Source organism: Prevotella sp. tc2-28 (assembly GCF_900107705.1).
Lineage (GTDB): Bacteria > Bacteroidota > Bacteroidia > Bacteroidales > Bacteroidaceae > Prevotella.
Genome location: NZ_FNRE01000007.1, coordinates 115343 through 173013, shown reverse-complemented (window position 1 = coordinate 173013; position 57671 = coordinate 115343). Strand labels below are relative to the sequence as shown.

At 46.2% G+C, this 57671-nt stretch carries 53 protein-coding genes (2 of these 53 running past the window's edge); 46 read left to right on the top strand and 7 right to left on the bottom strand.

Annotated elements, in window-relative coordinates; translation table 11 throughout:
* The 20 genes from BLU47_RS08215 to BLU47_RS08115 all read left to right on the top strand — a co-directional run.
* Positions 1–814, top strand: partial view of a glycosyltransferase gene (locus BLU47_RS08215; RefSeq protein ID WP_091961023.1) — the 3' portion only. Its footprint begins 365 nt before the window's first position; the window shows 814 of its 1179 coding nt (coding positions 366–1179); its start codon lies off the left edge, out of view; it ends in the stop codon at positions 812–814.
* Positions 814–1500, top strand: coding sequence for an acyltransferase family protein (locus BLU47_RS15270; RefSeq protein ID WP_091961003.1), 687 nt, complete (start codon positions 814–816; stop codon positions 1498–1500). Before BLU47_RS08215 ends, BLU47_RS15270 begins: the two co-directional genes overlap by 1 nt.
* A 339-nt stretch (positions 1501–1839) precedes the next feature.
* Entirely contained in the window at positions 1840–3075 is a 1236-nt protein-coding gene (locus BLU47_RS08200; RefSeq protein ID WP_091960997.1) for a glycosyltransferase, read from the top strand.
* 19 nt (positions 3076–3094) lie between these two features.
* Positions 3095–4087 (top strand): glycosyltransferase family 8 protein, encoded by a 993-nt coding sequence (locus BLU47_RS08195; protein ID WP_091960995.1) that lies wholly within the window; start codon positions 3095–3097, stop codon positions 4085–4087.
* Complete coding sequence (locus BLU47_RS08190; protein WP_091960992.1) at positions 4072–4833, top strand: glycosyltransferase family 32 protein; 762 nt, start codon at positions 4072–4074, stop codon at positions 4831–4833. The genes BLU47_RS08195 and BLU47_RS08190 overlap by 16 nt, the downstream gene beginning before the upstream one ends.
* Positions 4830–5936, top strand: coding sequence for an EpsG family protein (locus tag BLU47_RS08185; RefSeq protein WP_176780507.1), 1107 nt, complete (start codon positions 4830–4832; stop codon positions 5934–5936). The genes BLU47_RS08190 and BLU47_RS08185 overlap by 4 nt, the downstream gene beginning before the upstream one ends.
* Before the next feature lie 4 nt (positions 5937–5940).
* Complete coding sequence (locus BLU47_RS08180; protein ID WP_091960986.1) at positions 5941–6846, top strand: glycosyltransferase family 2 protein; 906 nt, start codon at positions 5941–5943, stop codon at positions 6844–6846.
* 6 nt (positions 6847–6852) lie between these two features.
* Entirely contained in the window at positions 6853–7920 is a 1068-nt protein-coding gene (locus tag BLU47_RS08175; protein ID WP_091960983.1) for a glycosyltransferase, read from the top strand.
* A gap of 38 nt (positions 7921–7958) precedes the next feature.
* Entirely contained in the window at positions 7959–9062 is a 1104-nt protein-coding gene (locus BLU47_RS08170) for a glycosyltransferase family 4 protein (protein ID WP_091961060.1), read from the top strand.
* Positions 9063–9211: 149 nt separating this feature from the next.
* Positions 9212–9802: a GNAT family N-acetyltransferase gene (locus BLU47_RS08165; RefSeq protein ID WP_143025505.1), complete on the top strand. Its 591-nt coding sequence runs from the start codon at positions 9212–9214 to the stop codon at positions 9800–9802.
* Positions 9802–10635, top strand: a complete 834-nt coding sequence (locus tag BLU47_RS08160; RefSeq protein ID WP_176780505.1) for a sugar transferase — start codon at positions 9802–9804, stop codon at positions 10633–10635. The genes BLU47_RS08165 and BLU47_RS08160 overlap by 1 nt, the downstream gene beginning before the upstream one ends.
* 109 nt (positions 10636–10744) lie before the next feature.
* Positions 10745–11110, top strand: coding sequence for a four helix bundle protein (locus BLU47_RS08155; protein ID WP_255402126.1), 366 nt, complete (start codon positions 10745–10747; stop codon positions 11108–11110).
* Positions 11111–11300: 190 nt separating this feature from the next.
* Positions 11301–12179 (top strand): glycosyltransferase family 2 protein, encoded by an 879-nt coding sequence (locus BLU47_RS08150; protein WP_091960970.1) that lies wholly within the window; start codon positions 11301–11303, stop codon positions 12177–12179.
* A 172-nt stretch (positions 12180–12351) separates the two neighbouring features.
* Positions 12352–12966: a hypothetical protein gene (locus tag BLU47_RS08145; RefSeq protein WP_143025504.1), complete on the top strand. Its 615-nt coding sequence runs from the start codon at positions 12352–12354 to the stop codon at positions 12964–12966.
* 3 nt (positions 12967–12969) lie between these two features.
* Complete coding sequence (locus tag BLU47_RS08140; protein ID WP_091960964.1) at positions 12970–14388, top strand: lipopolysaccharide biosynthesis protein; 1419 nt, start codon at positions 12970–12972, stop codon at positions 14386–14388.
* Positions 14389–14610: 222 nt separating this feature from the next.
* Complete coding sequence (locus BLU47_RS08135; RefSeq protein ID WP_176780504.1) at positions 14611–14892, top strand: glycosyltransferase family 2 protein; 282 nt, start codon at positions 14611–14613, stop codon at positions 14890–14892.
* Positions 14893–14921: 29 nt separating this feature from the next.
* Positions 14922–16202: a hypothetical protein gene (locus BLU47_RS08130; RefSeq protein ID WP_176780503.1), complete on the top strand. Its 1281-nt coding sequence runs from the start codon at positions 14922–14924 to the stop codon at positions 16200–16202.
* A gap of 242 nt (positions 16203–16444) precedes the next feature.
* A complete protein-coding gene (locus tag BLU47_RS08125) occupies positions 16445–17821 on the top strand; it encodes a DegT/DnrJ/EryC1/StrS family aminotransferase (protein ID WP_091960956.1) in 1377 nt (458 codons plus the stop codon).
* A 31-nt stretch (positions 17822–17852) separates the two neighbouring features.
* Positions 17853–18818 carry a nucleotidyltransferase family protein gene (locus BLU47_RS08120; RefSeq protein ID WP_091960954.1) on the top strand — a complete coding sequence of 322 codons (966 nt, stop codon included), beginning with the start codon at positions 17853–17855 and terminating at the stop codon, positions 18816–18818.
* Between the two features lie 9 nt (positions 18819–18827).
* Positions 18828–19727, top strand: coding sequence for a M48 family metallopeptidase (locus tag BLU47_RS08115; protein WP_091960951.1), 900 nt, complete (start codon positions 18828–18830; stop codon positions 19725–19727).
* A 1-nt stretch (position 19728) separates the two neighbouring features.
* Here the strand turns inward: BLU47_RS08115 and BLU47_RS08110 are convergent, their stop codons facing one another.
* Complete coding sequence (locus tag BLU47_RS08110; protein ID WP_091960949.1) at positions 19729–21603, bottom strand: heavy metal translocating P-type ATPase; 1875 nt, start codon at positions 21601–21603, stop codon at positions 19729–19731.
* 305 nt (positions 21604–21908) lie between these two features.
* Here BLU47_RS08110 and BLU47_RS08105 point away from each other — a divergent pair, with 305 nt between their 5' ends.
* The 16 genes from BLU47_RS08105 to BLU47_RS08035 all read left to right on the top strand — a co-directional run bounded on the left by BLU47_RS08105 (position 21909) and on the right by BLU47_RS08035 (position 35944).
* On the top strand, positions 21909–22751 hold the full coding sequence (locus BLU47_RS08105; protein WP_091960946.1) for a prephenate dehydratase: 843 nt from the start codon (positions 21909–21911) through the stop codon (positions 22749–22751).
* Between the two features lie 58 nt (positions 22752–22809).
* Positions 22810–24048 carry a pyridoxal phosphate-dependent aminotransferase gene (locus BLU47_RS14760; RefSeq protein WP_176780502.1) on the top strand — a complete coding sequence of 413 codons (1239 nt, stop codon included), beginning with the start codon at positions 22810–22812 and terminating at the stop codon, positions 24046–24048.
* Positions 24049–24054: 6 nt separating this feature from the next.
* Positions 24055–25119: a bifunctional 3-deoxy-7-phosphoheptulonate synthase/chorismate mutase type II gene (locus BLU47_RS14755; RefSeq protein WP_176780501.1), complete on the top strand. Its 1065-nt coding sequence runs from the start codon at positions 24055–24057 to the stop codon at positions 25117–25119.
* A gap of 92 nt (positions 25120–25211) precedes the next feature.
* Positions 25212–26009, top strand: coding sequence for a prephenate dehydrogenase (locus BLU47_RS08095; protein WP_091960943.1), 798 nt, complete (start codon positions 25212–25214; stop codon positions 26007–26009).
* A gap of 79 nt (positions 26010–26088) precedes the next feature.
* The gene (locus BLU47_RS08090) at positions 26089–26724 is read left to right on the top strand and encodes a hypothetical protein (protein WP_255402124.1); all 636 of its coding nucleotides are present in this window, start codon (positions 26089–26091) and stop codon (positions 26722–26724) included.
* A gap of 25 nt (positions 26725–26749) precedes the next feature.
* Positions 26750–27541 (top strand): TerB family tellurite resistance protein, encoded by a 792-nt coding sequence (locus tag BLU47_RS08085; RefSeq protein WP_091960937.1) that lies wholly within the window; start codon positions 26750–26752, stop codon positions 27539–27541.
* 93 nt (positions 27542–27634) lie between these two features.
* Positions 27635–28528: a DUF6562 domain-containing protein gene (locus tag BLU47_RS08080; RefSeq protein ID WP_091960934.1), complete on the top strand. Its 894-nt coding sequence runs from the start codon at positions 27635–27637 to the stop codon at positions 28526–28528.
* A gap of 12 nt (positions 28529–28540) precedes the next feature.
* A complete protein-coding gene (locus tag BLU47_RS08075; RefSeq protein WP_091960932.1) occupies positions 28541–29401 on the top strand; it encodes a FimB/Mfa2 family fimbrial subunit in 861 nt (286 codons plus the stop codon).
* A 148-nt stretch (positions 29402–29549) separates the two neighbouring features.
* On the top strand, positions 29550–30719 hold the full coding sequence (locus tag BLU47_RS08070) for an FprA family A-type flavoprotein (RefSeq protein WP_091960929.1): 1170 nt from the start codon (positions 29550–29552) through the stop codon (positions 30717–30719).
* 78 nt (positions 30720–30797) lie between these two features.
* Complete coding sequence (gene ffh, locus BLU47_RS08065; protein ID WP_091960927.1) at positions 30798–32153, top strand: signal recognition particle protein; 1356 nt, start codon at positions 30798–30800, stop codon at positions 32151–32153.
* Positions 32154–32199: 46 nt separating this feature from the next.
* Positions 32200–33078 carry a bifunctional methylenetetrahydrofolate dehydrogenase/methenyltetrahydrofolate cyclohydrolase FolD gene (gene folD, locus BLU47_RS08060; protein ID WP_091960924.1) on the top strand — a complete coding sequence of 293 codons (879 nt, stop codon included), beginning with the start codon at positions 32200–32202 and terminating at the stop codon, positions 33076–33078.
* 9 nt (positions 33079–33087) lie between these two features.
* A complete protein-coding gene (locus tag BLU47_RS08055) occupies positions 33088–33285 on the top strand; it encodes a tetratricopeptide repeat protein (RefSeq protein WP_091960922.1) in 198 nt (65 codons plus the stop codon).
* Between the two features lie 15 nt (positions 33286–33300).
* A complete protein-coding gene (locus BLU47_RS08050; RefSeq protein ID WP_091960919.1) occupies positions 33301–33531 on the top strand; it encodes a 4Fe-4S binding protein in 231 nt (76 codons plus the stop codon).
* A gap of 4 nt (positions 33532–33535) precedes the next feature.
* Positions 33536–34624, top strand: a complete 1089-nt coding sequence (locus BLU47_RS08045) for a 3-methyl-2-oxobutanoate dehydrogenase subunit VorB (RefSeq protein WP_091960902.1) — start codon at positions 33536–33538, stop codon at positions 34622–34624.
* Between the two features lie 13 nt (positions 34625–34637).
* Positions 34638–35402 (top strand): thiamine pyrophosphate-dependent enzyme, encoded by a 765-nt coding sequence (locus tag BLU47_RS08040; RefSeq protein WP_091960900.1) that lies wholly within the window; start codon positions 34638–34640, stop codon positions 35400–35402.
* Positions 35399–35944, top strand: a complete 546-nt coding sequence (locus BLU47_RS08035; protein WP_091960897.1) for a 2-oxoacid:acceptor oxidoreductase family protein — start codon at positions 35399–35401, stop codon at positions 35942–35944. Before BLU47_RS08040 ends, BLU47_RS08035 begins: the two co-directional genes overlap by 4 nt.
* Here BLU47_RS08035 and pelA read toward each other — a convergent pair.
* The 4 genes from pelA to cobU form a co-directional block, all read right to left on the bottom strand.
* Positions 35933–37981 (bottom strand): pectate lyase, encoded by a 2049-nt coding sequence (gene pelA / locus BLU47_RS08030; protein ID WP_255402127.1) that lies wholly within the window; start codon positions 37979–37981, stop codon positions 35933–35935. The genes BLU47_RS08035 and pelA overlap by 12 nt on opposite strands.
* Before the next feature lie 76 nt (positions 37982–38057).
* Positions 38058–38849, bottom strand: a complete 792-nt coding sequence (locus BLU47_RS08025) for an adenosylcobinamide-GDP ribazoletransferase (protein ID WP_091960892.1) — start codon at positions 38847–38849, stop codon at positions 38058–38060.
* Positions 38824–39864, bottom strand: coding sequence for a nicotinate-nucleotide--dimethylbenzimidazole phosphoribosyltransferase (cobT, locus tag BLU47_RS08020; protein WP_091960890.1), 1041 nt, complete (start codon positions 39862–39864; stop codon positions 38824–38826). Before cobT ends, BLU47_RS08025 begins: the two co-directional genes overlap by 26 nt.
* 4 nt (positions 39865–39868) lie before the next feature.
* Positions 39869–40396 carry a bifunctional adenosylcobinamide kinase/adenosylcobinamide-phosphate guanylyltransferase gene (cobU, locus tag BLU47_RS08015; RefSeq protein ID WP_091960888.1) on the bottom strand — a complete coding sequence of 176 codons (528 nt, stop codon included), beginning with the start codon at positions 40394–40396 and terminating at the stop codon, positions 39869–39871.
* 201 nt (positions 40397–40597) lie between these two features.
* Here cobU and BLU47_RS08010 point away from each other — a divergent pair, with 201 nt between their 5' ends.
* The 3 genes from BLU47_RS08010 (at position 40598) to BLU47_RS08000 (ending at position 45326) form a co-directional block, all read left to right on the top strand.
* Complete coding sequence (locus BLU47_RS08010; protein WP_091960886.1) at positions 40598–41773, top strand: OmpA family protein; 1176 nt, start codon at positions 40598–40600, stop codon at positions 41771–41773.
* A 93-nt stretch (positions 41774–41866) separates the two neighbouring features.
* Positions 41867–44299 carry a glycoside hydrolase family 2 TIM barrel-domain containing protein gene (locus tag BLU47_RS08005; protein WP_091960883.1) on the top strand — a complete coding sequence of 811 codons (2433 nt, stop codon included), beginning with the start codon at positions 41867–41869 and terminating at the stop codon, positions 44297–44299.
* A gap of 10 nt (positions 44300–44309) precedes the next feature.
* The gene (locus BLU47_RS08000; protein WP_091960880.1) at positions 44310–45326 is read left to right on the top strand and encodes a glycosyl hydrolase 53 family protein; all 1017 of its coding nucleotides are present in this window, start codon (positions 44310–44312) and stop codon (positions 45324–45326) included.
* A 66-nt stretch (positions 45327–45392) separates the two neighbouring features.
* Here the strand turns inward: BLU47_RS08000 and BLU47_RS07995 are convergent, their stop codons facing one another.
* Positions 45393–46004, bottom strand: coding sequence for a xanthine phosphoribosyltransferase (locus tag BLU47_RS07995; RefSeq protein WP_091960877.1), 612 nt, complete (start codon positions 46002–46004; stop codon positions 45393–45395).
* 259 nt (positions 46005–46263) lie between these two features.
* On the opposite strand from BLU47_RS07995, the gene ilvD reads away from it, so the two are divergent.
* From ilvD to ilvN, 3 genes are read left to right on the top strand one after another with little or no spacing between them, the layout of a single operon-like run.
* Complete coding sequence (gene ilvD / locus BLU47_RS07990) at positions 46264–48066, top strand: dihydroxy-acid dehydratase (protein WP_091960874.1); 1803 nt, start codon at positions 46264–46266, stop codon at positions 48064–48066.
* Between the two features lie 3 nt (positions 48067–48069).
* Positions 48070–49773, top strand: a complete 1704-nt coding sequence (gene ilvB / locus BLU47_RS07985) for a biosynthetic-type acetolactate synthase large subunit (protein ID WP_091960870.1) — start codon at positions 48070–48072, stop codon at positions 49771–49773.
* A gap of 23 nt (positions 49774–49796) precedes the next feature.
* Positions 49797–50342, top strand: coding sequence for an acetolactate synthase small subunit (gene ilvN, locus BLU47_RS07980; RefSeq protein WP_091960867.1), 546 nt, complete (start codon positions 49797–49799; stop codon positions 50340–50342).
* An 83-nt stretch (positions 50343–50425) separates the two neighbouring features.
* On the opposite strand, the gene BLU47_RS07975 is transcribed toward ilvN, so the two are convergent.
* Positions 50426–52267 (bottom strand): LruC domain-containing protein, encoded by a 1842-nt coding sequence (locus BLU47_RS07975; RefSeq protein ID WP_091960865.1) that lies wholly within the window; start codon positions 52265–52267, stop codon positions 50426–50428.
* Between the two features lie 177 nt (positions 52268–52444).
* Between BLU47_RS07975 and BLU47_RS07970 the strand changes: the two genes are divergently transcribed.
* From BLU47_RS07970 to BLU47_RS07955, 4 genes are all read left to right on the top strand, one after another.
* Entirely contained in the window at positions 52445–53185 is a 741-nt protein-coding gene (locus BLU47_RS07970) for an acyl-[acyl-carrier-protein] thioesterase (RefSeq protein WP_091960863.1), read from the top strand.
* A 7-nt stretch (positions 53186–53192) separates the two neighbouring features.
* The gene (locus tag BLU47_RS07965) at positions 53193–55169 is read left to right on the top strand and encodes an ABC-F family ATP-binding cassette domain-containing protein (RefSeq protein ID WP_091960860.1); all 1977 of its coding nucleotides are present in this window, start codon (positions 53193–53195) and stop codon (positions 55167–55169) included.
* 9 nt (positions 55170–55178) lie between these two features.
* Positions 55179–57212: a M13 family metallopeptidase gene (locus BLU47_RS07960; RefSeq protein WP_091960857.1), complete on the top strand. Its 2034-nt coding sequence runs from the start codon at positions 55179–55181 to the stop codon at positions 57210–57212.
* 178 nt (positions 57213–57390) lie between these two features.
* Positions 57391–57671: the start of a zinc ribbon domain-containing protein gene (locus BLU47_RS07955; RefSeq protein WP_176780500.1), read on the top strand. Its footprint extends 598 nt past the window's final position; only the first 281 of its 879 coding nucleotides appear in the window; it begins with the start codon at positions 57391–57393; its stop codon lies beyond the right edge, outside the window.

The following is a 57671-nucleotide window of genomic DNA, read 5'->3' as shown; positions in this document are numbered from 1 at the left end:
GGTTGCTTATGCACATAATATTCCAACTTTCTATGTCGCAGAGAAAATTAAAGCGAAGAAAAAATTAGCTTGGATCAATGCTGAGATCCATTTTTCAAGTAGGAATAGAAGTTTCCAACGTCCTTTTTATGGTCAGTATAATAAGATCGTGTTGGTTTCAGAGAAAGTTCGCCAGGTGATAAGGGAGCAATACCCTGAATACGAGGGAAAGATGATGATTATAAAAGATATTGTTGACGCAGATTTTATTACGAAATTATCAAACCAAGCCATAGGTGAAGCGATAGATGAATCAAAGCCCTGTCTTTTAACGGTTGCGAGGTTAGAAAGATTTCATAAAGGCTACGATATCGCAATGGAGGCATGTAATATCCTGAAGAAAAGGGGAGTTAAGTTTATTTGGTATGTAATCGGTGATGGAGAATATAGAGACTCCATGACAGATTTCATCACAAATCATTCCTTGAATGATACTTTTGTATTATTAGGGAAGAAAAGCAATCCTTATCCCTATTTTAAGAAAGCTACAATATATGTCCAAACTTCAAGAAGAGAGGGCTTTGGCTTGTCAATAGCAGAAGCCAGATTGCTGAATTGCCCTGTAATAACTACGGAATTCGGAGCTGTTTGGAATCAAATGGTGCAGGAAAAGAACGGCTTGGTTGTTGCTCTAGAGCCTGCTGCAGTTGCAGATGCAGTTGAACGCTTGCTGAATGATCAGCAATTATATAATCACATTGTTGCTTATCAGCAGCAGGAGAAAAAAGGTAATACAGAAGAAATCGAGAAGTTCTATCAACTTATAGGTGATTGATGGAAACAAACATAAAAAGAAATTCGAGTATAGAGCTATTGCGTATATGCCTGATGTTGATGATTATTGCTGGTCATGTGATGATACAGCATAAGACTCCTTATTCATTAAGTAATAGCGACGAAATCATCAAACTTTTTTTTCGTGGGGCATTTTGTGTAGCGGTAAATGCATTTGTGTTGATCTCTGGCTTTTTCGGAATTAAGTATAAGAGAGACCGGCTAATAAGCCTCGTCATGCAGACTTTCTTTTATTCCGTTGTATTTATGACCTTGGCTATCGGGATGACATGGCATGAATTAACCCCGAAGACGGATATATTTGCGCTAATACCTGTTCTGACCAAGCGATATTGGTTCGTAACTTGTTACATTGTCTTGTATATCATTTCACCTTGGTTGAATATATGGGTGGAAGCACTAGAACGAGATATTTTTAAAAGATTCCTAGTCGTGGGCTTTCTTGTTGTGTACGCATGGCCAACTTTCAACTTTTTGTTGAATGCGCCTCAGTTCATTGAAGACTCGGGGTATGGGATAGTAAATTTTGTCTATTTGTATTTGTTAGGTCGTTATCTCCGTATTCATTATGTAGAAAAACATAATTCTCGCTATTATTGGGGGGGGGGTATCTTGTGTCAGTGGTGCTACTTTTTGTATGCCAATATTCAATTTCGTGGTTGCTAGGGTTTGAATTTACTTCGTGGAATTCGTATAACACCATATTTTGTTTCGTTGGTTCTATATGTTTATTCATGGCATTTAAGAATATGACAATACATTCACGTGTTATCAATTATTGGGCGAAACCTTGTCTGGCTGTATATCTGATTCATATGGCTCCTTATATATTGGGTAAGATTTGTGAGGTCGTCGGTATACAACAATTCCATGGCGTGTCTTGGCTGATGGTTATATTAACATTCCCTTTTGTCATTTATTTCGTTTGTGCTGTGATAGATATGATCAGACTGCATACTATAGGAGGATTAGAGAACCGAATTGTTTCATTGTTGAGTAGAAAGAATGAATAAGAAAAGAATTTTTATTTCTATGCATTATATGGAACTTGGTGGAGCAGAAATGGCTCTATTGGGATTATTACAAGCATTGGATACAAGTAAAGTTGAAGTTGATCTTTTCATTAATCAACATACGGGGCCTCTTATGGCTCATATTCCTCCAAAAATAAACTTATTACCTGAGATTCCTGCTTATTCTGCCATAGAGCGTCCTTTGAAGGATATTTTATTAGAAGGGCATCTGCCTATTTTTCTCGCTCGACTTTGGAGTAAATGGAAATACAGTAAATATCTCCGATCACTGCAAAAGGAACAACAGAACGAAGGTAGCATTACTCATTATGTCTTTGATGCCGTATCTCCATTTCTTCCATCCTTGAAGCATCTTGGTCACTATGATCTTGCAATAAGCTTTCTTGACCCGCCCCATATTGTCCAAGACAAAGTTGATGCAAGCATTAAGATGGAATGGATACACACAGATTTCTCTACTGTAAAAACAAATAAGGAAGTATGTGGCCCGAGGTGGGCAAAAAATGATTACATTGTATCTATTTCAGATGCTATAACAGAGCAATTCCTCAGAACCTTCCCTGAGTTGAAGAAGAAAATCATAGTAATTGAAAATATAATATCAACTGACACAATTAGAAAAAAAGCAGATGCATTCGATGTGAGCGAAGAAATGCCGCATAATAATGGAGAGATACATTTGCTTTCAATAGGGCGTTTTTCTGATCAAAAGAATTTTGACAACATACCTGACATCTGCCGTCACCTAAATTCTCAACTCTCAACTCTCAGCTCTCAATTAAAAGCCAAATGGTATCTTATAGGTTTTGGCGCTCAGGAGGAACTAATTAAACAGAAAATAATAGAGTGTGGCATGCAGGAACATGTCATTATATTGGGAAAGCGGGAAAATCCTTACCCATATATCAAGGCATGTGACATATACGTACAACCATCACGTTATGAAGGAAAAAGTATTACTGTACGCGAGGCACAGATTTTATGCAAGCCTGTAATAATAACAGATTATCCTTCAGCACATAGTCAAATCACAAACGGTACAGACGGCATTATCTGCCCGATGGATAATGCATCAATTGCAAACTCCATTATGAAACTATATGAAGATGTTGAGATGCAACAAAAAATCAAACATTATTTAGCTACACATGATTACGGATTAATGTCTGAAGTGAACAAAATATATAAGATTCTTAATATTTCATAAAATTCAAATATATTTTACAATGTTTAGAGATGATACTCTACATGTAGTCTTAGCTACAGATGACAACTATGCAGAATTTGTATCTGTAGTTATTGTTTCTATTCTCCATAATAACAAACAATTTGAGTCTATTCATATTCATCTGCTTGCTAACGGGGTCTGTCCTGAAAATATAGAGAAATTAAGACGTCATCTACCCACAGACAAAGGAGTGTTGCATGTGTACGACATTAGTGACCTACAGCAACGCTTAGGTATTGAAGTTCCCAACACTATAGCCTTAAGTGCCTACGCTCGTCTTTTCATGGCAGATATTTTGCCTTATAATTTGGAGCGCGTACTTTATTTGGACTGTGACGTAGTGGTGTCTGGTAATATACAAGACTTTTGGACCGTTCCATTAGGCAATAATCTTATCGCAGGAGTAAGAGACACACTTCCCAACAGCTCAGCCAAAAATGACGTAGGTTTAGCCAACGATGCAGAATATCTAAATTCGGGTGTACTGCTCATAAATCTAAAATTATGGCGTGAAGAAAAGACGCGTCAGAAATTCGTTGATTTCTTATATGCTCATAATGGACATGTTCATCATCATGACCAAGGTATCATTAACGCAGTTTGTAATGGTCGCAAGTATGTTGTACATCCATGCTACAACCTTACATCAAATTTCCTTTCACATCCATTTCAGATGTTGGTCAAAACTAATAATCCATTTTATACGGCACGAGAAGTAAACGAGGCAAAAGCCAATCCTGCTATTATTCATTTCACTCAAGGATTCTACAATAGACCATGGATTGCCAATTCCAATCACCCTTTCAAGGAAGTTTACCTTAATTTCCACCGGCAAACAAGGTGGGCGGAAGAGCCTCTTAGATCTGATAATCGCTCATTTGTGGTACGAATATTAAGTTGGGAGTTTCTAAACCTTCCACTTTGGGTATATAATACCACGCAAAAAATAATGTCATTTATACTTAAGATAAAAAAATGGCACCTAAAATAATACATTATTGTTGGTTTGGAGGAAATCCACTGCCCGAGTCAGCAAAAAAATGCATAGCAAGTTGGCGGGAATACCTGCCAGACTATGAGATATGGCAATGGTCAGAGGGATCATTGCACGACAACGTTAACGATAACGAAAACGTTTTGTTTGATAAGATTTTATCGTTTGATGTGAATAGCATTCCCTATACGCAACAAGCATACGAGGCAAAGAAATATGCCTTTGTGAGTGATTATGCGCGCTTTTGGGTACTGTATCATTATGGCGGGTTGTATTTTGATACGGACGTAGAAGTCATTAAACCCTTTGATGATATTGTTGCCCGAGGAGCATTTATGGGCTTGGAGATTGATGGCTTAAAGAAAGGTACTAAGATTGCCATAAACCCAGGGCTGGGTCTTGGAGCAGAGGCAGAGCTTCCGATCTACCAAGAAATTCTTAATGGTTTTACACGAATGGCCTATTATGGGGCAGATGGGAAGAGAAGCAATTATACGATGATTCCGATGGTGACGGATTTGTTTCTGGGAAAGGGACTTGAGGCTAATGGAAAGGTGCAGTCGATATGTGATGTTACTATATATCCGCAACGTTTCTTCAATCCTTATAATGGAGTTACAGGAGAACTCTCTATAACGTCAGATACCCATAGCATTCATTGGTATTCGGCTACATGGATGGAGACAAAATCAAAATGGATTGTGAAGTTAAAACGAACGATTCGAAGTATAATACGCTTATGACAGATCACGCATTATATTCTTTGATTTATATACTGATTACCTGGTTCGTGACACTTGTCCAAAGTGGACAGGTGAGCAGAATGAGTAATCAGGCTCTTTTAGGACGGGCTAACTACAAAAAAGGTGTACTTGTGCTGATGGCCTTTCTAATCATCTTAATGGGACTTAGACCTGCTGGGGTCGGAGGCGATACTGGCGCCTATATGGGTAAATATCGAAAGATGATGAATGGTTTATATGACCCAGGAGAGTCTGTAAGTGATTGGCTGTTTTCTAGCTTTCAATATACCTGCTCACAGATGATGCCAGTTTCTATGTTTCTTCTCCTGGTTTCATTCCTTTATGTATATGCTGTATATGTTGCGTGTAAACGTTTCGCATTGAATAATGCAACGTTCCTAATGTTATGTGCTATCGGTGCGTTTTCTTTCTTCTCGTATGGCGTAAATGGTATTCGTAATGGATTAGCTACGAGTTTTATAGTATTAGCAATAGCCTATATTAAGGGCAATCGGGTAGAGAAATTATGGTGTGCATTGTTCTGTTTTATTGCTATAAACATACATAAATCGACTGCCTTGCCTATGGCTGCAATGTTATTTTCTTATTTCTATAAGAAGCCCAGATTTATGTTTTATATATGGGGATCTGCGGTAATAGGTAGTATACTGATGGGCGAGCGTCTAAGCGGTCTATTCATGTTGATTGGGTTGGATGGACGTATGGAACAATACCTAACTCTCGAGAATACCGAGGAGACAGAAGAGGCAATAGCTAATGCTGGTTTCCGATGGGACTTCCTGTTATACAGCGCAATGCCCATCTTTTTAGGTTGGTATTGTATATTTAAAAAGAATCTTTGTGACCTTACATACCATTTGCTTCTCGGAACTTATATATATGCTAATGCTGTGTGGGTTATTTTGATTCGTATTCCTTTCTCTAATCGATTCGCATATCTCTCATGGTTTTTATACGGAATTGTGTTGGCTTATCCGCTGTTTAAATTTAACCTCTGGAGAAATCAAGGCCGAAAAGTACAACTGATTATGATGGCTCACGTCACTTTTACTTTTTTGATGTGGTTTTATACAGGATTGTAATAATATGAATAGTGAACTCACATTAACCATATTTACACCAGCCTATAATCGGGCACATACCATCGGGCGGACTTATGAGAGCCTGTGTTGCCAGACATGTAAGGATTTTGAATGGCTGGTGATAGACGATGGGTCTACGGACAATACCCGACAATTAGTGGAAGGGTGGATAGCAGAGAATAGGATCCCTATTCGGTATATCTACCAGGAGAATCAGGGTATGCATGGGGCACATAATACGGCTTACAAAAACATACATACAGAGTTGAATACCTGTATTGATTCGGACGACTGGATGCCTGACGATGCAGTGGAAAAAATAGTGTCGTTTTGGAAACAGCATGGTTCAGAACAGTATGCTGGTATTATCGGTCTTGATGCAACGGAGGATGGAAAGGTTATAGGAGCTAAGTTCCCTGATGATTTGTTGGTAACGACATTGCGTGACTATTATGAGGAACGGGGAGGCTCTGGTGATAAGAAACTGGTCTATAGAACTGATGTTATCTGTAACGTACCTGAGTATCCGTTGTTTGATGGTGAACGTTATGTCGGATTGGCCTATAAATATCATTTGATAGACGTGCAATATCCGTTATTGACTTCCAATGACGTCTATGTCATTGTTGACTATCAAGATGACGGGTCGAGTAGGGGCATGTGGCGTCAGTATTGGAATAACCCCAAGGGATTTGCATTTCTTCGGAAGTTTGATATGCAGCAGACGCACTCGTGGAAACGCAAAGTAATGGATAACATTCATTATGTGTCACATTCCATTCGCTGCCGAAATGTACATTTTTTGCAAGAATCACCCATGAAATGGCTGACATTATTGTCTTTATTCCCCGGTGTTATATTATACCTATTCAATAGGCGTCAGGTTATTAAGGGGAATCTTTATAGATAATGTGTGATGAAAATACTTCACGTCATAACATCGCTTCATACAGGAGGAGCGGAAACGTTATTGGTTAATATCATTCCTCGCTTAACAGCTTTGGGACATAAGGTGGACATTGCCGTTTTCAATGGAGCTTATACACCTTTAATGGAACGATTGGAGAAAGAAAGTCCAGAATGCAAAATTTACAAGTTGGGACATTCGTATTATAATCCGTTGTATATCGTCAGGCTGATTGGGATTATGCGTAAATATGATATTGTTCATACACATAACTCTTCGCCTCAGTTATTTGTTGCTATAGCGAATATTATTTGTGGGAAGAAACTTGTTACAACGGAACATAGTACCAATAACCGGAAACGGGAGCAAGGAGGAATTTTGCGTTTACTTGATAGATGGATGTATAGCCGTTACCACCATGTGATATGCATTTCTGAGATTGCGGAAAAGACATTGAAAGACTATTTAGGTCGTAGGAAATATAACATTTGTACCATTAATAACGGTGTTGATGTACAGAAATTCCACGATGCATATCCAATAGTTGCCCTCAAAACTAATAAATTTAGTATTGTAATGGTAGCAGGCTTCAGAGAGGCCAAGGACCAGGATACGGTAATAAAAGCTTTGTCCTTATTACCCAAGGAACAGTATGAACTATGGCTTGTGGGTGATGGTGTCAGAAGATCGGAATTGGAGAATTTGATACATGAATTGAGCCTGCAAGATAGTGTGAAACTTATGGGTGTGAGAACGGATGTCCCTAATATCCTCCAGACTGCTGACGTTGTTGTTATGTCTTCTCATTGGGAGGGCCTTTCTTTATCAAACATAGAAGGGATGGCTGTAGGGAAACCGTTTGTCGCCAGTGATGTCAATGGTTTACGGGATGTAACAGATGGCTATGGCATCCTTTTCCCTCATGAGGATGCGGAAGCATTGGCAAAGATTATTCAGCATTTACATGATGATAAGAAATATTACCAAGAAATAGCTGATAGATGTTATGAGCGTGCAAAGCAGTTCGATATCAAAAAGATGATTGATGCATACGCACATGTATATGAAAAAATATGAGTAGTAAAACAAAAATTATTCGAGCTTGTACAGTGTCTATGTCTACGTGTTTCGTAGAAGGGATGCTGCCTGATTTGAAGAAAAAGTATGAGGTGATACTACTGTCATCACCAGGACAAGAACTAGACGAGGTAGAGAGAAAATATGGCGTGCGGGGGATTCGCGTGCCTATGGAGCGGCATATCTCGCTGATGCGGGATGTGATGGCGCTATGGAGACTAATCCGGATTTTCCGACGAGAACGTCCGAAGATGGTGCACTCCATGACGCCAAAGGCTGGACTGCTGTGTATGTTGGCTGGTAGGCTGACAGGAGTGCCGGTGCGTGTGCATACGTTTACGGGACTGGTATGGCCTACATCAACAGGACTGAAACGAAGGATACTGATGGCAACAGACAGACTGACCTGTGCCTGTGCAACGCATATCATACCGGAGGGGAAGAGCGTCATGAATGATTTGCGGAATCATGGAATTACAAAGAAACCGATGAGGGTATTGGGCTATGGTAATGTCAAAGGGGTTGACATGGATTATTACTCCAGATTAAGGGTTCAGGATTCAAAGTTCACAGTTGATTTGATGGCAAAGAAAGACGATTCGCTTGTTTTCCTCTTTGTGGGTAGAATCGTTAAAGACAAGGGTATCAACGAGCTGTGTAGGGCTTTTAATCTGTTGTCTGGATTCGCTCCAGCAAGACTGATTCTTGTTGGCGATTATGAGGATACGCTTGACCCCATCAGTGCGGAGGCTCGAAAAATAATCAGTGATAACCCTGCCATTGAGGCTGTAGGACCTAAGTATGGTGATGAGCTGTTGGCCTATTATGCTACAGCCGATTGCTTTGTGTTCCCTAGTTATCGTGAGGGCTTCCCGAACACGGTGCTGGAAGCTGGTGCAATGGGCTTGCCTTCAATCGTTACTGACATTAACGGCTCAAGGGATATCATCAAGCAAGGAGAGAATGGCGTTATCATTCCACCAATGGATGAAAATGCCCTGTTTGATGCCATGCTGACCATGCTGAAAGATAAGAATAGTCGTGAGTGGATGGCAAAGAAAGCTAGGGGCTTGATTGCCTCACGATTTGAACAAAGCTTTGTACGTAAGTGCCTTTATGACTTTTATGATGAGATATTATAACGGGAACGGGAACGTTAACCTTAACCTTAACCCTAACCCTAACGATCGCTCGAGCTTGCTCGCTTGCCGCTCGGCTCTGCCGCTTTCACCAAGCGTAGCGACTGAAAGAACCGAAGGGATGCAAGAACCTTAACATAGGGGGATAAAGGATGTTATATGCATTAGCACATATCATAAGAGACAGGATGGGCTGGCTCTGGGACTTCGTTGAGCAGATAAACTCAGGGTTGTTCTCCATGAGATACGGTAGACGATTGAAGGACTTTTCATTTACTACCGTACCTGTGGGCTATGAGGTGATGCAACTGCGTGATGTGCCTACAGAGAGGATGGTGGCGTTCTTCGGTCGACAACCGGAGGAGGCCTTTACCTATTTCCGTCCTCATGGATTCGATGGCAAGAATATTCAAAAACTACAGAGGAGTAGGGCTTTCCTGGCTTATGTGCTATTAGATAAAGAGAAGAACGAGATTGCTGGCTATTGCTTCAACAGGAGCTTCTTGCATGGTGTAGGGTTCCGTGGTAGAATGGTGGACATCAACTATCGGGGAAAAGGGCTTGGAACAGCAATGAACAGGATGCTGAATGAGGTGGGATTTGGAATAGGTTTGCGCCTGTTTGAGACAGTATCAAAGGATAACGTGGCGTCCTATCGCTCCGCACTTGCTGCCAGCAACGTGAAGGTGGTGAAGGAACTGCCAGATAATGAAGTGTATTTGGAGATTATTTGCGAGGGATGATGTTAAAGTATGTTTTTGATAGGGTTGTGGCTTTTGTGGGACTGGCTGTGTTGTGGCCTGTGCTGCTGATAGTGGCAATTCTGATTAAGGTGAAGATGCCAGGAGGACCGGTGTTCTTTGTACAGAAGAGGGTGGGGAAGGATGGCAAGTTGTTCGACTGTCACAAGTTTCGCACGATGAGAGTTAACGCTAACCTTAACCTTAACGCTAACCTTAACCTTAACGCTAACCTTAACGGGAACGGGAACGTTAACGGGAACGGGAACGTTAACCCTAACCTTAACCTTAACCTTCTTGAGACCTACGGAACAAGCGAGCAAGCTCGAGCGAACGGGAATGGGGGATGGTCGACGGTGAGTGTGGCTGGGGATGGTCGTATTACACCGTTGGGTGCTACGTTGCGTCACTATAAGTTGGATGAGCTGCCGGGGCTATGGGATGTGCTGATAGGTAATATGAGCTTTGTCGGGCCTCGCCCTGATGTGCCAGGGTATGCGGATCAACTTCAGGGAGACGATAGGGATGTGTTGAAGTTGCGGCCTGGGATTACAGGGCCAGCGACGCTGAAGTATCGGAGGGAGGATGAGTTTCTTGCTGATGCAAGAAACTTGGTTTACTGTTTACCGTTTACCGTTTACGGTATTACAAAGGAGCAGTTTGACGAGATGACGGATCAGGAGGTTGCGGAGTGGTATAATGACAATGTGATCTATCCAGATAAAGTACGTCTGAACTGTTATTACTACCGACACTACTCCTTTGTCAAGGACATCCAGATGATTCTCTGCACGGTGCTGGGGAAGAAAATGGAGTATGCGGGGGAGGTGATTTAGTTTACTGTTTACAGTTTACGGTTTACCGTTTACCGTTTATTGTTTAGGGGTGCTCAGGCGAGCAAGCTCGGAGTCCTGTTTACCGTTTATGGCGTACGCATTTGAGAATATGAAAGCGTGGCAGGAGTCACGCAAGTTAGTGGTTGAAGTTTATCGTTTGTTGGATGAATTTCCCAGATTTGAGACGTATGCACTATGCGATCAGATTCGTCGTGCAATAGTTTCTGTTCCTTCTAATCTTGCAGAGGGTAGTGGTCGATTGTCCATTAAGGAACAATTACATTTTTATGAAATAGCATACGGGTCATTGATGGAGTCATATAATCAGTTAATAATAGCTGTCGACTTGAAATATATAAGTGAGAAGAGTCTTGAGACAATTCGCCCTCAGATAGATGTCGTGGCCCGCATGATGAATGGACTGCGCTCCTCACTAAAGAAGAAAATGGAAGAAACCGTAAACTGTAAACCGTAAACTGTAAACTAAAAAAGAAACGGTAAACTAAAAAAGAAACAGTAAACTAAAAAAGAAACAGTAAACTAAAAAAGAAACAGTAAACTAAAAAAGAAACAGTAAACCGTAAACTGTAAACTGTAAACTAAAAAAAAACTGTAAACTAAAAAAGAAACGGTAAACCGTAAACTGTAAACTGTAAACTAAAATAATGACACGACTGACGATATTTACTCCGACATATAACAGGGCATACATCTTAACGAAGTTGTATGAGAGCCTGTGTGTACAGACGTGCCAGGACTTTGAGTGGCTGATTGTGGACGATGGATCTACGGACAACACGAAGGAACTGGTGGACGAATGGATAGGGGAGGATCGTATCGTGATCCGGTATGTCTACCAAGAGAATGGGGGTAAGATGCGGGCTTTTAACAAAGCGGTGTCTTTGGTTGATTCTGAGCTGTTCGTCTGCGTTGACTCGGATGACCAGCTGACAACGGATCATGTGGTGGACGAGAGCTTGGCATATTGGGATGAACACAAAAATGAGGTGTTGAATAAGCCAATAGCTGGGATGGTCTCTCTTAGGCTGCATAAGCAGCGTACGAAAGAGATACCAGAGAAGCTAACGCATGGTAGCCTGCATCAAATATGTACGAATTATCAAGGGGAGACAACTATCTTCTTGGTGACGAACATCTTGCGGAATTATCCATACCCCACATTTGAAGGGGAGGATTTCATAACGGATGTGTATATTTACGACCAGATAGATGAAGATTACTGTTTCCTGTTTCATCCATACTATTCCCAAGTGTGTGAATACCATGAAGATGGCTATACAAACAGCTATAGGCGGTTGTTGTTCAGGAATCCTCGAGGATATCGGGAGTATCATGCGCAACGACTGCGCCTGAAAAAAACGGGGGTGGTGAAAAGTATGATATGCTATATCGCCCTTTCTTTGTTTATACATGATCATACCATGTTCTCGAAGTCTCCTAACAAGTGGATGACCATTCTGCTATACCCATTAGGATGCTTGAAATATATGTATGACCGTTTTCAGTTGAAAATCGAATTGTAAGATGCAGCAGATTCCTCTGATTATTTCATCTTGCGATAAGTGCAGTGACCTTTGGTTCCCCTTCTTTAAACTTTTGAAGGAGTATTGGCCTAAATTTGAGCGTAAAGTCTATCTATGTACAGACACCCAACAATTCTCAGTGACAGGATTTGATATCTCCTGTCCTTTGAATATGCCTAAAGGAAGTACATGGTCGGAGAACTTGATGTCGCTATTGGAACAGATGGACGAGGAGTATGTGTTGATGATGTTGGAGGATTTCTGGCTGAAATCAAAAGTGGATGTCCTTCAATTGCAGCGATGTGAGCAAATTATGACTCAAGATGCTGGCATCGGCTTTATCTGTATGGTTCACCAGTTAGACCCCTCTAAGGAGAACCCCGTCTCAAAGGATTATCCGGAATTAATAGAATATGGCTGCAATACGCCCTATCGTGTTACAACACAGGCAGGACTGTGGCGACGTGATTATCTTTTGCGTCTGTTACGGCGACATGAGTCTGCTTGGTGGTTTGAGATGTTTGGCAGTAAAAGAAGTCGGCGCTACGCCTATCGTTCGTATGTAGTGAATCGCTCCATCTTTGAATACGACGATGGTGGTGTGTTGTTCCGGGGCAGTTATGTTAGTGAATATGTGGAGCGTTTCGTGAAAGATCATAAGATTATGTTGAATCCTCAGAGACGAATAGACAGTAAAGCAACTTTGATGACAGAGGTCTCTGAGAATAGCAAAACGCAGAAACTGAACCCGCGTTTTGTCTTTAATTATATCCGATCACATTTCTAAGTCATGAAGGGCGACACACATAAAAGTTTGCTGTGGAGTGGTATTCAGCAGTTTGTCGTGTTTGGCATTCAGTTTGGCGTGGGTATTGTCTTGGCACGGCTTTTGACACCTTTCGATTTCGGGGTTATCGCCATGCAAGGCGTATTCTTTGCCATCTCTAATGCCTTTATCGACTGTGGACTGGAAGGGGCACTAATTCAGAAAAAAGAATGTACCCGAGAGGATGCCAACTCTGCTTTTATCTTTTCAGTTACCATCAGTGTGGCGTTGTACCTGTTGCTGTTTTTTGGAGCACCATTAATCCAGGATTTCTATCAGACACCGAATTTAGGAAAAGTGTTACGCGTATCGGCACTGGTATTGATGATTAATGCTGCGGGTATTGTGCCGCGTTCATTACTGCAAAGGCAGTTGCGATTTAAAGAATTAGCCATCGCTTCTACGACGATATATTTCTTTGCCGGTGCTGTGGCTGTGTATATGGCGTATCATGGTTATGCCTATTGGGCATTGGTTGGGCAGACTTTGCTCGCTGCTGTCTTGATTAATATCGCCTATTACGTTTATACGCGCTGGCATCCTACCTTCAAATTCTCAATAGAGTCCTTCCGCCAGTTGATAACCTTCGGTCTGCCGATGCTTCTAACGGCATTAGTATATGCACTCTATAATAATATTTATTCTCTGGTGATAGGCAAGCGCTATGACGCACATCAATTGGGATTATATAACCGTGCGGAGAATTATTCTGGTTATGTGTCGTTGAACTTAAGCGATATGAGCATGCGAGCCTTGTATCCCATCTTATCAAGGGTACAGGATGACTTGGAACAGTTGAAGGTCGCAGCTTTACGCATCTTACATACCTCTGCCTTTATCGTGGTTCCCGTCAATGTGTTCCTATTGGTAAAGGCGGAGGATATTATCCGGATTCTGTTGACGGAAAAGTGGTTGGAAATGGCACCACTGATGCAGGTGATGTGTATCTCCAGCATGACGTATGTAGTGTCGAATCTGTATTTAAACTTGTTCAAAGCCATTGGGCGTACACATATCTTGTTTATCTGTGAATTGATCAAAAAGATTCTCGGAATTCTAATCCTGCTCATAACGTTTCAATATGGGTTGCTGGTGATGGTGTGGGGACTGCTCGCTTATGCCGTCATCAATATCTTAGTGAGTTCCTATTTCGTCTATCGTCTGGTCGGTATCACCTTGCTGGAGCAAGGACGCGAAGTGTACGTCGTTGTTATGAATGCTTTGTTGCCGATACTTTGTTGTGTCCTAATAAGTGCCTTGGTAGATGACCTTTATATGCGTTTTGTCTTATCTTTAGCTGCTTATTTTGTGTCGTATGGTTTGTTGGGATGGCTGGTGAAGGATAAAGCGATAGATTTCTTAATGGGGTATATTAAAAAATAAAACTCAAGATTCTCTTGGTTTTTTACTCGCTTATTCTTTGACCTAAAGGTGCAAAGCGACAAGTCGATTACGTATCTTACACCTTAGGCACAACATGAAGCTTTTTTTTTGCTTTTTCTTGGATACTCCCTATGTTAGGTCAATGGCTACTCGCGAGCTCTCCTATTTATAACGTGACTTCAGCCGATATTCAGGAATTTATCAAGGCGAAAGTGGCTGGTGGTGGATGACGGCTCAACAGATGGTACGGATGAACTGGTAAGGGCATGGCTGAAAGAGGGGGAATTTGATATCCGTTTATTCTACCTTGAGAATGCAGGAAAGATGATGGCACATAATAAAGCCGTTGAAGAAGCGAAAGGTCTGTTGTTTATGTGTCTGGATTCTGATGACTATCTGTGTTCTGAAAGGGTGGTGGAAGATTGTCTGAAGTTTTGGGAAGATAATGTTCATTCGGATAAAGAACAAGACGATATATGCGGTTTTATCGCCTACAAATGTTGATTTGATATTGTCTTTACAACTGAGTAATGATGGTGAAGAAAATTATATATAGAAGCACATTCTGTGTGATGTTGTTGGCATTGGTCTGGCAGACAACAATGCATGTATGGGATTATATTCATGGCGTTTATGGCTATGATTATGGCTGTATCAATGAAATGCTTGTGAATTATCAAGGAGGTCTTGTTAGAAGAGGCTTGTTTGGGGAGTTGCTTTTCCAGGCAAGAGGAGTCTTTGATTTCTCGATAGCAAGTGCCATTGTCCTGTTGTATTATGTTAGTGTCGTATTATTAACAGCTCTTCTTGTTTGGCTGTTTAAAAAGAATGGATGGTCATTGTTTGTGCTGCCATTCCCGATGTGCTTGTATGTGTACTTATGTGATCCTTATTTCCTGATTGGCAGACGAGACTGTTGGCTGTTGCTATTGGCGTTCCTTTGTTACAAGTGTTATTATGAATATGTAAAAAAGGGGGACATAAAGTGGATGCTGTTATGTAATGCTGTAATGATATTAGGTCTTTTGTTACATGAAGCCTCTTTGTTTTTTATGCTGATACCAATTGTGCTTTTTGATATGTATCATTTATATATAACTCAGACAAGAGGAAAGGCTGTTCTTTTCCTAATTTCTCATTGGTTATTTCCTGTATGTGTATTAATTGTTTTAATCACAAAGCATGGTGATAGTGCATTAGTGGCGCAAATATGGAATTCCTGGAGTCCATATCTTTCTGTCTCCGAGGAATTAGTTAAAGAGTCATATATGAGCAGGACAATGAATTGGTCTTTGGAATATGATATTCAAAATGTTACATTTCCAAGTGTTTGGATGCCTTATTTTATCTGGAAAATACCTGCATGGCCATTTAATTTGTATCTATTTGTTTGTATTTATTATCTTGTGACTCGATTTAACACCATTAATGTTGGGATCTGGAAAGTAAATAAAGTCAATAATGTTTTGTTGAGTAATGTTGTCATATTGATGCTTATTTGTATTTTCCCATTTATGTTATTGGTCTCATGTGATTGGGGACGTGATTTCCCCTATTGGGTCATTGGGTCATTGATGTTCTTTCATTTCTTCCATCGGAAAGATGAGTTTCCTATATTCCTAACGCGAATGTCAGAGAGATTCCAAGGATGGATAGATCGGGTTCCGGTTCTGAACACCACATGGGGCTATTTCATATTAATAATGACTTTACCTTTGGGATTTATGCATGCCAGTGTTTCTGGTATGTTTCCGATTATCCCCCTGCAATTGAAACATCTTATATTGACAGGAAAATGGATTGTTCTTGCGTAGCATCCGTTGCTGACTCTTGCTTTTGAATTAAAATATACAGTTTATAAATGGGGAATGTGGCGTCATCCGTTATAAATAAGATACTCACGCTCGAAAAAACTCAAGATTCTCTTGTTTTTTTACTCGCTTATAAGTACCTTTGACCTGCGGTCTTAGGTAGGCGGCATCTCGGAAATAAAAATAAATTTGGATTTATTTTGTATTTCACTCGATTTGCACTACCTTTGCAGAAAAATATTGGAATGAGAAAAAGGATTTATTTATGTCTGGCTCACATGAGTGAGGCAGGATTGGAACAAAAATATATCAAAGAGGCTTTCGATACCAACTGGGTCGTTCCATTGGGACCAAACGTGAATGGGTTTGAAAAGGAACTCGAAGAGTTCTTGCGTGTTAACCCTAACCCTAACCCTAACCTTAACCCTAACGGGAACGGGAACGTTAACGGGAACGGGAACAAAAGGGTGGTGGCGTTGAGTGCTGGGACGGCGGCAGTGCACTTGGGATTGATAGCGTGTGGGGTTGGTCCCGGGGATGAGGTGATTGTGCAGTCGTTTACGTTCTGTGCATCTACTCATCCGGTGGCGTATCTGGGGGCTACACCTGTATTGGTGGACTCGGAGCCTGACACGTGGAACATGGATCCGGAGCTGCTGGAGGTGGCTATTAAGGATCGTATCGCCAAGACAGGAAAGGCTCCGAAGGCTATTGTGCCAGTGGCACTCTATGGCATGCCTTACAAGGCTGACCGCATCATGGAGATTGCCAACAAGTACGGCATTCCTGTGGTGGAGGATGCTGCCGAAGGGTTTGGCTCTCGCTACAAAGGACAGGTGCTGGGCACGTTTGGTAAGTTTGGCGTGCTGTCGTTTAATGGCAATAAGATGATTACAACCAGTGGTGGCGGTGCGCTAATCTGCCCTGACGATGAAGCTTGGCAGAAGGTGATGTGGCTGGCAACACAGGCACGTGAGTCCTATCCGTACTACCAACATGAGACCATTGGATACAACTACCGCATGTCGAATATCTGCGCCGGTATTGGTCGTGGACAAATGACAGTGGTTGAGGAGCACCTGAAGCACCACAGGCATGTGCAGGCTCTTTATGAGGAGCTGTTGGCTGATGTGAAGGGTGTTCATGTGCATCGCCAAATGAGTAATGAGGAATTAGTAATGAGTAATGGAAATGAGGAAACGAAGAAATGGATTTCCGAACACGGGAATACGCCAGTCTTCGACTCGAACTACTGGCTTTGTACCATCACCATTGATGAGGATGTGAAGGTGAAGGGGCAGGAGGATGCGTATAAGACCATCGTGACGGGGGCTGTAGGTGGTGCCGCAGGTGTGATTCATACGGCAGCAACAGCTACGACGGACTGTCAGCCTAATGATAACGTGGAGGCGTTGCGCGTGTACTTGGATCAGGCTCAGATAGAGGCGCGTCCGGTATGGAAGCCAATGCATTGTCAGCCAGTCTATAAAAATGCACCAGCGTATGTGAATGGCGTTTCGGAAGGTATCTTTAAGGTGGGTATGTGTCTGCCTGCCGGTCCTTATGTCAGTGACGAGGACGTGAGATATATCGTGGAGACTATCAAGGCAGCTATTGCCTGATTAAAAGACGAACAAATAACAGGGTTAGGCTATGGATAAACTGTTTTACGAATTGATGCAGGTGGCTATCGGACAGCAGAACTGTCTGAGTCGCGGACCAGAGCCAGAAGAGTGGTTGGTGCTTTATCAGAAAGCACTGAAACAGCATGTTGTAGGCATCTGCTACAGGGGCGTGGAGAAACTGTTTGAATTCGGACTGCGCGCTCCTCAGGAGGTCAGCCTCGACTGGATGGCTGGAGCGGAGGACATCCGCAGTGCCAATGTGCTTACCGACAAACGAGCTGCCGTGCTGCAGCAAAAGCTGACGGAGCGGAAGATCTACAACACCTTGCTCTTGGGGCAGGGCGTGGCCCATTACTATGGTGCTGAACTGAAGGATTTGCGACAGCCCTCAGGCATCGACGTCTATGTGGACTGCGGTCATCAGAAGGCGGTAAAGTTCGTGCAACAGACTGGGCGCCAGGATATTCGTCAAAACCATCATCAGGTGTGGATTGACGCCTGGGAAGACACTCCTGCCAGTCTGTTGACACAGGTGGTCCATACCAAGAGCCTCTGGAAGAATGAAGTCGCCCAACGTTGGTTCCGCCAGAATCGTGAACAGTTGTATCGTGAAGAGCGTGGATTCGTGTTGCCTACTTCCAGCATGCATGTTGTAGTGGTACTGCTCAGTCTCTACGAACAGACACTATATGGTCATGTGGACATGCGCCAGCTGATGGATTGTTTCTTTATCTTGAAGAAGGTGCAGGGTCGTCCTGTCACGTTCAAGGGTGAACAGTCGGTTGAAGGTGCCGTGAAATCACTAGGCATCAGCCGCTTTGCCCGTGGTGTGATGTGGGTGATGCAGGAGGTGTTTGCCGTGGATGCTGCTCAGCTGCCATTGAAGCCGCTGGAGAAAGAAGGCCGTCTGCTGTTGCAACAGGTGATGGATGGTCGACGGGTGTGGCCATTGGTCAAGTGCTATCCGATACAAATGATGTGGAACTTATTATAATTTAAACAGATGAGACAGATTAAGTGGATGTTGTTTTGCGTGATGGCTGCTGTGATGATTGGCTGTGGCACCACCAAGACAGTACCTATAACAGGACGCCAGCAGAGTCTGCTGGTCAGCGACGGTGAGGTGCTGAGCCTCTCCACCCAGCAGTATCAGGAATTTATGAAGAGTGCCAAACTCTCTACCAACAGTGCCAACACCGCCATGGTGAAGCGGGTGGGAGAGCGTCTTGCTACAGCAGTGACCAACTATCTCAAGGCGAATGGCATGGCTGCTGACGTGCAGTATTATAAGTGGCAGTTCAACCTGGTACAGAACAATCAGGTGAATGCATGGTGTATGCCTGGTGGACTGATCTGTGTCTATGAGGGACTGTTGCCCGTCACCCAGGACGAGGCCTCGCTGGCCATTGTGCTGGGGCATGAGATAGCCCATGCGGTAGCTCGCCACTCTGCTGAGCAGATGAGCACTCAGATGAAGCAGCAGTACGGACTGCAGATAGGCTCTGCCGTGGCAGGAGCCATTGGCGTGGGCAGCACTGCACAGAGCATTGGTCAATGGGCCTTGTCGCAGCAGTTTAACTTCAAGAACCTGAAATACTCACGTAGTCATGAGAGTGAGGCCGACCACCTGGGCATTATCTTTGCTGCCATGGCAGGCTACGACCCGCAGGTTGCCGTCAGCTTCTGGCAGCGCATGGCTGCTCATACCGGTAGCAGTCAGAAGTCAGACCTCTATAGTGACCACCCCTCTGATGCTACGCGTATCAAGCAGATACAGGAGTGGATGCCGGAAGCACTGCGCTATTACAAGGGGAATGGCAAAACCATTAAAGCCAGTCAAACGAGCAAGACGAGTAAAACTAACCAGTCGAACCTCAAAACGATTCATATCAAGTCGAAATAACTCACTTGACCATCCATTTGAGGCGTAGCGAGTTGAGCACCACGCTCACCGAGCTCATGGCCATCAAGGCCGAAGCCCACATAGGCGTTATCTGGAAATGGATAACGCCTTTTAATATGCCTGCCGCCAAGGGGATGCATACCAGGTTATAGATGAACGCCCAGAAGAGGTTCTGGTAAATCATGCTGACGGTCTTCTTGGAAAGACTGATGGCCTCAGGGATGCGTCTTAGGTCGTCGCCCATCAGCGTGACTTGGGCAACGTCCATCGCCACATCAGTGCCTCGCCCCATGGCGATGCTCACATCAGCGCGAGCCAGTGCCTGAGAGTCGTTGATGCCATCGCCAACCATGGCTACCTGCTTGCCTTGTGCCTGCAACTTCTTGACCAGGTCTTCCTTGTCCTGAGGCAGTACTTGTGAGTGGTAGTGAGTGATGTGTGCCTCACGGGCAATAGGGGCTACCCGTTCTTCCTTGTCACCACTCATCAGGTAAATGTCGATGCCCAGATTATGCAGTTGCTGAATTGCCTCACTGGCATGTGGCTTCAGCTGTTCTGCGGTGAGGGCAGTGTCCTTTGGAAGCGTCAGCGTACCGGTCTTATCCATGACCATCGCATCTATCTGGCGCAGTCCTTCCAGTGCCGTGGCATCCTTGATAAGGATATTCTTCTCTGCTGCCTTGCCAATGCCTACCATCAGGGCAGTGGGTGTGGCCAGTCCCATCGCACAAGGACAGGCGATGACCAAGACAGAAACTGCTGAGAGAATGGCCTGCGGCAGATATGCCTGTCCACCAATGAGGTACCATAAGAGGAAGGTCAGCAGGGCGATGCCTCCTACGGCAGGAACGAAGATGAGGGCGATGCGGTCTACTGTCCGCTGGACAGGGGCTTTCGAACCTTGTGCCTCCTGTACCATGCGGATGATGTTGGCGATGACGGTTTTCTGACCGACTTCCTCTGCCTTCATGCGAAACGTACCTTCACGGACAATGGTGCCTGCCAGTACCTTGTCACCTCGCTTCTTCTCTACGGCGACGGATTCGCCGGTAATCATACTCTCGTCGACAGAAGAAACGGTATCGCCTACTACTTGGCCGTCAACAGGAATCTTCTCACCGGCATGTACCTCGATGGTGTCGCCTTTCTGCAGGGCTGAGATAGGGGCGTCAACGGGGGTGCCATCGACAATGAGACGGGCTGTCTTGGGGGTGAGTCCCATCAATGCCCGAATGGCTGATGCCGTGCCATGCTTGGCGCGTTCTTCCAGCAGACGGCCTGTCAACACGAAGGTGATGATCATCACCGAGGCGTCGAACCACGTGTGCCACTCAATACCTCTGGTACCCCAGTATGACTCACCGAAGAAGGTGTTGAACGTGCTGAAAAGAAACGAGATGCCTGTAGACAGCGCTACCAATGTGTCCATGTTGGCTGACAGGTGGGTCAGCTGGCGGAAGGCATTGACATAAAATGCTTTGCCGCAATAGAGGATGTTGAGCAGTGCCAGGATGAGCATGGTCTGGTTTTGCACATCGCGTGTACCTATATTGATGTAACCCATCGAGAGTGCCATCACCAACAAGGCAAAGAGCCACGATACTAGCACCTTGCGTTGTAAGGAACGGTATGCTTGTCGTTCGATGGCCTCCACGTTGCGGTCTTCCTCTACCACCAGGTCGTAGCCTATCTGTGCGAGGGCTTCTTTCAGCAGGGTAGGTGAGGTTACCTGTTCGTCGTATTCCACCAAGGCTGTGCGTGCAGGCAGGTTGACTGCGGCACGAACCACTCCTTCCGTATTTTGAAGGCGTTTCTCTACATTGGCTGCACATCCGGCACACATCATGCCGAGTACGGCAAAAGTCTTCTTTTCCATATCAAAGTGCAAAATTACACATTTTTCGTGAAAAAAGTGACGATTTATTTGCTTGTTTCCCGAAAATGCATTACTTTTGCAACCGAATTGCAAATAAAACGCGAAAAATGAAGATGACGAATGCATACTTTTACGGCTATTATTTTTACTTTACAGCAACCTGTGAAGCGGATGGCCGTATGTAAGAATTGAAAAATTGAAGAATTGAAAAATTGAAATACAGCTCCGCTTCACAGAAAAGTGAAAGCGGAGTTTTTTAATTAATAAATAGTAAATCGTAAATTGTCAAATTGTAAATTGATTGGATGAAAAGAATTGCGATACAAGGACTGACAGGGTCGTTCCACGACATAGCCGCTCACCTCTATTTCGAGGGAGAGCAGATACAGCTAATCTGCTGTGCCACCTTCGAACAGGTGTTCAGCGAGATTCGCCAGGACCCAACAGTCATCGGCATGACAGCCATCGAGAATACGATTGCCGGTTCGCTGTTGCATAACTACGAGTTGCTAAGAGAGAGCGGTACCACGATAGTCGGTGAGCATAAACTGCACATCTCGCACTGTATCTGCTGTCTGCCTGAGGACGACTGGGATACCCTCACCGAGGTGCATTCGCATCCTGTAGCCCTCATGCAGTGCAGGCATTTCCTGGAACAGCATCCACAGTTGAAGAATGTAGAGGCGGAGGATACTGCCGGATCTGCCAAGATGATTGCCGAAGGACAACGACGCGGATGGGCCGCTATCTGCCATGCAGAGGCTGCAAGACTCTATGGACTGAAGGTGCTTGAGGACCATATCGAAGACAACAAGCACAATTTCACGCGATTCCTGGTGGTGTCGAACCCCAACAAAGCAGACATGCTGCGTTCGATAACGGATACCAACAAGTCGAGCGTGGTGTTCTCACTGCCGCATGAGGAGGGCTCGCTCAGTCATGTGCTCGCCATTCTCTCGTTCTACAAAATCAACCTGACGAAGATACAGTCGCTGCCTATCATCGGGCGCGAGTGGGAATACTTGTTCTATGTCGACCTGATGTACGATGACCTCACCCGTTATCGCCAGTCTATCGATGCCATCATCCCGTTGACCAAGGACTTTAAAATATTAGGAGAATACAAGGATGGGAGACAGACGAACTGAAAGAGTTGAAGGATTGAAGAATTGAAGAATTGAAAAATTGAAGAAAGAATTGAAATATATGGAGACAAAAGAAAATATTGGTAGTGAAGAAATTGAAAAGGAGAAGAGTACTTCAACTCTTCAATCTTTTAATTCTTCAATTGTTCCAGCCAATAGGCTGAGTTTGGTGCAAGAGTACTACTTCAGCAGAAAACTGAAGGAGGTGGCGCAGTTGAATGCCGAGGGAAAGGACATTATCAGTCTGGCAATAGGCAGTCCTGACATGCCCCCTTCTGAACAGACAATCGAGAAACTTTGTGAGGTAGCGCATCAGCCTGATGCACATGGCTACCAGCCAACAATGGGTACACCAGAACTGCGTCAGGCAATGGCTGATTTCTACCAGCGATGGTATGGCGTGGAACTGGATGCCAAGTGTGAGGTACTGCCGCTAATCGGCTCGAAGGAGGGTATCCTCCATGTCACACTGGCCTTTGTCAACCCAGGTGACAAGGTGCTGGTGCCTAACCCGGGCTATCCTACCTATACCTCGCTGTCAAAGATCCTCGGTGCCCAGGTTGTTTACTATAACCTGAAGGAAGAAGACGGCTGGCAGCCAGACTTCGACCAGCTGGAAGACATCGTAGATGACCAATGTAGACTGCTATGGACCAACTATCCCAATATGCCGACAGGTGGACGCGCTCAGCGCAAGACCTACGAGCGTCTGGTGGAGTTTGCCCGCGAACATAACATCGTGGTGGTTAACGACAACCCCTACAGCTTTATCCTCAGTGAGGAGCACCTCAGCATCTTACAGATTCCTGGTGCCAAGGACTGCTGTATCGAGTTCAACTCCATGTCGAAGTCGCATAACATGCCTGGTTGGCGTGTGGGCCTCTGTGCCACTAATGCCACGTTCACCTCATGGATATTGAAGGTACAATCAAACATCGAGAGTGGTACATTCCGTGGTATCCAGTTGGCAGCAGCGGAGGCCTATCACAATAGTGACGAATGGCATCGTGAGGCGAACATCACACGTTATGCACGGCGCAGGAAGTATGCCGAGCAGATTATGGACGTGTTGGGCTGCACCTATGACAAGCAACAGGTTGGCATGTTCCTTTGGGGCAAGATACCTGCGCACATCAAGAATGTGGAGGATTTGACAGAGCGCGTGCTTCATGAAGCCCGTGTCTTCATCACGCCCGGCTTTATCTTCGGCTCCAATGGTGAACGTTACATCCGCATCTCGCTATGTGCCAAAGAAGAGAAAATCAAAGAAGCGCTTGAAAGAATTAAACAATCAATATAAATAACGATGGAACTGGATTTACAACCCCTGAACTTACCGAGTGACAATGAACGCCCCTTTGTGATTGCCGGACCTTGCAGTGCCGAGACTGAGGAGCAAGTGATGAACACAGCCCGCCAACTGGCCATGAAGGGCTGTCATAACTTTCGTGCCGGTGTATGGAAACCCCGTACGAAACCAGGCGGATTTGAGGGCAATGGCGAGAAGGCGCTTCCTTGGATGAAAAAGGTGAAGGAAGAGACACATATGCTCATCTCTACCGAGGTGGCTACTCCTGAACATGTAGAGCTGGCACTGAAATATGACATGGATATCTTGTGGATAGGTGCACGCACAACAGCGAACCCCTTTGCCATGCAGGCATTGGCGGACTCACTGAAAGGGGTCGACGTCCCCGTATTTGTGAAGAACCCTGTCAACCCTGACCTGGAACTGTGGATTGGTGCCTTGGAACGTCTGAACCAGGCTGGCGTCAAGCGTCTGGGAGCCATTCACCGCGGATTCTCCAGTTACGAACAGAAAATCTATCGCAATGCACCGATGTGGCAGATTCCCATCGAACTGCATCGTCGCATACCCAACCTGCCCATCATCAGCGACCCCTCACACATCGGAGGTCGTCGCGAACTCATCGCACCGTTGTGTCAGCAGGCTATGGACTTGGGCTTCGACGGCCTGATTGTAGAGAGTCACTGTGACCCTGACAAGGCATGGAGCGATGCCAAGCAGCAGGTTACTCCTGATGTGCTGGACTATATCCTCGCCCTCCTCATCATCCGTGATGAGCATGTCACCACTGAGGGTATCTCACAACTGCGCAAACAGATTGACGAACTGGATAACCAGTTGATGGACCTGTTAGCCAAGCGTATGAATGTCTGTCGCGAGATTGGTCGCTATAAGAAGGAACATAACATGACCGTACTGCAGGCTTCCCGTTACAATGAAATCCTGGAGAAACGCGGTGTACAGGGCTCTCTCACTGGCATGGCACCGGAATTTGTTGCCAAAGTGTTCGAAAGCATCCATGAAGAGAGTGTCCGTCAGCAAATTGAAATCGTGAACAAGTAAAATTGAAAGATTGAAAAATTGAAGGATTGAAGTCCATGCGGCTTGAACAACTTCATTTTTTCAATTCTTCAATTCTTAAATTCTTTAATTCTATGAGAATATTAGTATTGGGAGCAGGTAAGATGGGGTCTTTCTTCATCGACCTGCTGAGCTTTGACCATGAAGTGGCCGTCTTTGAACGGGATCCACAGCGCATGCGCTTTACCTACAACTGTCAGCGTTTCACACAGTTGGAGGAGATTAAGGCGTTTAAACCAGAACTGCTGATCAATGCCGTGACGCTGAAGTACACCATCCCTGTGTTCCGCGAGGTGATACCCTATCTGCCCAAGCAGTGCATCATCAGCGATATCGCATCTGTGAAGACTGATCTCAAGGACTTCTATGAGTCGACAGGTATGCGCTATGTCTCGACGCACCCGATGTTCGGACCAACGTTTGCCAATCTGCAGCAACTCTCTGAAGAAAATGCCATTATCATCAGTGAGGGTGACTATATGGGACGTATCTTCTTCAAGGACCTCTACCAGAAACTGGGACTTAACATCTACGAATATAGTTTCGAAGAGCACGATAAGACGGTGGCTTACTCTTTGTCCATCCCCTTTGTATCGACTTTCGTCTTTGCGGCGGTGATGAAACATCAGGATGCACCGGGAACGACGTTTAAACGCCACATGCGCATTGCCAAGGGGGTGCTCAATGAGGATGACTACCTGTTGCAGGAGATTCTCTTCAACCCCTATACCCACGACCAAGTGGCACAGATTCGTACGGAACTGAAAGAACTCCTGGAAATCATAGACAATAAGGATGCCGAGGGCATGAAGGGATATCTCACCAAGATAAGAAACAATGTAAAACGTGACATTGAAATCCGACAGGGATAAAAAGTGAGGAGATTTTTTGGACGTTCTGATATTTTTGCTTATCTTTGTCCCCATGTTACGACAAGAATTTGAATCATTTATGCAAAAATATGCCGACAAGATAGAGCGTATCCGTCTGTCGGCTCACGAGTTACACCAGAGTGTTAACCAGACCTATGGCGACGAACTGCCCTATGGCTACCATCTTGACATGGTCGTCAAGGGCATTTGTGATTTCGGTGATCTGGTATGTGCTCGGGAGGACGATGTGCTGCCTCTTTTCTTTGGCGGTTACTACCATGACAGTATCGAGGATGCCCGGCTCACCTATAATGATGTGATGAAGGTGGCTCGTAGCTTCCTCACAGAGGAACAGGCTCTGCTGGCTACGGAGATTGTATATGCCCTGACCAACGACAAGGGACGTAACCGTGCTGAACGGGCAGGTGAGAAGTATTACAAGGGCATTCGTGAAACCCCTTATGCTCCATTTGTCAAACTGTGCGACCGACTGGCTAATATTACCTATAGCTGTGCTGGAGAGAATGCCAATAACCGACGAATGAAAGAGGTGTATAAAGGGGAGATGCCTCACTTCCTGCAGTGTATCAATCCACATAGCGATGACCCCCGTTTTGCTGTACCTCAGGAAACCGTGCTTAGACTTGCCGAATGTCTGATTGACGACTTGGAACGTGAAGAGAAACAAGGCAAGGTGTGGTGGTGTGAGTATTAATGATTCATGGATTGATTAACGTATTATGGCCTTAGGTAAGTGGATTGGCGGTTTCCTCGGCTTTATGTCTGCAGGTCCCTTGGGAGCGTTGGCAGGTATTGTCTTGGGCAGTCTTTTCGACGGGGTGCTTGATGCTGTGAACACCCCAGAAACACAAGGGACTTTTGACTCGCCTTTTGGACAACAACAGGCACAGAGGACCTATCAGGGACAGCGAAACAGCTTTCTCTTCTCGATGCTCGTGCTGGCATCGTATATCATCAAGGCAGATGGTCGTGTGATGCACTCAGAGATGGAACTGGTGCGTCGTATGCTGCAGCAAAACTTCGGTCCTACCGCCAGTCAGCAGGGCGATGAGATACTACGTCGTCTCTTTGACGAACAGAAGCGGGTAGGAGCCTCCCAGTTTAAGCAGACTGTGATGCAATGCTGTGGACAGATAGCCCAGCATATGGACTATGCCCAGCGCTTGCAGTTGCTGAACTTCCTCGTCATGATCTCACAGGCCGACGGACGGGTGGATCCCGCAGAGGTCACGGCCATGAAGGAGTGTGCCCAATGGCTGCAGATGTCTGTCGATGAAGTCGACTCGATGTTAGGACTGGGTAAGGACGATTTGGAGTCGGCCTATCAGGTGTTAGGTGTCAGTCCACAGGCTTCGGACGATGAACTGAAGCGTGCTTATCGACGCTTGGCATTGGAGCACCATCCTGACAAAGTGGCTGCGCTGGGCGAGGATGTGCGCAAGGCTGCAGAAAAGAAATTCCAGGAGATCAATGCAGCGAAAGACCGTATCTGGAAAGCTCGCGGATTGTAGAATTTTTTCCTTCTCTTCTTGAATATTGCATAGTTTTGTTCGTTAGTGTAGGTAATGGCCATTTTGCCAGAACCTAAATAATTAACTCAAACTATGGTAAAAGTTTTTTGTTATGTAGCAGCCATGCTGCTACTGGCTGCTACAAGTTGCAGCAGCGATTCTGAAAACAGTGTGGTAACTCCCCAGACATCAGTACCTGTAACGGTACGGGTGGATGGTTTTACCCAGTCGTTAGAAGACTTCTCCGGCAGTTCTCATCGAGCCGCTGTGCCTGTGACATCTTACGACCATGTGAAAGCCATTACGCTGGCATTCTATGATGCCAACGGCGTAGAACAGTGTAAGATGGAACAACTCCGTGACGACAACTCCAACTACACCACCTTTGGCGAATTTTCGTGCAGGCTGCCCATCGGCTCCTACACGCTTGTGGCCATTGCTCGTGGTCTACAGCCTAATGATGTGTTTACCCTGAACAGTCCTTCAGAGGCTGTCTATGGGGGCTTAACCCGTGAAACCTTTGCAGGAACAAAGGCTGTCGTGATAAGTAGCACGTCAGCTCAAAATCAGAATATCTCGCTCAATCGTGTCTGTGCGAGGTTGGTAATCGAAACAAGTGATGTGCGTCCGGCTGGTATTGCCAAGATTCGTACGACGTATGGACAGGGTAGTAAAACGTTTAATCCGACAACGGGATTCGCGACAGACAACAATGGTTTTGTCGTCGTCAATACACCTGGTGCGGCGGTAGGAAGCACAATCACGTTTGGCAGTTATGTCTTTCTGACAGGAAATACGCAGACGATGGACATCACCATTGAAACGCTAGATGCTAACGACCAGGTGGTATCATCCAAGGTAGTATATGACGTACCTTTCAAACGTAACCGTGTCACGAGGTTGCAGGGTGCGCTCTTCTCAGCCAGTGTGGCTTCTGCTATTCAGGTGGAGACAGAATGGGAGAATGAAGAAGTGGTTAATTTCTAATGGCATCGGACGATGAAACAGTTTTTTATAGGATTCATGGCGATGCTGATGTGCATGGCCTGTGAGAAACCACTCATGACAGGGAATCAGGAGGAAGAGGTAACTGAGGGAAACCTCAAGATCAAGGTCTTTGAAATTGAAAAGACACCATTCGGCAGTCTTACCAGAGCGACGGAGGAGGCTTCAGCAGTTTGCAAACATCTGAACTATGCCGTCTATTCGACGAGTGGCGAACGTCTGAAACAAGTGAACCAGACAGCTGGTGTGTCAGGATTCGGTACAGCCTCATTCCAACTAGACGAAGGGAAATATCGGGTTGTGGTTGTCGGGCATAGCAGCAATGGTAATCCTACCATGACTGACCCTACGTGTATCAAGTTTACCAATGCACAAGGCTTTACCGATACCTTCCTGTACAGTGATGAGGTAACCGTCGGTGAGGAACAAGTGGAATTGAATGTCTCCATGAATCGTATCGTATCGATGTGTCGTTTTGTCCTCACTGATGATATCCCAGAAGGGATTAAGAAGATGCGATTCTACTATACTGGCGGCTCAGGAGCCTTCGATGCCACCACGTCATGGGGCTGTGTGAACAGCAAACAGGATGTGAAAATCGATATCACCAGTGGCGATCAGAAACAGTTCGACCTCTACACTTTCCTGCACGACGAGGAGGGTGTCATTCATCTGGCGGTGTCTGCGCTGGATGCCAGTGGCAACGAGCTCTATGCCCGTGAATTTGATGTCCCCATGGAGCAAAACCACATTACGTGGCTCAGTGGTGCCTTCTTCAGTGGCGTATCGACGACGACTGTCACCGGGGTAACGGTAGACACCACCTGGGAGGGTGAACAATTTATCACCTTCTGATACCACATTATTTCTAGGAACGGTCGTTATTGTGCGGCCGTTCCTAATTATTCCAGACGAAATCAAGCCCTTTTCCTTAAAAAACTATAAGACAGAGGGCGATATTGAAAAAAATAACTACCTTTGCATCAAAATGTAAATAACACAAATGATGAATAGCATTAGTAATACGATTAAGTATATCGGTGTAGATGATCTCGACATCGATCTTTTTGAGAGTCAATATGTAGTGCCGGAGGGTATGAGTTATAACTCGTATCTGATTGATGACGAAAAAATAGCTGTGATGGATACGGCAGACCGTCGCAAAGGAGATGCCTGGAAGGAAAACCTGCAGGCTGCTCTCCATGGACGTCAGCCTGACTATCTCGTTGCTCACCATATGGAACCCGACCATGCCGCCCTCATCGCCTGGGTGCTGGATACCTATCCCGGTGTGCAGCTGGTGTGCAGTCCACAGGCTGCGAAGATGCTGCCCAATTTCTTCGAAGGCTTCAACTTTGAGGGACGCGTCATGACGGTCAAGGAAGGTGATACACTTGCATTGGGGCAGCATACCCTCCACTTTATCACAGCAGCGATGGTACACTGGCCTGAGGTTATCATGAGTTACGACAGTCAGGACAAGGTCTTGTTCAGTGCTGATGGCTTTGGTAAGTTTGGCGCATTGGTTAACGAGACTGACGACTGGGCATGTGAGGCTCGACGCTACTATTTTAACATCTGTGGAAAATATGGTGTACAGGTACAGAGTGTCATGAAGAAAATGGCAGCCATTGACGTGAAGACCATCTGTCCGCTACATGGACCTGTGCTTCAGGGCGAAGCATTGCTGGAAGCCGTTAAGCTCTATGACACATGGAGTCGCTACGAGCCCGAGAGTGAAGGCATACTTATTGCTTATGCCAGCATCCATGGAGGTACTGCCAAGTGTGCTGAGCGACTGGGAGAGGTGCTTCGTGAGAAAGGCGCCAAGAAGGTCGTGGTGAGCGACCTGAGTCGTGAGGATATGGCTGAGGTCATTGAGGATGCTTTCCGCTATCCTACTGTTGTCGTGGCGGCATCAAGCTATGATGGTGGTGTGTTCCCTGTCATGCACGACTTCCTCTACCATCTGCAAATCAAGAACTATCAGAAACGTCGTTTCGGTATTGTGGAGAATGGCAGCTGGGCACCAACGGCCGGTCGTGTCATGCGCACCATGATAGAGGCATTGAAGGACTGTGAAATCGTAGAGCCGATGGTTACCATCCGCTCTCGCATGAAAGCTGCGGATGAAGCGCAGCTGGAGCAGTTGGCAGATAGTCTTTTAGGCTGATAGATAAAAAATGAGGCGTAAAGTTGGACGTCTCATTTTTTTTTCTTAATTTTGCACTCCAATAATTGCAATTAGATTATGTTTGAGAATTTAAGTGACAGACTTGAACGGTCGTTCAAGATACTGAAAGGTGAAGGAAAAATCACCGAGATTAACGTCGCAGAGACGCTCAAGGACGTACGAAAAGCATTGCTGGATGCCGACGTAAACTACAAGGTTGCCAAGCAGTTTACGGACACCGTGAAGCAGAAAGCCATGGGCATGAATGTGCTGACAGCAGTGAAACCCAGTCAGTTGATGGTCAAGATTGTTCATGACGAACTGGCAGAACTAATGGGAGGAAAGGCTGTAGAGCTGAAACTGGAAGGTCGTCCGGCCATCGTCTTGATGTCGGGTCTGCAAGGCTCGGGTAAGACGACATTCTCCGGAAAACTGGCTAACATGCTGAAACAGAAACAGCATAAGAACCCGCTGTTGGTAGCCTGTGACGTCTATCGTCCTGCCGCTATCCAGCAGTTGCATGTGGTTGGTGAGTCTGTCGGTGTTCCTGTCTATTCAGAGCCCGACAACAAGAACGTTGTGGAGATTGCCAACAACGCCATCCGCGAGGCGAAGGCCAAGAACTATAACGTGGTCATCATCGATACCGCAGGTCGATTGGCTGTGGATGAGGAGATGATGAACGAGATAGCCACTTTGAAGGAAGCAGTCAATCCCGATGAGACGCTGTTCGTTGTTGACTCCATGACCGGTCAGGATGCCGTGAACACAGCGAAGGAGTTTAACGACCGTTTGGACTTCGACGGCGTGGTGCTGACGAAGCTGGATGGTGACACACGAGGTGGTGCTGCACTGAGTATCCGCACGGTGGTCACCAAGCCCATCAAGTTTGTGGGTACGGGTGAGAAGATGGAAGCTATTGACGTGTTCCACCCAGAGCGTATGGCTGACCGTATCCTCGGCATGGGTGACATCGTGTCACTGGTTGAGCGTGCCCAACAGCAATTCGATGAAGAGGAGGCGAAGCGTCTTGAGAAAAAGATCCGCAAGAACAAGTTTGATTTTGATGACTTCATGGCCCAGATACAGCAGATAAAGAAGATGGGTAACATCAAGGACTTAGCTTCGATGATTCCTGGTGTGGGAAAGGCTTTGAAGGATGTGGATATCGACGATAATGCCTTCAAGGGAATTGAGGCTATTATCAATTCCATGACACCTAAAGAACGTGCTAATCCGGATATCATCAATCAGAGTCGTCGGTTACGCATAGCCAAAGGCTCTGGTACGAAGATAGAGGAGGTGAACCGCCTGATGAAACAGTTTGACCAAACACGTAAGGTGATGAAAATGGTTGCTGGAGGTGGTAACTCGCGCATGATGCAAATGGCCAATGCGATGAAGAATATGAAAGGTGGAATGCCGAAGTTCTAGTTGATAGTTTAGAATTTTAAGTTGATAGTTTAGAGTTGATAGTGAGATGCAACTGATTGATGGAAAAGCAACAGCAACGGCCATTAAGGCGGAGATTGCTGAGGAAGTGAAAGAAATCGTGGCCAAGGGGGGAAAGCAACCTCATCTGGCTGCAGTTCTCGTAGGGCACGACGGTGGCTCGGAGACGTATGTGAAGAACAAGGTGCTGGCCTGTGAGGCTTGTGGTTTCAAATCGACGCTAATCCGCTATGAGGCGGATGTGACAGAGGAAGAGTTGTTGGCCTGTGTAGATAAGCTGAACAAGGATGCCGATGTCGATGGATTCATCGTACAGCTGCCCTTGCCAAAGCATATTGATGAGCAGAAGATTATCGAGGCTATCGACTATCGCAAGGATGTGGATGGTTTCCATCCCATCAATGTAGGTCGTATGGCTATTGGTCTGCCTTGCTTTATCTCGGCAACACCATTGGGCATCATCACGCTGCTGAAACGATACCATATAGAGACTTCCGGCAAGAAATGTGTTATCCTGGGACGTTCGAACATCGTGGGCAAGCCCATGGCACAGCTCATGATGCAGAAACAGTATGGTGATGCCACAGTGACTGTCTGCCACTCGCGTTCAAAGACGTTGAAGGAAGAGTGCCGTGAGGCTGATATCATCATCGCTGCCATCGGACAGCCAGACTTCGTGACGGCTGACATGGTGAAACCAGGTGCAGTCATCGTCGACGTGGGTACCACCCGTGTTCCTGACGCTACTCGTAAGAGTGGCTTCCGTCTGAATGGTGACGTCAAGTTCGACGAAGTGGCCGAGAAGTGTTCGTTCATCACACCCGTTCCTGGTGGGGTGGGTCCTATGACCATCTGTTCACTGATGAAGAACACGTTAGCTGCTGGCAAGAAGGAGTATTATAAGTAAAAGAGATAAGTGAAAAGTGAAAAATGCGCCACCGCTGAGGCTTTTTATAAGCAAGGGAACGAGGCTCGCAAACGTGGTGAGTTTCATGAGGCCATTAATTGCTATATACAAGCCATAGCACTTGACCCAGACAGTCCTGCCGTGGAAGCGAAAAGGATGCTCGATGATATCCTGGCGTATTACAATAAAGATTATTATAACCCATAAACAGATACTAGAGAAATGGCTAAGATGAAAGGTGCCATTGTGGTGAATACCGACCGTTGCAAAGGATGTGTGCTCTGTGTGAGTGCTTGTCCACAGGGCGTCATCGCACTGGCCAATCGTGTAAACATGCGAGGCTATCCCTATGTGGAGCCTGCGCAGATGGACAAGTGTACGGGATGTGCCTCGTGTGCGGTAGTATGTCCTGACGGATGTATCACAGTCTATCGTAAAAAAGTTGAGGAGTAAAAAGATGGCAGAACAAGATGTAACACTGATGAAAGGCAACGAGGCGATTGCGCACGCTGCCATCCGATGTGGTGCTGACGGATATTTTGGTTATCCCATTACACCACAAAGTGAGGTGATTGAAACGCTGGCTGAGTTGAAACCCTGGGAAACGACAGGTATGGTGGTCCTCCAGGCAGAGAGTGAAGTAGCCAGTATTAATATGATATACGGAGGTGCTGCAGCAGGTAAGCGCGTGCTCACCTCTTCATCAAGTCCTGGTATCGCCTTGATGCAGGAAGGTATTACTTATATGGCTGGCGCAGAACTGCCGGGTGTCTTTGTGAACGTACAGCGTGGCGGTCCTGGACTGGGTACCATCCAACCTTCTCAAGGTGACTATTTCCAAGCTACACGTGGTGGTGGCAATGGTGACTATAATGTCATCGTGCTGGCTCCTAACTCAGTGCAGGAGATGGCTGACTTTGTAGACCTCGCCTTCACGCTGGCTTTCAAATACCGAAACCCTGCCATGATCCTGGCTGACGGTGTGATTGGTCAGATGATGGAGAAAATCGTGCTGCCTCCTTACAAGCCCCGTCGTACAGAGGAGGAGATTCGCAAGGAATGTCCGTGGGCAACAATTGGACGTACAAAAGATCGTAAGCCTAACATCATCACATCACTCGAGCTGAAGCCCGAGGCTATGGAGGCTCGTAACCTGCACTTGCAGGAGAAATACAAAGAGATACAAGAGAAGGAAGTGCGCTATGAAACGCTATACTGCGAAGATGCAGAATATCTGATTATAGCCTTTGGTTCTGCTGCCCGTCTAACGCAGAAAGCCATTGAAATGGCTCGTGAAGAGGGGATAAAAGTGGGACTGCTTCGTCCGATTACCTTATGGCCGTTCCCTTCGAAGGCTATTGCTGAGATTGCTCAAGGCAAGAAAGGCGTATTGGTTGTAGAGATTAATGCAGGACAGATGGTTCAGGACGTACGACTGGCTATCAATGGTGCATTGCCCGTTGAACAGTTCGGTCGTCTGGGAGGTATCGTACCAGAGCCGGAAGAGATTGTTGAAGCATTGAAGAAGTTAGAAGTAAGAGGTTAGAGGTAAGAAGATTATGGAAAACAATATCATTGCACCAGAGAATCTGGTATATCAGAAACCGACACTGATGAACGACAACCACATGCACTATTGCCCTGGTTGTTCTCATGGTGTGGTACATAAACTCGTGGCAGAAGTCATAGAGGAAATGGGCATGGAAGAGAAGACCGTCGGTGTGAGTCCGGTAGGATGTGCGGTATTTGCCTATAACTATCTGGACATTGACTGGCAGGAGGCTGCACACGGTCGTGCTCCTGCAGTAGCTACGGCCATCAAGCGCTTGTGGCCCGATCGCCTGGTCTTTACCTATCAAGGTGATGGTGACTTGGCTTGTATCGGTACGTGTGAGACCATTCATGCGCTGAATCGTGGCGAGCATATTGCCATCATTTTCATCAACAACGCTATCTACGGCATGACAGGAGGACAGATGGCTCCAACCACCCTGATGGGTATGAAGACGTCGACTTGTCCATACGGTCGTCAGGCCGATTTACACGGCTATCCCCTGCATATTACTGAGATTGCTGCAACACTGGAAGGTACCTGCTATGTGACACGTCAGAGTGTGGAAACAGTGGCTGCTATCCGCAGTGCCAAAAAGGCTATCCGTAAGGCTTTCGAAGCATCGATGGCAGGCAAGGGTAGCAGTCTGGTTGAGATCGTTTCAACCTGTAACAGCGGTTGGAAAATGTCTCCTAAGGATGCCAACGCATGGATGCAAGAACATATGTTCAACTATTACCCGAAAGGTGACTTAAAAGATACAACAAAATGAAAACAGAAATAATTATCAGTGGTTTTGGTGGTCAGGGCGTGCTCTCGATGGGTAAGATACTTGCATATAGTGGCTTGATGGATGACAAGGAGGTTACATGGATGCCTGCTTATGGACCAGAGCAGCGTGGAGGTACGGCAAATGTCACCGTCATCGTGAGTGATGACAAGATATCATCGCCTATATTAAGTAAGTTTGATATCGCCATCGTATTGAACCAGCCTTCATTGGAGAAGTTCGAACCGAAGGTAAAGCCTGGTGGTATACTTATTTATGATGGCTATGGTATTCTGAACCCACCCACGCGTAAGGACATCACAGTCTATCGTATCGATGCAATGGACAAGGCTGCCGAGATGAAGAATGGTAAAGTGTTCAATATGATTGTGTTGGGCGGACTGCTGAAGATAGCTCCCGTAGTAAGTACAGACGGCGTAGAAAAAGCGCTCAAGAAAACACTTCCCGAGCGCCATCATAACCTGATTCCCCTCAACATGCAAGCCATCGAAGAGGGTGGTAAGATCATTACCTCAGTAGGCTAAGACATCCCACAGGTCCCGGATGCGTTTCTCCGGGTCCCATTGCTTGTTAAAAGTCCAGAGTGCCGTGATTCCATGGAACTCTGGCTTTTCTTCTGATTCCTGCAGGTTGTTCTTCAGCCAACCAGTGTCACCTCCTTCACGCGTACAGCCATAGTAATAGACACGCTGTCCCCAAGGACATGGGTCGAGTACTTTATCGCTATAGGCATAACTGATGTTGTTGTTAAGGATGTTTTTGGTCATCTTGCAGTTTACAATGAAGAACTGGGAGTCATGATGGTAACGTCCCAGTTGTGTAGGACTCTTTGCATCGAAAATGGAATTAGTGATGACCAGTTTCTTGGAACGGTCACCACGGCCGTCGTGCCAAATGAGTGCATGTCCATCACCTTCGAAACGGCAACGGGTAGCGTAGCACCATCCACGGGGGCATAGGAAATCAACACCCCAACAACGCAGGTAGAGGTCGGCATGGTAATACATGCCTTTTCCTTCCTTGGCCCATAGCGAGAGCGCATCATTACCATCAGCCCATACGTTACTGTTGATAACGATGGTTCGGGTGGCACGACCGAAGATGCTCATCTGGTGTGCAGTGTTTCCTGGCTCTACCGTTGTACCATAGTTATTGTAGACGGTCAGCCCGCTGATGACGCAATCGTCGGCACCTTCCTGTAATACGATAACACCATTGCCAACGGGCTTGCCTTTATACTCCTTGATGGTTTGTTTCTTAGACAACTCGGCCAGCAGGATAATGGTACTGTCACGCTGTTCGCCTACCAGTACGATGTTAGGTCGGTCGATGATGACTTTCTCGTGGTAGGTGCCTTTCTTAATAAGGATTTTATAGGCATTGACAGGGTTTTGGGGAGCTTTTTCGATGGCAGCCTGAATGCTTTGGCCAGGTTTGACGACAGCATCGAAAGCCTTGATGTCGGGCTTTGGCTGGCGGAATATATCAATGGTGCCGTTCTCGTTGGCTCCCTTTGTCTTCAGGCTAATCTTAACCTTGTGCATAGGGTCATATTTCTCTGCCCATTGTTCGTAGAGTGGATAGAGTGAGGCAGCACGGTCGTTGTACCAACTATAGCCGTTGCGACGCTCTGTGCCAATCTGTTCCAGATGGCGACGGGGAATACCATCACGATCACAAACGAACGGTTCGCCATATTTTAAGTCATAATAGCGAGCCCATAAGGGTGAACCATTAGGATCGCTGACTAGTTTCGTATCACGGTCCGGGCTTCCCCAACGACCTGTGCGTACAATGCGCAGTCCGGTCAGCTTGTAGGTGTCAAACCACTTCATAGCAGCATGAACAGCTTTTTTTACGCGTTTATCCGGGTCGGGTAGCGACATGAGCAGACGCACAATGCTGGCACTTTCCATCGAACAGTATGCTGGTAGCTCAAAAGCACGGGCGGGAGCAGGCTTTAATGTGTTGCGATCATGTTGCTGGCACCATACTGTCAGTTTCCCGTTCGTCTTTATCTGGGTATTTAAGATACATTCAATACCTTTGTCAAAAGCTTCGGCAGCCCGTTGGCGAAGTACTGGTGTCGTCAGAGCTGTCGTGTAGGGGGGCTTACTATCGACAATAGCCTTCAATAGTTCCATCGTATTGACCATGGCATCGTCATTGAAAGTGATGTGTACTTGATAGTCGCGCATCTCAGGCCAGTACTGGGGCCATCCGCCATTATCATATTGTCCGCTCAACAAGTATTCTACAGCCTGCTGGAAGGCATTGCGGAAGCGAGCGTCCTTTGTCGCTTCAAACAGACGGGCCAAGTATGCCATCTGCATGGAAGTGGCATTGTTGTCTGTAGTCGAGTCGTTGCGGCGTTGCTTGTCTTGTAACACCTGTGCTTTTTCTTGGTCAGTCAGTGGCTTGGCCATGTTGATGTTCTTGGGCCATCCACCTGTCACGCGTTGGTAGAGCAGAATCTGTTCGCCAATCTGCAGGGCTTCTTGTGTTTTGAAGAAGGCTGCATCGGTTTGTCGCATTGGATTTAGCATACGTTGCTGCGCCATGATACACGCTGTTGTAATGACAGCCAAGAGTAGTGTAGTAAGTCGTTTGTTCATAGAGTTTGTTGTTTTTGTATTGTTATTGTAAATAATAGCCAGCAACAAGCAAGGTCGTCAGTTCGGTCAGCAGGAACAGCGCACCGCAGCAGTCGCCTGTATAGCCATGTAGGCGCCGCCAGATGAGCATATAGAGGAAATACATGACGATGGCGGGGATAAATATAAGCAGCTGCCAGTCTACACGCGCGTACATATAATATATATATAGGCTAATAGGGAGTAAACCCTGAATGGCCAGGCTGATGCCTGCTTTGATGTCGAAACGACGATAGACGGTATGGTTCTTGGCTGTTTCCTCGGTACGTGCATAAGGCATCATCTGGATGAGCTGGGCCGATAGCATCTTGGCAAAGGGGTCGACGGCTGCGATGGTCATTGCTGCATCGATAGGTGTCATAGCATGGAGCGTAAAAAACAATAAGAGGAAATAAAGAATCAGCGAGATAACACCATAGGTGCCTATGTGCGAATCTTTCATGATGTCGAGAATGCGCTGGCGATCAGTGCCACCACCACCGAAACCATCGATGAAGTCGGCCAGTCCATCTTCGTGCAACGCACCTGTGACGAGCAGTCGGGTGATGATAGCCAGTAGGATAGCTATTTCATATGTAAACAGCATGGAACCGAAATAAAGCACAGCTGCCATTGTCGTTCCTGTCAGCCATCCCACCAGCGGCCAGTGCTCCACCACAGTCTTGTAAGCCTCCTTAGCAGGTTGATGCAGTCGCCAAAGGGGTAGGCGGGTGAAGAAGATAAAAGCCGCCCAGATGCGGTCGTACCATTTAGAAGTATCGAGTGATATTTGCATTGTCAAAATTGTTCATTTCATTGATCATACGTACGGCAGAATCGACAATGGGAAAGGCACAAAGAGCGCCTGTTCCTTCACCTAGGCGTAGTCCTAATCGGAGTAGTGGCTCGGCATGCAGATAGTTGAGCATCAACTGGTGGCCACTCTCGTCACCACTATGGGTGAAAATCATGTAGTCCTGAGCAGCAGGATAGAGATGGCAGGCTGCTAGCGCACAAGCTGTCATGATAAAGCCGTCCACTAATATGATAAGATGTCGTTCTGCAGCGCGGAGCATGGCTCCTATGGCTGCTACCATTTCAAAACCACCGAAATAGACGAGCGGTGAGCAGGAAGAGGGAGGGAGAAGAGCATACTTCTCGACAGCCTTTGATAGCACCTCATACTTGTGGCGGATGCCAGCGTTGTCAAGTCCTGCACCAGCGCCAATGCACTCATCCAGGGGAATACCAGTCAAGAGGTGCATCCAAATGCTTGATGGGGAGGTGTTCGCTATGCCCATCTCTCCGATGCAGAGAATACGGCAACCTTCGCTGTGGATATCATCCACCAGATCAATGCCTACTTGTAGCGCTTGATTGAATTGAGCTGGTGTCATAGCTGGGCCGTATAGGAAGTCTTGGGTGCCGCGAGCCACCTTGCGGTTGATGATGGCAGGGTAGGCTGTGAGGTCGTAGTCTACCCCAACATCGACAATCTTTAAGTTGAAGCCATGCTGTCGACAGAACATGTTAACACCACCTCCGCCCCGTGTGAAGTTAATCATCTGCTGCCAGGTGACTTCACGTGGACTGACGCTGACCCCTTCTTGTTCAATGCCATGGTCACCGCCTAACAATAAGTGGCAAGGCTTGGCAAGGCTGGGGGAGAGCGTTTGTTGGATGAGACCTATCTGCATGGCCAGTGACTCTAAACGTCCCAGGGAGCCTTTGGGCTTGTTCAGGTTGTCTATCTTCTGCTGAATAGCAGGACGCAATGTTACATCAACGGGTGTGATATGGAATGTTCTCATTGTGTTATTTGATTTTGACAGGAATACCACAGACCATCAGTATGACCTCATCTGCTTTTTGTGCAACATACTGGTTCATCCAACCTTGCAAGTCAGTAAATCGCCGTTGAATGACATCTGTGCTAACACCACCAGCCCCTATCTCGTTGGTCACGAAAATGAGGGTGGCATCTTGATTGGTGAAACGATTGAACTCCTCTTTCAATAATTTCAAAGCCTCATCAACCGTTGGCTGTTCATTATCAGGTTTGTTACGGTCAAAGAAAAAATTAGTACACCAAAGTGTGATACAGTCAATGACAGCAACCTGTCCGGTAAGGTCGTACCTGCTCAATTCGCGTTCCTCTTCTATATTGGTCCATTGAGGTCCCCTGCGTTCTTGGTGACGCAAAACACGTTGCCGGAACTCCTCATCCCAGATGTGAGCTGTGGCCACATAAACGGGATGATCTGACAGACTAAGTGCCAGTTCTTCTGCATATCGGCTCTTCCCCGAGCGTTGCCCACCTGTAATGAGTATTATTTTTCCCATAATTGCCACAAAGTTAGTGATATTTTGGCTTATTTTGGTCGAAAAGATCAAAAAATACACTTTTTTTCGCAGATTTTTACGAAAAACTTTGGAACATAAAGAATTTTTTCGTTACTTTGCACCCAAATTAAAGAAAAATTTAGATAAATCTTAAAAAGGTATAAACTTTTAGGTGGTAATTTTTAATAAATTCGTAAAAAGATGAAAAAGTTATTTTTGATGCTTGCTGCCGGCATGATGGCAGCTTCTGTAAATGCACAGAACACAGCTATCACTGGTAACAAGGCTGGTGACAACTGGTACATGGGTATCAACGCAGGTCTTGCTACTCCTCAGCAGAAGTTCGGTGATTATGGTTTCTTCAAGGGCTTCGCTCCTAAGGTAGGTGTTCGCGTTGGTAAGAACCTGACTACCGTATTCGGTCTGGCTGCTGATGCTGATCTGTATTTCCTGTCTAAGACTGATTCTAAGTCTTTGCTGGGTAGCAAGACTTTCATTAACGGTATGAATCTTGACTTGATGGGTACCTTCAATCTGAGCAACTTGTTCGCAGGTTACAAAGGTGAGCCTCGTTGCTTCGAGGTAATTGGTCTCACTGGTCTGGGCTGGAGCCACGCTTTCGGTTACAATAAGATGAACGCTGTTAATGCTAAGGCTGCTCTTGACTTGACTTTCAACCTCGGTGCTGAGAAGGCTTGGCAGATCTACATTGAGCCTGCTCTTGTCTATGGTCTTCAGAGCTGGAACAGCGCTATTGGTACTCAGTTCGATGGCGACGACTTCAAGTTCGATTCTCGCGCTGCTATCTTCCAGCTGAGCGTAGGTTTCAACTACAAGTTCGGCAACAGCAACGGTACTCACAACTTTGCTATTGCTCAGCTGCGCGACCAGGCCGAGATCGATGGTCTGAACGCTAAGATCAACGAGCTCCGTGCTGACAACAACGCTAAGGATGGTAAGATTGCTGCTGACGCTGCTACTATCGCTGACCTGCAGAAGAAGCTCGCTGACTGCGAGAACCGTCCTGTACAGGTAGTTGAGAAGAAGGAAGAGTTCCTGCAGCCGCACGTTATCTTCCGTCAGGGTAAGGCTACTATCGATCCTGCTCAGTATGCAAGCATCGAGATGGTTGCTAAGTACATGAAGAACCACAAGGACGCTAAGGTTAAGGTTCTGGGTTATGCTTCACCCGAGGGTAAGGTTGAGCTGAACCAGAAGCTGTCTGAGCAGCGTGCTGAGGTTGTTAAGAACGCTCTGATCAAGAAGTACAAGATTGCTGCTGACCGCATCACTTGCGAGGGTCTGGGTGCAACTGACAAGCTCTCTTCTGAGAACGACTTCAACCGCGTTGCTATGTTCATTGACACTACCAAGTAATCAATAACATTATTATAAAAGAAATCCCCACAGATTTGGTTCTGTGGGGATTTTTTTGTATATTTGCGCACAAATTACTAAATAACAAACGCTATGAAACTACAATTACTTATTGCTATGTCGTGGCTGAGTTCTGTATTGAATGCGCAGACCCGACAAGAAATCAACCTAAAGACATGGGATTTTTCTCGTGACAATCAGTCATGGGAGAAAGTGAATATCCCTCATGACTGGGCTATAGCCGGTCCATTTGATAAGAAGTGGGATCTGCAGAAAGTGGCTATTGCGCAGAATGGAGAGACGGAGGCTACGGAGAAGTCGGGACGAAGTGGAGCCTTGCCCTGGATAGGTGAAGGCTGGTACAAGACAAGCATGGCTATCCCTGCAGGTTTCGAATCAGCAGAACTCGTATTCGATGGTGCTATGTCTGATCCTCGGGTAACAATCAATGGTCAGGAAGCCGGCCATTGGGCTTACGGTTATAATGCATTCCGGGTGGATGCTTCACGATTTGTGAAAGCAGGCAAGATGGACATTGCCGTCCATTTGGAAAACGTGGAAGAAAGTTCGCGTTGGTATCCAGGTGCAGGACTGTATCGCCCTGTCAAACTGGTGCTGATGCAGAAAACCCATATCGATGATTGGAGCATCTTTGTCCGTACAATGACGATTGGAAAGGATGAGGCTACTGTTGAGGTGGAGGCTCGCGTCGTCAATCCAGAAAAGGGAACTGCGCAGTTCTTCCTGACGGCTCCTGACGGAAAAGTTGTTGCCTCGAGTGGTGATACCCGTATTGAAGACGACGGAAAGATCTATGCCAAGTTCAAGATAAAGAACCCCTTGCTGTGGTCGCCTGAGACACCTTCTTTATATGAATTAAAGGTGGAGGTATATAAAGGACATCATGAAATACTTGACAGTAAAACTATCAAGACCGGCCTACGTACTGTTCGTATCTCGCGTGAGCATGGCTTTCAGTTGAATGGCAAGACCATGAAGTTGAGAGGTGTCTGTCTGCATCATGACCTGGGACCATTGGGTGCTGCTATTAATAAGTCTGCTCTGATTCGCCAGATTAAGATGATGAAGCAGATGGGATGCAACGCCATCCGTACCTCACACAATATGCCTTCAACTTGGCAGATGGACCTCTGCGATTCCTTGGGCATGATGGTGATGGCCGAATCGTTCGACATGTGGATTTATCCCAAGTGCAAGAATGGCTATTCTCGTCATTTCCGTGAGTGGGCTATGAAAGACATTACCAATCTCATTCTGAACCATCGCAACCACCCGTCCATTGTCATGTGGTCGATAGGTAACGAAATTCCAGAACAGTGGACGGAGGAAGGCCGACAGTTGAGTGTCCAGTTGCAAGGTCTCTGCCACGCGCTCGATCCTACCCGTACTGTTACTCAGGGCCTTGACAATCCAGATGGAGCCATCAAGGCGGGAACACCCCAGTCAATGGATGTCCCCGGATTCAATTATCGCTTACATAAATATGCCAATGGCATCAAACAGTTGCCTCAGGGTTTCCTGCTTGGTTCGGAGACTACGTCAACCGTTTCTTCACGTGGTGTGTATAAGTTCCCTGTAGAACTCAATGACTATGGCAAGTTCTCTTCATGGATGCCTAATTATGATCCTACGGCAGTACTGACAGCTGACGGCCAGTGTTCTGGCTATGATGTAGAGCATTGTGCATGGTCAAATCTTCCTGATGACGACTGGCGATGGCAGGATGACTACGATTGGGTGATAGGAGAATTTGTGTGGACGGGCTACGATTATCTGGGCGAACCTTCGCCATACGATGAATATTGGCCTTCGCGCTCCAGCTATTTTGGTATTTGTGACTTGGCGGGTCTGCCCAAGGACCGCTATTACCTGTATAAGAGTCATTGGAACAAGAAAGAACATACTGTGCATTTGTTGCCACACTGGACTTGGCCTGACCGTAAAGGAAAGGTGACACCCGTTTACTGTTATACAGACGGTGTGGAGGGTGAACTCTTTATTAACGGCAAGAGTCAAGGACGTATTCGTAAGAATCCAACGGAACGACTAGACCGCTATCGCCTGCGTTGGAATGACGTGAAGTATGTGCCTGGCGAAATCAAAGTCGTTGTCTATGATGAACAAGGCAACAAGATAGGCGAGGATGTCCGTAAGACGGCAGGTAAGCCTGCACAACTGGTAGCACAGCCGGAAACTACAGATTTTAAGGCAGATGGCGAGAGTCTTATCTTTGTTCGTGTTAGTGTGAACGACAAAAATGGTGTTCCTGTTCCCACTTGCCAGGAAGGTTTGACGTTTACAGTTAATGGTGAAGCCCGTTTCGAGGCAGTATGTAACGGTGATGCCACCTCTTTGGAGTCGTTCAAACAGCCCCGCATGAAGCTCTTCAACGGTGAGTTGGTGGTTATCCTGCGTCCTACCACAAAGTCAGGAAAGGTTACGTTAACGGTGAAAGACCAAAAAGGCCGTCTGAAACCCGCAGTCCTCAGTCTGGAAACGAAGTAATAATTGTTGTATGATGAAAAGAATCCTCGCATTTTTGATAGGAGCCTGTGTGGTGACCGCTGTCGAGGCTCAGCAATCTTTCTGGTTGGGTGCTGATATTAGTGGTACTACCGAGTTGGAAGCGCGTGGCTATCAATTGCGTAATGCACAGGGTGAACCCCGTGAAAATACCGCGTTGATGCGTGAGTTAGGACTTAACGCCGTACGGTTAAGAGTATGGGTTGATCCTGTGGAGCATGGAGGGTTCTGTAATCGCGACGATGTTGTACGCATGGCTCTACGGGCAAAAGACTGGGGCATGGCCCTGATGATTGATTTCCATTATAGCGACTGGTGGGCTGACCCTGGCCAGCAGAATATTCCAGCTGCCTGGAAGCAGATGACTTACGAGGAGATGAAGAAAGCCCTTGCTGCCCATACCCGTGATGTGCTCCAGGCCATTAAGCAGGCTGGGGTAGAGGTGAAGTGGGTGCAGGTTGGTAATGAGACAACCAATGGATTTCTCTGGCCTGTGGGACGTGCTCAGCAGCATATGCGGCAATATGCCGGTTTGACAGATGCCGGCTATCAGGCTGTCAAACAGATATATCCTAATGCCGTTGTTATCGTTCATCTGGATGGAGCCTATGACCCCAATCGTTATGATTTCATCTTCGATGGTTTACGTAAATATCGTGCACGTTTTGATATGATAGGTCTTAGCATATATCCCTATTGGGACATGCGAGGAAAGCATACTCAATCGTGGCAAGAGACTGTAGAGAAAGCTACGGCCAACATCAACCGGCTATGGGTGAAATATCGCAAACCCTTAATGGTTGTGGAGACAGGTGTGGAAAGCAAGAAGCCCGTAGAGGGTAAGGAAATACTTGCTGCAGTTATTGATGCCGCCAAGAATAAGACCAACGGACATTGCCAAGGTGTTTTCTATTGGGCTCCCGAAGCAGAGCATCACTATCCACTCGGGGCTTTCCAAGGAGGTCGTCCTACGGCTATTATGGAAGCCTTTACGGAAGCCTCGCGTTAGCCGTCCCTATGAGAATCTTGTAGAATACTTTCGGAGTAATAACAAATACTCCGAAAGTAATTTTTGTTACTCTCGGAATTTTATGAAGTGTGACGACTTGTTGTCACGGAAGCGTATGGACTGGGTATGGTAATCCATCTCATCAATAATGGCTACAGACTCCACACGATAACCCTCGGCACGCAATTCCTTACCTCCCTTCATAAAGCCTTTCTCGATAGCAATACCGATGCCAACAATGGTTGCGTCAGCCTGACTGACAATGTCAATGAGGGCACGACAAGCCTCGCCGTTAGCCATGAAATCATCGATGATAAGTATCTTATCAGTAGATGATATGAAAGGAGTGGGGACATATACTTTATTTTGTTGCTTGTGCGTAAACGAGAAGGCCTGTGAGACATACATGCCGTCAGTTACATTGAGGATTTCCTGCTTTCGTGCAAAGATGGCTGGCAGGTTGAGATAATGCCCTAGCATAGTGGCAATGGGAATGCCGCTGATCTCGATGGTAAGAATCTTGGTTGCCCCAATACCTTCAAAACGATTCTTGAGCTCTTGTGCGATGAAACTTATAGCTTCAGGCTCTATCTGTTGATTTAAGAAATTGTTAATCTTCAGGATATCACCTGGTTCGATAACGCCGTCGCTTAATATTTTCTTTTCGATTAAATTCATCACAATATGCTTTTTCTTAATTTGACTGCAAAGATACAGAAAATTATTAGTAATTTTGCAAACAAGAATGAAAAAAGTATTTAATCCCACCTTCCGTGAGGATATGAAAGCAGCCCGGCAGGAGTTTCTTAGAAAGAATAACAAGAAATAAAGCAGCACAACGAAAGCGGATTTGCAGAAAATCCGCTTTTTCGTTGGTATTTATAATAAAAAAGTGTATCTTTGCATGCTAAATCAGACAAATACAAAAAGAAACGATATGAAACATCCATTACGTAGTGCGGTATGCACAGAAGGACGTAGAATGGCAGGAGCGCGAGCACTCTGGGTAGCCACTGGTATGAAACATGAACAGTTCGGCAAGCCGATTATTGCCGTGGTGAATTCGTTTACCCAGTTTGTTCCTGGACATACCCACTTGCATGAGATAGGTCAGATTGTGCGCGAAGAAATCGAGAAGATGGGCTGCTATGCTGCTGAGTTCAATACCATTGCCATTGATGACGGTATTGCTATGGGCCATGACGGCATGCTCTATTCTCTGCCCAGTCGTGACATCATTGCCGACTCGGTAGAGTACATGGTAAATGCTCATAAGGCTGATGCCATGATTTGCATATCAAACTGTGACAAGGTGACACCGGGTATGCTGATGGCATCCATGCGACTGAATATCCCGACGGTATTCTGTTCGGGAGGTCCGATGGAGGCTGGCAAGTGGCGTGGAGAGAATGCAGATTTGATTACCGCTATGGTGAAGGGTGCCGATCCTTCAGTCACAGACGAGGAGATGAAGGAAATCGAGAGCTGCTCTTGTCCTGGCTGTGGCTCGTGCTCAGGCATGTTTACTGCTAATAGCATGAACTCGCTGACAGAGGCGATAGGCCTCTCCCTGCCAGGCAACGGAACAATTCTTGCTACTCATACCAACCGCGTAGAGCTCTTCAAGGCTGCAGCACGTCAGGTTGTGAAGAATGCCTTTGCCTACTACGAAGATGGCGACGAAAGCGTACTGCCTCGTAATATTGCCACTCGCAAGGCTTTTATGAATGCGATGTCTCTGGATATTGCGATGGGTGGTTCTACCAATACAGTTCTTCACCTGCTGGCTGTAGCTCAAGAGGCTGGTGCCGACTTTACGATGAAGGATATCGATGCTCTTTCCCGAAAAGTTCCATGCCTTTGCAAACTAGCTCCTAATACGCAGAAATATTCTGTTCAGGAGTGTGGTCGCGCAGGTGGTATATTAGGCATATTGAATGAACTCAGTAAAGGTGGACTCATTGATGGCTCTGCACCCCGTGTGGATAAGATGACGCTCAGTGAGGCTATGCAAAAATATAGTATCGTAGATGGTGCTATTGATGCAGAAGCCAACCGTATATACCAATCAGCTCCAGGCAATCGCTTCTCAACGAAGATGGGTAGTCAGAGTGAGGAGTGGGGAACACTGGATACTGACCGTGCCAACGGTTGTATCCGTGACTTGGAACATGCCTATACCAAGGATGGTGGACTGGCTGTGCTTTTTGGCAATATCGCACAAGATGGTTGTGTCGTCAAGACTGCAGGCGTTGACGAGAGTCTATGGCATTTTGAGGGTCCTGCCGTCTGCTTCGACTCCCAGGAAGATGCCTGTGAGGGAATTTTGGGAGGCAAGGTGAAGAAAGGAGACTGTGTAGTCATCACACACGAAGGTCCGAAGGGTGGTCCTGGCATGCAGGAAATGCTCTATCCCACCAGTTATATCAAGTCGATGCACATGGGTAAGGAGTGTGCCCTGATTACCGATGGCCGCTTCTCAGGAGGTACCAGCGGACTGAGTATTGGACATATCTCTCCGGAGGCTGCCTCAGGAGGTAATATAGGAAAGATTAAAGATGGCGATATCATTGTTATCGATATTCCTTCCCGCAGTATTAATGTAAAGCTTACAGACGAAGAACTAGCTGCTCGTCCACAACAGCCGTTGAAGCGCAACCGTCAGGTTTCGAAAGCGCTGCGAGCCTATGCTCAGAGCGTCTCTTCGGCAGATAAGGGAGGAGTAAGAATTATAGATTAAGGTATGAAGGAAAAGATTACAGGATCGAAGGCGCTGATGAGGGCGTTACAGGCTGAAGGGGTGAAGACTATCTTCGGTTACCCTGGTGGTAGCATTATGCCCACTTACGATTCACTCTTCGATTACACACGAGGTGAGAAGAAGTGTTTTGACCACATACTGGTGCGTCATGAGCAAGCTGCAGTACATGCTGCAGAAGGCTATGCGCGGGTGAGTGGCGATGTAGGTGTTGCCTTGGTGACCAGTGGACCTGGCGCAACGAATACGCTGACAGGTGTGGCAGATGCAATGTTGGATTCAACCCCCATCGTGGTGATTGCTGGTCAGGTAGCCATCAATGCACTGGGTACGGATGCCTTTCAGGAAGTAGACCTCGTAGGTGTCGCACAGCCTATCTCCAAGTGGAGCTATCAGATACGCCATGCCGAGGATATTGCATGGGCTGTCAGTCGTGCATTCTATATTGCTCGTAGTGGTCGTCCTGGTCCAGTAGTACTGGACTTTCCTCGTAATGCACAGGTTGAGGAGGTAGAGTGGGAACCAAAGAAAGTGGACTTTATACGTTCTTATGTCGCCTATCCGGAATTGGACAAGGAGGCTGTCAAGCAGGCAGCAGAACTCATCAACCAAGCTAAGAAACCTTTGGCACTTGTGGGCCAAGGTGTTGAGTTGGGTAATGCACAGGAAGAACTCAAGGCTTTCTTAGAGAAAGCAGGAATTCCTGCCGGTCGTACCATGCTCGGACTGAGCGCATTGCCTTCAGACCATCCGTTGAACGTGGGTATGTTGGGCATGCACGGCAATTATGCTGTCAATCTGAAAGAACAGGAATGTGATGTGCTGATAGCCATTGGCATGCGTTTCTCTGATCGTGTGACAGGCAATACGAAAACCTATGCTAAGCAGGCCAAGATTATCCATCTTGACATTGATAAGAGCGAAATTGACAAGAATGTGAAGACCGATGTGGCTGTAGTGGCTGACTGCAAAGAGTCGTTGCCTGCCATTACCGCTTTATTGAACAAGGCCGATCACCAGGAGTGGCGCGAGTCGTTCAAGGAGTTGGATCAGAAGGAACGTGATAAAGTCATAGAGCCTGCCATTCACCCGAAGGAAGGACCTCTGCTGATGGGAGAGGTGGTTCATGTTGTTGCTGAGCAGGCACCAAAGGGTACTGTGCTCGTGACTGACGTCGGACAGAATCAGTTGTTTGCCACCCGTTATTTCAAATATCAGCAGAAACGTAGCATCTGCACCAGTGGTGGACTGGGAACGATGGGCTATGGCATGCCAGCAGCTATTGGAGCTACCTTTGCAACCGACCGTTGCGTCTGCTGTTTTATGGGTGATGGAGGCTTCCAGATGTGTATCGAAGAACTGGGCACAATCATGGAACAGCAGGCACCTGTCAAGATGATTCTGCTGAATAACAACTATTTGGGTAATGTACGCCAATGGCAGGATATGTTCTGGCTACGCCGTAAGTCGTTTACCAGGATGATGAATCCCTGTTATGAGCTAATAGCCCAAGGTTATGGAATTCCCTATCAGGCTGTAACGAAGCGTGAGGAGCTAGCCGCTGCCGTTGAGAAGATGATTGCTACAAAGGGTCCGTACATTCTAGAATGTGCCATCAAGGAGGATGATGACGTGCTGCCAATGACCCCTCCGGGCATGAACGTAAATGATATGATGCTGGAAATTTAGTTGAAGGATTGAAAAACAGAAGAATGGAAGATAATAAGAAACTATACACGCTACTGGTCTATTCAGAGAACGTAGCAGGTATCCTGAACCAGATTACGGCTGTGTTTACCCGTCGCCAGGTGAACATTGAAAGTCTGAATGTGTCGGCATCCAGCATTGAAGGCGTACACAAGTACACCATTACGGCATGGAGCGACGAAGACCAGATTGTCAAGATAACCAAGCAGATTGAGAAGAAGATTGATGTCGTGAAGGCCAACTACTTTACTGACGATCAGTTGTTTATTCGTGAGGCCGGCTTGTATAAGTTGCAAACCGATCTCGTGCTCCAGAATCCAGAGATTTCCCGTACTATCCGTAGACATGACGCCAAGATTACAGAAGTGAATCCTGTTTATGTCATTGTGATGAAGAGTGGACGTACGGAGGATATTATTTCGCTTTATTATGCACTGAACGAGTTCGGATGTGTACTGCAATACACGCGTAGTGGTCGTATTGCAGTGACCCGAGGCATGCAGGAGCAAGTGAGTGAGTTCCTGGAAGAGAGAGAAGGAAAGAACAAATAGTATTTAGCGTATATCGCATATAAAAAAGAGGCTCGTCATCAACACGAGCCTCTTTTCATTGTAAATGTGGATAGTCTTATTTCTTATTCGTAAATGTTAGACTTGACAGGCGACTTGTACCAATCGGTAGAAGTGATGGCGTTCTGACCCCACTCGTTGAATTTCAGATATGCATTCTTGATGCAAACCAGTTCCAATGGATATTTGAAGTCGTAAGGAATCATCAGACCGTGAGGGTTCTGACCGATCTTTGCCAGTTCAACAGTCTTGTTACGTGTCTTATTGAAGACAATAGGAGCCGTGTTGGGATCAGCGAGGCTGAAACTTGAAGGAACAGTAACGGTAACAACAACAGGAGCGATAACCTCTGCACCCTTAATGGTGTTGATGAAAGGTCTGCCAGTAACTCCGAAGAGGCTGTGGACTTCTTTCTGGTCGTTAATGATCGAGTTGCTGACGATATTCTTAATATAGAGCTCATCGGAAGCGCCACAAGCAACGAGGCTATACTCTACCTTTGTATCGCTGATGCGCTTAGCCTTGATAACAACATCATTGAGGTCGTAGTCACCAATTTCTGTATCCTCAAAGCAGTAGGTGTAAATGTTCTCCTCTGGCTCGGGAGGAACAATGATACCTTCAACACCACCTTCTACGTCAAGGATAATGTCGTTGAAGTCGGCATCACAACCAGACTCCCAGCAAAGCAGTAGTCTGTCGTTCAAGGTGAGCCAAGCAGCACGAGGATCGTTTGCACCAAGACCAGATGACTTGAAGTTGCCGAAGAGGTTAATCTTGTCGTTCAGACGGCCGTCACCATAGAGCTCGCCTTGTTTCTTGTCGCCAATTTCCTTGGTGCTATTGTTTCCATCCTTATGGGTGTTGGAACGTACCATGAAACCAATTTTATAGCCTTTAGGAAAGATTAAGCTTCCCTGAGTTCCCTTTTGAGGAGTACCGTCGCCCCAGAAAACCAACGCATAAGCGCCATGTTTGCCGGTGACATTCTCGTCAGTCATTGCATAGCTGTCGCTGAACTGAAGGGCTTTGTATTTAGGAAGACTCTTCAGGTAAGCAATTGGGTCTGCTTGGTTGGCAAGGTCCTCATCCTTGAAATAATAATAGTAGAGCTCAGAGTTGTAAATCTCGTATCCATAGTTGGGCGAACCGTCACGCTTGTATACGGGAGAAACAATGATGGGCTCCTTTCCGGTTGTAAAAGGGTAGACCTTCTCGTTGTACAGACCACTGCTCTTAACAAGTGGGAGGTTCTTGGCTTTGTTTACAAAGTATGAGAATACCATCTTGTTGAAGACCTCCTTGAACTCGCTGTCATAATCTACAGCGTCCATCTTCTTACTCTGATAGTCGGCCATCTGATAAAGCATCTCGTCTTTAATCCAGCCACGCGTATTGGCATAAGACGCAACGATGTTGTCAATAACCAATGTGCTCTCGTCAGGATAGACATATTCCTGAGACAGCGCTCTTCTGTTGTTGGCTTTCTGGTAAGAAACGGTATTGCCAGAAACCTTTTGTACAGAATAGCCTTTCTCAGAGATGAAAGCTACATACAAACCTTGATTGTTAGCGGGTGCATCATAGCTGAGTTTGATGGAGGCCTGACCATTTGTCTCTGCTTCGTTCAAAACCTTCATCGATGAATAAACTTCACCATCCTCGTCAGTTTCGGCAATACTTACCAATACTTGAACTCTGCTAATATCAGAGCCAGCATTGATTGTTACCTCACCGGTCGTGGTAGTACTCCAAGTTTGATTGGCATCAAAAGAAACGCCAAAAACATCATTCGCATGTTCGGTTGCTCTTTGTTCTACAAGTGAAGGATCGTACATGTCTGTGTTCTTTGTACACCCAATGAGCAACAACATACCACAAGCAAGTAAATAATACTTCTTTTTCATTTTAATAATACTATTTGGTTATGGTTGTATGGTTTATCGGGTGCAAAATTAGAAAAAAAGAAGAAAATATGTTTAATTACGGACATTAAAATAACATTATTTAACAAAGAAAAAGTTTGGTTCTCATAGGATTCCGTTGTACCTTTGCATGCAGAAAGACAATAATGACTATAACCGATGGAAAAAATAGGGAAATATACCTTTTTGGCAGAACCGTTCCATTGTGACTTCAGTGGACGGTTGTTCATGGGACATCTGGGTAATCACCTGTTAAATGCTGCAGACTTTCACTCTTCTGACCGCGGATTTGGCATGAAGTATCTCATGACGATTCAGCGCTCGTGGGTGTTGTCTCGTCTGGCTATTGAGATGGATGAGATGCCCATGCAATATACGAAATTCAACGTAGAAACCTGGGTGGAGAGTGCGATGCGCTTTTTTACCTCGCGTAACTTCGCCGTAGTGGGTGAGGATGGACACCAGTATGGTTTTGGCCGTTCTATCTGGGCTATGATTGATACAGAGAGCCGTCAGCCTACAGATATTTTCAGCATTGACAATGGTGCTATCAACAACTGGATAGTCAATGACAAGGAGTGTCCAATAGATAAAGGAGGTCGTGTGAAGATGAGCGACGAAGCAGAACTAGTTCATACCATAGATACCTATTATAATGATGTGGACATTAACGGACACATCAACTCGGTGAAGTATATTGAGCATGTGCTTGACCTTTGGCCTTTGGACTGGTATCGTGAGCATCAGGTGAAGCGATTTGAAATAGCCTATGTGGCTGAGGCTCATGCAGGCGATCAGTTGTCGTTCTACCGTGAACAGACTGACGAGCAGGCGTATTGTGTGCGTATTGTGCGTACTGATGGCACAGAGTGTTGTCGCAGTAAGGTTGTCTTCAAATAATGGTATTATGATTTCAGTAGAATCCTTACGTGTGGAGTTTGGTGTCAAACCGCTGTTTGCCGATGCTAGTTTCGTGGTCAACGATCGCGATCGTATAGCCTTGGTAGGAAAAAACGGTGCAGGAAAATCGACGTTGCTGAAAATCCTGTGTGGACAACAACAGCCAACGAGTGGGGTAGTCAGCATACCTAATGATACAACGATCGGTTATCTGCCTCAGGTTATGATACTGCAGGACAACACCACCGTCAGAGAAGAGGCTCGCAAGGCCTTTGCTGATGTCACCAAGATGAAGGAGCGCCTGGACCGGATGAACCAGCAGTTGTCGGAACGCACCGACTACGAGAGTGCCGAGTACATGACATTGGTGGAAAAGTTTACCCAGGAGCATGAGCGATACATGATGATGGGAGCTGAGAATAACGAGGCTGAGATGGAACGCACACTTGTAGGATTAGGTTTTGAACGGTCAGACTTCGACAGGCCGACAAGTGAGTTCAGCGGCGGTTGGCGTATGCGTATTGAGTTAGCCAAGATTCTGTTGCAGAAGCCTGATGTGCTATTGCTGGATGAACCTACAAACCACCTGGATATAGAGTCTATACAATGGTTGGAGCAGTTCCTTGCCCAGTCAGCAAAAGCAGTCGTATTGGTCAGTCACGATCGTGCCTTCATCAATCACGTTTCCAACCGTACACTGGAGATATCCTGTGGACGTATCGTAGATTATAAAGTAAGGTATGATGAATATGTGACGTTGCGTAAGGAGCGTCGTGAACAACAGCTGCGTGCCTATGAGAACCAGCAAAAGGAGATAGCCGAGATGCGCCAGTTTATAGAGCGTTTCCGCTATCAGGCAACTAAGGCAGTACAGGTTCAGCAGAAAATCAAACAGCTGGAAAAAATAGTACCTATTGAGATTGATGAGGTGGATAACTCTGCCATGCACCTGAAGTTCCCACCATGTTTGCGTAGTGGCGACTATCCCGTTATCTGCGACGAGGTACGCAAGGCCTACCATAGGGTAGTGTTCGATCACGTGAACCTCACTATAAAACGAGGTGAGAAGGTTGCTTTTGTCGGAAAGAATGGTGAGGGAAAATCCACGCTGGTGAAATGTATTATGGGTGAGATCCCATTTGATGGACAATTGAAAGTAGGCCATAATGTACAGATAGGCTATTTTGCCCAGAATCAGGCCCAATTATTGGATGAGAACCTGACGGTATTCGAAACGATCGATCGTGTTGCCAAGGGTGATATCCGCCTGCGTATCAACGATATACTGGGCGCCTTTATGTTTGGTGGCGAGGCCTCCGATAAAAAGGTGAAGGTTCTCAGTGGGGGTGAACGTAGTCGCCTGGCGATGATACGTTTGTTGCTTGAACCAGTAAACCTGTTGATACTTGATGAACCTACCAACCATCTGGATATGGCATCTAAGGATGTGCTGAAAGAGGCTATTCGTGCCTTTGACGGAACAGCCATCGTCGTGAGTCACGACCGTGAGTTCCTCGACGGATTGGTTACGAAGGTCTATGAGTTTGGAGGCGGTAAGGTGAAAGAGCATTTGGGAGGTATTTACGACTTCCTACAGACGAAGGAGATAAGAGAACTGAGCGAATTGGAAAATCCAGTCCGTACGGGACGGACTGCCAGTCCGCTCCCGACGGACAAGAAGTCCGCTCCCGACGGACTCACGGCAGACAACAATTCGTCAGCAAGAAATGCAAGTTATGCCGAACGCAAGGAACGTCAGAAACAATTGCGGAAGGCAGAGAAGGCCGTAGAACAGTCTGAACGCAAAATAAACGATATGGAGAGCCGACTGAAAGAGTTGGACAACCTGCTGATGAATCCAGAGAATGCCTCGAATATGGAACTGGTCACGGAATATACCTCCATCAAGCGGGCGCTTGACGAGGAAGTAGAGCGCTGGGAACAATGCTCCGAAGAAATGGAAAGACTATCTTCTAATATATAAAAAAACAAAATGACAATGAAAAAATTACTGACTGCTATGGCATTAGCAACAATGACGTTAACGTCTTCTGCACAACTTCGCTCAGGTATCAATATGAATGACCTGAACACCAGTGTGAGACCAGCTGATGACTTCTACGAGTATGCCTGTGGTGGGTGGATGAAAGCTAATCCGCTACCTGCAGCCTATTCTCGTTTCGGAAGCTTCGACCGCTTAGCTGAAGACAATAACAAACGTATTAATGGTATCCTGAAGGAACTGCTGGAAAACAGTTATCCCCAAGGAAGTGTGGAACAACAATTGAGCGACCTCTATAAACTGGCTATGGACTCCGTTCGTAGAGAGAAAGAGGGACTGACACCCGTAATGGGTGAGATTCGTGCTCTGGAGGCTGCCAAGACCAAGGATCTGATTTTCAAAATCCAGCTGTCAATGATGCCCGAGGGCGAATCGGAGTTCTTCAGTGCCTACATTGGTGCCGACGAGAAAAATGCCGCAGAGAACATCCTGAACATCAACCAGAGTGGTCTGACACTCGGACAAAAGGACTACTATCTGGAGAATGATGCTGCCACCAAGAAAATCCGTGAAGCCTACAAGATGCATATCGTGAAGATGTTCCAACTCTTCGGTTTCAAGAAAGGTGCTGCTGAGAAGAAAATGAAGAACATCATGAAGGTGGAGACGGCGCTTGCCAAGGTGTCGAAATCACGTACCGAACTGCGTGATCCTATTGCCAACTACAACAAGATGACGCTGAAAGAGTTTGAGGCGAACTATCCTCACTTCCAGCTGGAGAAGCAGATGAATGCCAAAGGTATTCAGACCCGCTATATCCAGGAGATGGTTGTAGGTCAGCCTTCGTTTATGGCAGCTGCCGACAAGATTTTCGCAGAGATGACAGCTGCAGAATATCGTGACGTGATGGAGTGGGGCATTATCGGTTCTTCGACGGGCTATCTGAATGATGCCGTCCGCGCGGAGGATTTTGAATTCTATGGCAAAGTGTTCTCCGGTCGTCAACAAGACCATCCGCTATGGCGACGCTCTACTAATCAGGTGCAGAGCATGATGGGTGAAGCCTTGGGACGAATCTATGTGAAGAAATACTTCCCTGCCTCTTCCAAGGAGCGCATGAAGACCTTGGTGGAAAATCTGCGCATTGCTCTTGGAGAGCGTATCGCTGCTCAGGATTGGATGGACGATTCAACCAAGGTGAATGCGTTGTTGAAACTCAATACCTTCTATGTCAAGATTGGATATCCTGACCGTTGGATAGATATGTCAAACCTGAAAATCGATGCGAAAAAATCTTACTATGAGAATATTAAGGAATGTCGTCGTTTCTGGACTGCTTGGCGAATCAATCACACAGCTGGAAAACCTGTTGACCGAGATGACTGGCATATGACTCCACAAACGGTCAATGCATACTATAATCCGACAACAAATGAGATTTGTTTCCCCGCTGGTATCCTGCAAGTTCCATTCTTTGACCCGACTGCTGACGATGCCTTCAATTATGGTGCTATCGGTGTCGTAATCGGACATGAAATGACTCACGGATTTGATGACCAGGGACGTCGCTATGACAAGGATGGTAATATGCATGACTGGTGGACAGATGCAGACGGAAAGAACTTTACACAACGAACGGACAAATATGCCGATTTCTTCTCTAAGATTCAAGTGCTTCCAGACCTCAATGCCAACGGTCGACTGACACTCGGTGAGAACTTGGCAGACCATGGTGGTTTGCAAGTTGCATTCACGGCTTACAAGAATGCCACCAAACGTAATCCGTTGCCTGTGATAGATGGACTGACAGCCGACCAACGCTTCTTCCTGGCCTATGCAGGTGTATGGGCAGGTAACATTACGGAGGCAGAGATTCGTAATCGTACGAAGAGTGATCCTCACTCACTGGGACGTTACCGTGTGAATGGAGCCCTTCCGCATATTGATATGTGGTATGATGCCTTTGGTGTGAAAGAAGGTGACAAAATGTTCATTCCCAAGTCAGAACGCTTACCATTGTGGTAGGAAATTGTGCTAAAAACACAAAAATGCCGTCGTAAATGTAAATTTACGGCGGTTTTTTATGGTGTTTATAAAAAAATCACTATCTTTGCATCAATTTGTTAAATTACTACTTTCGATGATGACTGATAATCAACTAAATAACGAACAAACCCAGAGGACTGTTCGACCCCAGCAAGTATTGAAACGGGAAGAACAGCCAGAGCAAGAGCCGGTACTGATGGCGCAGGCCATGCAGCAAGCTCAGGCGGAAGGGAAATGCTGTCCTTTCTGTGGTGCCATTAATGCTCCTGAGGCAATGTTTTGTGCCCAATGCGGACAACCCATAAGTAAAACAACGTGCCCCCACTGTGGAGCAGAGATGGATCCTGATGCTGATTTCTGTGAGGTATGTCATCGCTATATCAAAAAAGACGTTTGCTCTTTCTGTGGGGCACACCTGACAGGAAACGAGGCCTACTG

Coding starts and splice junctions, on each gene's coding strand:
- BLU47_RS15270 (WP_091961003.1), top strand. CDS start 814: ATGGAAACAAACATAAAAAGAAATTCGAGTATAGAGCTATTGCGTATA.
- BLU47_RS08200 (WP_091960997.1), top strand. CDS start 1,840: ATGAATAAGAAAAGAATTTTTATTTCTATGCATTATATGGAACTTGGT.
- BLU47_RS08195 (WP_091960995.1), top strand. CDS start 3,095: ATGTTTAGAGATGATACTCTACATGTAGTCTTAGCTACAGATGACAAC.
- BLU47_RS08190 (WP_091960992.1), top strand. CDS start 4,072: ATGGCACCTAAAATAATACATTATTGTTGGTTTGGAGGAAATCCACTG.
- BLU47_RS08185 (WP_176780507.1), top strand. CDS start 4,830: ATGACAGATCACGCATTATATTCTTTGATTTATATACTGATTACCTGG.
- BLU47_RS08180 (WP_091960986.1), top strand. CDS start 5,941: ATGAATAGTGAACTCACATTAACCATATTTACACCAGCCTATAATCGG.
- BLU47_RS08175 (WP_091960983.1), top strand. CDS start 6,853: ATGAAAATACTTCACGTCATAACATCGCTTCATACAGGAGGAGCGGAA.
- BLU47_RS08170 (WP_091961060.1), top strand. CDS start 7,959: ATGTCTACGTGTTTCGTAGAAGGGATGCTGCCTGATTTGAAGAAAAAG.
- BLU47_RS08165 (WP_143025505.1), top strand. CDS start 9,212: ATGTTATATGCATTAGCACATATCATAAGAGACAGGATGGGCTGGCTC.
- BLU47_RS08160 (WP_176780505.1), top strand. CDS start 9,802: ATGTTAAAGTATGTTTTTGATAGGGTTGTGGCTTTTGTGGGACTGGCT.
- BLU47_RS08155 (WP_255402126.1), top strand. CDS start 10,745: ATGAAAGCGTGGCAGGAGTCACGCAAGTTAGTGGTTGAAGTTTATCGT.
- BLU47_RS08150 (WP_091960970.1), top strand. CDS start 11,301: ATGACACGACTGACGATATTTACTCCGACATATAACAGGGCATACATC.
- BLU47_RS08145 (WP_143025504.1), top strand. CDS start 12,352: ATGCCTAAAGGAAGTACATGGTCGGAGAACTTGATGTCGCTATTGGAA.
- BLU47_RS08140 (WP_091960964.1), top strand. CDS start 12,970: ATGAAGGGCGACACACATAAAAGTTTGCTGTGGAGTGGTATTCAGCAG.
- BLU47_RS08130 (WP_176780503.1), top strand. CDS start 14,922: ATGGTGAAGAAAATTATATATAGAAGCACATTCTGTGTGATGTTGTTG.
- BLU47_RS08125 (WP_091960956.1), top strand. CDS start 16,445: ATGAGAAAAAGGATTTATTTATGTCTGGCTCACATGAGTGAGGCAGGA.
- BLU47_RS08120 (WP_091960954.1), top strand. CDS start 17,853: ATGGATAAACTGTTTTACGAATTGATGCAGGTGGCTATCGGACAGCAG.
- BLU47_RS08115 (WP_091960951.1), top strand. CDS start 18,828: ATGAGACAGATTAAGTGGATGTTGTTTTGCGTGATGGCTGCTGTGATG.
- BLU47_RS08110 (WP_091960949.1), bottom strand. CDS start 21,603: ATGGAAAAGAAGACTTTTGCCGTACTCGGCATGATGTGTGCCGGATGT.
- BLU47_RS08105 (WP_091960946.1), top strand. CDS start 21,909: ATGAAAAGAATTGCGATACAAGGACTGACAGGGTCGTTCCACGACATA.
- BLU47_RS14760 (WP_176780502.1), top strand. CDS start 22,810: ATGGAGACAAAAGAAAATATTGGTAGTGAAGAAATTGAAAAGGAGAAG.
- BLU47_RS14755 (WP_176780501.1), top strand. CDS start 24,055: ATGGAACTGGATTTACAACCCCTGAACTTACCGAGTGACAATGAACGC.
- BLU47_RS08095 (WP_091960943.1), top strand. CDS start 25,212: ATGAGAATATTAGTATTGGGAGCAGGTAAGATGGGGTCTTTCTTCATC.
- BLU47_RS08090 (WP_255402124.1), top strand. CDS start 26,089: ATGCAAAAATATGCCGACAAGATAGAGCGTATCCGTCTGTCGGCTCAC.
- BLU47_RS08085 (WP_091960937.1), top strand. CDS start 26,750: ATGGCCTTAGGTAAGTGGATTGGCGGTTTCCTCGGCTTTATGTCTGCA.
- BLU47_RS08080 (WP_091960934.1), top strand. CDS start 27,635: ATGGTAAAAGTTTTTTGTTATGTAGCAGCCATGCTGCTACTGGCTGCT.
- BLU47_RS08075 (WP_091960932.1), top strand. CDS start 28,541: ATGAAACAGTTTTTTATAGGATTCATGGCGATGCTGATGTGCATGGCC.
- BLU47_RS08070 (WP_091960929.1), top strand. CDS start 29,550: ATGATGAATAGCATTAGTAATACGATTAAGTATATCGGTGTAGATGAT.
- ffh (WP_091960927.1), top strand. CDS start 30,798: ATGTTTGAGAATTTAAGTGACAGACTTGAACGGTCGTTCAAGATACTG.
- folD (WP_091960924.1), top strand. CDS start 32,200: ATGCAACTGATTGATGGAAAAGCAACAGCAACGGCCATTAAGGCGGAG.
- BLU47_RS08050 (WP_091960919.1), top strand. CDS start 33,301: ATGGCTAAGATGAAAGGTGCCATTGTGGTGAATACCGACCGTTGCAAA.
- BLU47_RS08045 (WP_091960902.1), top strand. CDS start 33,536: ATGGCAGAACAAGATGTAACACTGATGAAAGGCAACGAGGCGATTGCG.
- BLU47_RS08040 (WP_091960900.1), top strand. CDS start 34,638: ATGGAAAACAATATCATTGCACCAGAGAATCTGGTATATCAGAAACCG.
- BLU47_RS08035 (WP_091960897.1), top strand. CDS start 35,399: ATGAAAACAGAAATAATTATCAGTGGTTTTGGTGGTCAGGGCGTGCTC.
- pelA (WP_255402127.1), bottom strand. CDS start 37,981: ATGGCGCAGCAACGTATGCTAAATCCAATGCGACAAACCGATGCAGCC.
- BLU47_RS08025 (WP_091960892.1), bottom strand. CDS start 38,849: ATGCAAATATCACTCGATACTTCTAAATGGTACGACCGCATCTGGGCG.
- cobT (WP_091960890.1), bottom strand. CDS start 39,864: ATGAGAACATTCCATATCACACCCGTTGATGTAACATTGCGTCCTGCT.
- cobU (WP_091960888.1), bottom strand. CDS start 40,396: ATGGGAAAAATAATACTCATTACAGGTGGGCAACGCTCGGGGAAGAGC.
- BLU47_RS08010 (WP_091960886.1), top strand. CDS start 40,598: ATGAAAAAGTTATTTTTGATGCTTGCTGCCGGCATGATGGCAGCTTCT.
- BLU47_RS08005 (WP_091960883.1), top strand. CDS start 41,867: ATGAAACTACAATTACTTATTGCTATGTCGTGGCTGAGTTCTGTATTG.
- BLU47_RS08000 (WP_091960880.1), top strand. CDS start 44,310: ATGATGAAAAGAATCCTCGCATTTTTGATAGGAGCCTGTGTGGTGACC.
- BLU47_RS07995 (WP_091960877.1), bottom strand. CDS start 46,004: ATGAATTTAATCGAAAAGAAAATATTAAGCGACGGCGTTATCGAACCA.
- ilvD (WP_091960874.1), top strand. CDS start 46,264: ATGAAACATCCATTACGTAGTGCGGTATGCACAGAAGGACGTAGAATG.
- ilvB (WP_091960870.1), top strand. CDS start 48,070: ATGAAGGAAAAGATTACAGGATCGAAGGCGCTGATGAGGGCGTTACAG.
- ilvN (WP_091960867.1), top strand. CDS start 49,797: ATGGAAGATAATAAGAAACTATACACGCTACTGGTCTATTCAGAGAAC.
- BLU47_RS07975 (WP_091960865.1), bottom strand. CDS start 52,267: ATGAAAAAGAAGTATTATTTACTTGCTTGTGGTATGTTGTTGCTCATT.
- BLU47_RS07970 (WP_091960863.1), top strand. CDS start 52,445: ATGGAAAAAATAGGGAAATATACCTTTTTGGCAGAACCGTTCCATTGT.
- BLU47_RS07965 (WP_091960860.1), top strand. CDS start 53,193: ATGATTTCAGTAGAATCCTTACGTGTGGAGTTTGGTGTCAAACCGCTG.
- BLU47_RS07960 (WP_091960857.1), top strand. CDS start 55,179: ATGACAATGAAAAAATTACTGACTGCTATGGCATTAGCAACAATGACG.